This is a genomic window from Desulfuromusa kysingii, assembly GCF_900107645.1.
In the GTDB taxonomy this organism is placed as follows: domain Bacteria; phylum Desulfobacterota; class Desulfuromonadia; order Desulfuromonadales; family Geopsychrobacteraceae; genus Desulfuromusa; species Desulfuromusa kysingii.
The window spans coordinates 1-57,671 of the sequence record NZ_FNQN01000011.1; the positions used below are offsets into that span (position 1 = coordinate 1).

The 57,671-nt window shown below is 46.6% G+C and carries 35 protein-coding genes and 2 tRNA genes (1 of these 37 running past the window's edge); 9 read left to right on the forward strand and 28 right to left on the reverse strand.

What is annotated here, in order from left to right; genetic code table 11:
- Nucleotides 1-2,222 (reverse strand): leukotoxin LktA family filamentous adhesin (locus BLU87_RS15050; protein ID WP_139167586.1); only part of this gene is annotated, 2,222 nt, incomplete at its 3' end.
- A gap of 532 nt (nt 2,223-2,754) precedes the next feature.
- Here BLU87_RS15050 and BLU87_RS15055 point away from each other — a divergent pair.
- Both BLU87_RS15055 and BLU87_RS15060 read left to right on the forward strand, forming a co-directional pair.
- Nucleotides 2,755-4,602 (forward strand): autotransporter assembly complex protein TamA, encoded by a 1,848-nt coding sequence (locus BLU87_RS15055; protein WP_092350330.1) that lies wholly within the window; start codon nt 2,755-2,757, stop codon nt 4,600-4,602.
- The gene (locus tag BLU87_RS15060; RefSeq protein ID WP_092350332.1) at nt 4,599-8,495 is read left to right on the forward strand and encodes a translocation/assembly module TamB domain-containing protein; all 3,897 of its coding nucleotides are present in this window, start codon (nt 4,599-4,601) and stop codon (nt 8,493-8,495) included. Before BLU87_RS15055 ends, BLU87_RS15060 begins: the two co-directional genes overlap by 4 nt.
- A gap of 47 nt (nt 8,496-8,542) precedes the next feature.
- On the opposite strand, the gene BLU87_RS15065 is transcribed toward BLU87_RS15060, so the two are convergent.
- The 3 genes from BLU87_RS15065 to BLU87_RS15075 all read right to left on the reverse strand — a co-directional run bounded on the left by BLU87_RS15065 (nt 8,543) and on the right by BLU87_RS15075 (nt 11,711).
- On the reverse strand, nt 8,543-8,734 hold the full coding sequence (locus tag BLU87_RS15065) for a hypothetical protein (RefSeq protein WP_092350334.1): 192 nt from the start codon (nt 8,732-8,734) through the stop codon (nt 8,543-8,545).
- Between the two features lie 109 nt (nt 8,735-8,843).
- Complete coding sequence (pyk, locus tag BLU87_RS15070; protein WP_092350336.1) at nt 8,844-10,295, reverse strand: pyruvate kinase; 1,452 nt, start codon at nt 10,293-10,295, stop codon at nt 8,844-8,846.
- An 81-nt stretch (nt 10,296-10,376) separates the two neighbouring features.
- Nucleotides 10,377-11,711 (reverse strand): glycerate kinase type-2 family protein, encoded by a 1,335-nt coding sequence (locus BLU87_RS15075; RefSeq protein WP_217637531.1) that lies wholly within the window; start codon nt 11,709-11,711, stop codon nt 10,377-10,379.
- Nucleotides 11,712-12,093: 382 nt separating this feature from the next.
- Here BLU87_RS15075 and BLU87_RS15080 point away from each other — a divergent pair, with 382 nt between their 5' ends.
- Nucleotides 12,094-13,914 carry a DUF4388 domain-containing protein gene (locus BLU87_RS15080; protein ID WP_175498420.1) on the forward strand — a complete coding sequence of 607 codons (1,821 nt, stop codon included), beginning with the start codon at nt 12,094-12,096 and terminating at the stop codon, nt 13,912-13,914.
- Between the two features lie 9 nt (nt 13,915-13,923).
- Nucleotides 13,924-14,991 carry a type IV pilus twitching motility protein PilT gene (locus BLU87_RS15085; protein ID WP_092350340.1) on the forward strand — a complete coding sequence of 356 codons (1,068 nt, stop codon included), beginning with the start codon at nt 13,924-13,926 and terminating at the stop codon, nt 14,989-14,991.
- A gap of 2 nt (nt 14,992-14,993) precedes the next feature.
- Here BLU87_RS15085 and BLU87_RS15090 read toward each other — a convergent pair whose 3' ends face one another.
- The 7 genes from BLU87_RS15090 to BLU87_RS15115 form a co-directional block, all read right to left on the reverse strand.
- Nucleotides 14,994-16,073, reverse strand: a complete 1,080-nt coding sequence (locus BLU87_RS15090; RefSeq protein ID WP_092350342.1) for an ATP--guanido phosphotransferase — start codon at nt 16,071-16,073, stop codon at nt 14,994-14,996.
- A gap of 15 nt (nt 16,074-16,088) precedes the next feature.
- Complete coding sequence (locus BLU87_RS17365) at nt 16,089-16,247, reverse strand: hypothetical protein (RefSeq protein WP_175498421.1); 159 nt, start codon at nt 16,245-16,247, stop codon at nt 16,089-16,091.
- Between the two features lie 176 nt (nt 16,248-16,423).
- Nucleotides 16,424-16,498 (reverse strand) — tRNA-Gln (locus tag BLU87_RS15095).
- Between the two features lie 108 nt (nt 16,499-16,606).
- Nucleotides 16,607-17,797 (reverse strand): amino acid aminotransferase, encoded by a 1,191-nt coding sequence (locus tag BLU87_RS15100; RefSeq protein WP_092350344.1) that lies wholly within the window; start codon nt 17,795-17,797, stop codon nt 16,607-16,609.
- A gap of 203 nt (nt 17,798-18,000) precedes the next feature.
- Complete coding sequence (locus tag BLU87_RS15105; protein ID WP_092350346.1) at nt 18,001-21,087, reverse strand: efflux RND transporter permease subunit; 3,087 nt, start codon at nt 21,085-21,087, stop codon at nt 18,001-18,003.
- 3 nt (nt 21,088-21,090) lie between these two features.
- Nucleotides 21,091-22,155 (reverse strand): efflux RND transporter periplasmic adaptor subunit, encoded by a 1,065-nt coding sequence (locus tag BLU87_RS15110; protein WP_092350348.1) that lies wholly within the window; start codon nt 22,153-22,155, stop codon nt 21,091-21,093.
- On the reverse strand, nt 22,142-23,689 hold the full coding sequence (locus tag BLU87_RS15115) for a TolC family protein (protein WP_092350350.1): 1,548 nt from the start codon (nt 23,687-23,689) through the stop codon (nt 22,142-22,144). Before BLU87_RS15115 ends, BLU87_RS15110 begins: the two co-directional genes overlap by 14 nt.
- Before the next feature lie 250 nt (nt 23,690-23,939).
- Between BLU87_RS15115 and BLU87_RS15120 the strand changes: the two genes are divergently transcribed.
- Nucleotides 23,940-24,299, forward strand: a complete 360-nt coding sequence (locus BLU87_RS15120) for a PilZ domain-containing protein (protein WP_092350352.1) — start codon at nt 23,940-23,942, stop codon at nt 24,297-24,299.
- Nucleotides 24,300-24,360: 61 nt separating this feature from the next.
- Here the strand turns inward: BLU87_RS15120 and gltX are convergent, their stop codons facing one another.
- From gltX to ispH, 17 genes are all read right to left on the reverse strand, one after another.
- Entirely contained in the window at nt 24,361-25,761 is a 1,401-nt protein-coding gene (gene gltX, locus BLU87_RS15125; protein ID WP_092350354.1) for a glutamate--tRNA ligase, read from the reverse strand.
- Between the two features lie 53 nt (nt 25,762-25,814).
- Nucleotides 25,815-26,618: an AmmeMemoRadiSam system protein B gene (amrB, locus tag BLU87_RS15130; RefSeq protein ID WP_175498422.1), complete on the reverse strand. Its 804-nt coding sequence runs from the start codon at nt 26,616-26,618 to the stop codon at nt 25,815-25,817.
- A gap of 16 nt (nt 26,619-26,634) precedes the next feature.
- Entirely contained in the window at nt 26,635-27,450 is an 816-nt protein-coding gene (locus BLU87_RS15135) for a sulfite exporter TauE/SafE family protein (protein ID WP_092350358.1), read from the reverse strand.
- A gap of 89 nt (nt 27,451-27,539) precedes the next feature.
- Nucleotides 27,540-27,613, reverse strand: a tRNA-Cys gene (locus BLU87_RS15140).
- A gap of 113 nt (nt 27,614-27,726) precedes the next feature.
- Complete coding sequence (locus BLU87_RS15145) at nt 27,727-29,100, reverse strand: PQQ-dependent sugar dehydrogenase (protein WP_092350360.1); 1,374 nt, start codon at nt 29,098-29,100, stop codon at nt 27,727-27,729.
- An 89-nt stretch (nt 29,101-29,189) separates the two neighbouring features.
- Nucleotides 29,190-29,645 (reverse strand): DsrE family protein, encoded by a 456-nt coding sequence (locus BLU87_RS15150; protein ID WP_139167588.1) that lies wholly within the window; start codon nt 29,643-29,645, stop codon nt 29,190-29,192.
- 17 nt (nt 29,646-29,662) lie between these two features.
- Nucleotides 29,663-30,274 carry a 4'-phosphopantetheinyl transferase family protein gene (locus BLU87_RS15155; RefSeq protein WP_175498423.1) on the reverse strand — a complete coding sequence of 204 codons (612 nt, stop codon included), beginning with the start codon at nt 30,272-30,274 and terminating at the stop codon, nt 29,663-29,665.
- Between the two features lie 94 nt (nt 30,275-30,368).
- Nucleotides 30,369-31,361 (reverse strand): NAD-dependent epimerase/dehydratase family protein, encoded by a 993-nt coding sequence (locus BLU87_RS15160; RefSeq protein WP_092350364.1) that lies wholly within the window; start codon nt 31,359-31,361, stop codon nt 30,369-30,371.
- A complete protein-coding gene (locus tag BLU87_RS15165) occupies nt 31,358-33,028 on the reverse strand; it encodes a fatty acid CoA ligase family protein (protein ID WP_092350366.1) in 1,671 nt (556 codons plus the stop codon). Before BLU87_RS15165 ends, BLU87_RS15160 begins: the two co-directional genes overlap by 4 nt.
- Before the next feature lie 3 nt (nt 33,029-33,031).
- Nucleotides 33,032-33,940, reverse strand: coding sequence for an alpha/beta fold hydrolase (locus BLU87_RS15170; protein WP_175498424.1), 909 nt, complete (start codon nt 33,938-33,940; stop codon nt 33,032-33,034).
- A 122-nt stretch (nt 33,941-34,062) separates the two neighbouring features.
- On the reverse strand, nt 34,063-35,106 hold the full coding sequence (locus tag BLU87_RS15175; RefSeq protein ID WP_092350368.1) for a 3-oxoacyl-ACP synthase III: 1,044 nt from the start codon (nt 35,104-35,106) through the stop codon (nt 34,063-34,065).
- Nucleotides 35,107-35,223: 117 nt separating this feature from the next.
- Nucleotides 35,224-36,609, reverse strand: coding sequence for a dihydrolipoyl dehydrogenase (locus BLU87_RS15180; RefSeq protein ID WP_092350370.1), 1,386 nt, complete (start codon nt 36,607-36,609; stop codon nt 35,224-35,226).
- Between the two features lie 18 nt (nt 36,610-36,627).
- Nucleotides 36,628-37,110, reverse strand: coding sequence for a hypothetical protein (locus BLU87_RS15185; RefSeq protein ID WP_092350371.1), 483 nt, complete (start codon nt 37,108-37,110; stop codon nt 36,628-36,630).
- A 25-nt stretch (nt 37,111-37,135) separates the two neighbouring features.
- Entirely contained in the window at nt 37,136-44,044 is a 6,909-nt protein-coding gene (locus tag BLU87_RS15190; protein ID WP_092350373.1) for a type I polyketide synthase, read from the reverse strand.
- Between the two features lie 2 nt (nt 44,045-44,046).
- Nucleotides 44,047-50,868 carry a type I polyketide synthase gene (locus BLU87_RS15195; RefSeq protein ID WP_281242576.1) on the reverse strand — a complete coding sequence of 2,274 codons (6,822 nt, stop codon included), beginning with the start codon at nt 50,866-50,868 and terminating at the stop codon, nt 44,047-44,049.
- Complete coding sequence (locus BLU87_RS15200; RefSeq protein WP_092350494.1) at nt 50,865-52,436, reverse strand: PfaD family polyunsaturated fatty acid/polyketide biosynthesis protein; 1,572 nt, start codon at nt 52,434-52,436, stop codon at nt 50,865-50,867. The genes BLU87_RS15195 and BLU87_RS15200 overlap by 4 nt, the downstream gene beginning before the upstream one ends.
- Nucleotides 52,437-52,508: 72 nt before the next feature.
- Nucleotides 52,509-53,360 (reverse strand): 4-hydroxy-3-methylbut-2-enyl diphosphate reductase, encoded by an 852-nt coding sequence (gene ispH / locus BLU87_RS15205; protein WP_092350375.1) that lies wholly within the window; start codon nt 53,358-53,360, stop codon nt 52,509-52,511.
- 339 nt (nt 53,361-53,699) lie between these two features.
- Between ispH and BLU87_RS15215 the strand changes: the two genes are divergently transcribed.
- The 4 genes from BLU87_RS15215 to BLU87_RS15230 all read left to right on the forward strand — a co-directional run.
- Complete coding sequence (locus tag BLU87_RS15215; protein WP_092350379.1) at nt 53,700-53,894, forward strand: ferredoxin; 195 nt, start codon at nt 53,700-53,702, stop codon at nt 53,892-53,894.
- A 103-nt stretch (nt 53,895-53,997) separates the two neighbouring features.
- Nucleotides 53,998-55,350, forward strand: coding sequence for a sigma-54 interaction domain-containing protein (locus BLU87_RS15220; protein ID WP_092350381.1), 1,353 nt, complete (start codon nt 53,998-54,000; stop codon nt 55,348-55,350).
- A 231-nt stretch (nt 55,351-55,581) separates the two neighbouring features.
- A complete protein-coding gene (locus BLU87_RS15225; protein WP_092350383.1) occupies nt 55,582-56,112 on the forward strand; it encodes a hypothetical protein in 531 nt (176 codons plus the stop codon).
- Nucleotides 56,109-57,671, forward strand: partial view of a nitrate reductase subunit alpha gene (locus BLU87_RS15230; protein WP_092350385.1) — the beginning only. Its footprint extends 2,061 nt past the window's final position; only the first 1,563 of its 3,624 coding nucleotides appear in the window; its start codon is at nt 56,109-56,111; the stop codon falls past the right edge of the window. Before BLU87_RS15225 ends, BLU87_RS15230 begins: the two co-directional genes overlap by 4 nt.

Here is a 57,671-nt window from a genome sequence, read left to right on the forward strand (position 1 = left end):
AGACCGACACTGGCACCAACACCCACAGCAGCGGGTTCGTCTCCACCTGAGTTTTTAACACTGGCTTTTGACTCAACAGTGGCTTCGGTATTGTTGTTAGACTCCAGATTGACGTGACCAGATCCCGCATCGACCTGTGCTCCGGTCTTAATTGCTGCTTCTGTGGTATTAACAGAAACATTCAACCCCAGAGCGCCAGCAACACCAACATTCTTTGATCCAGAACCCGAAGTCGCTGTGGCAAGATATGAAGACGCCGTATCAGCATCTCCTTCAGACGTCGTATAATCGGCCATCGTCGCAGCAACATCGACGCTCGTCGCAGCAATATCGGTATTTTCACCGATATAAGCCCGATTATTTTCATTGCCGATATTCACCGCAACGGCAACTCCGACACCAACATCACCTTGCGTTGCCGAACCATCAGCGTTGGCTGAAGAGTTGGAAAGAGATTTTGCACTCACTGTTAGTGCACCCATCCCCGTTTGAACATTTGAATCATCATCAGTGGTGAGATCAACGTAGGCCTGAGTATTGGCATTGGCCATATCAGTTACAGCTAAAGCACCGGCCAGAGTAACCTTGCTCGAACCTTGATCGTCAGTCTCAGTTGTTTCAGGACCGTACTTATCTAAATTATCCTGAGTCCCCTCACTGTTCTCACTCGCCCCTTTAGAGGTCGATTTTGCCACAGTTTTGATATTGTTGAGCGACTCGGCGGTGACATTAATATCGGGCTGATTGATCAGTTCGGCGTTACCGTCGATATAGGCTTTTGCTTCGCTGCGCTTGACAACAGTGACGGCAGCAGAACCACCAGCGGCTAGATCACCGCCAGTAGAGCCATCCGCAGTCGTATTTACGGTGACCTTGTTATTGGATGAAAGATCCAATTCTTGAGCGAGATTCAAGATTGTATCGCCACCGATATGAGACACCGCCGAAGAATCAACAATCGTCGTCGCCACAGCAGCATCACCCGAAACCGGCAACGACGTTGAACTCGCATCCGCTTGAGTATCTGCGGCAACAGTTGATGTCGCAGCAACAGTTAACGCTCCAGTTTCAGTCGTCAAGTGACTATCATTAAGCTCAACGCTAGCAACGGAAGAGACGTCAACGATCGCCGCATCAACAGCAAGATCAACGGGTGTCCCGGCGGCACTGGCCGTCATGGACGAATCAGCTGAGATCGCGATGGAGCCGGCACGAATCGTGGTGTCAGTTATGGCAACAGCAGCGTTTGTGGAATCAATTACAGCTATTTGTTCATGATCGGCCTGATCAACTGCAGCCAGAGTCACATCACCCGCCTGCAATTGGGCATCATCATTATAGGAATAGAGCTCTGCACCGGATGAAAGGGTAACGGCTTGAGCGTGAATATCGATGTCACCAGCTTTGTTTGATTCCCCTACGCCATTGGCAGCGATGGTCCCGCCATCAACGGTCACGGCATTTTCGGCACGGATATAGATATCACCACCAACAACCTCGATCTTTGCCGCGCTTTGCAGATCGTTGACATTGACGACGTCGCTGAACGTTGGCGCAGAACCGCTAAAAGACGCACCCGAAGCGATCACACCACTATTATTGACGCTCCCACCCAAGAGAGTGATATCACCAATACTATTAAGTTCTCCAGCAACAGAAATAAGACCATTACCATTTAATGGCACGCTGCCATCGAGCAACATATCAACAGATTCTTGCTGGGGATCACCTGCACCAAGAAAGAAACTATCCATAAAACTCTGCGTCGGGGTACTGATCGATAAGGCACCAACGTTAATAATGCCTTGATTACCAATAATGACTCCATGCGGATTAGCAAAAAAAACATGGCCACCTATTTGTCCATCTTTAATCGAATTGAGGAGACCATTGATCGTGCTCTGTTCAGAATGGACCAGATTCATCAGATTGGTCGTTGTCCCTGGCAGGTACAGATTCACGACATCGCCAGAACTGACGTTGAAGGTTGAAAATGAATTGAATGCGGTATTATTACGGATTGTCGCAGTCGTCACATCCGTAACATGATCGACAGTCGCCAGACTGGTTGCTGTCTGGCCGTCAATAACAATTTCAGCAGCCCAGGCAAAATTAGCAAAAAAGAAGTGACACAGAGTCAAAAGAGTCACTAATTTTCTTCGTTTACTTGTGTTGAATTGAAAAAAGATCCCTCGATATTGAACCTTGCCTGTTTTACCCATTTCGATATCCCTCTCACCAGATATGAAGATGACTACAATTCTGTAGCGTGATCAAATTAGTTTATGCCGATACTGAACGTCATAATCCTCAGCGCATGAACCCAGAGATTCACAGCAATTATCCAATCAGTAAACAGATATAGGGCTTTTCATTTGGTGGTAACGGCCCCTCCATAGGTTCATATGCATATTTGAAGGGTCATGTTAAGATTGGTACAGCTACAGTGGCAGGTGCAGCAGATCAATGTAATGTTACTAGCATATAACTAATTACAAAAAAATCCAGAAAATCAATGCATAATACTTATAAATAATGATTAAATTCAAGTTCTTATTGAAAAATATTGATTAGGTTCAAGCTGTTATCAGTCAACGATAAGATTAAATCGGCTACCCTGCTAACAAAGATCAAAATCAACTTTAGGGTCGTGAAATCGGCAACCGACAAGCTGACAAACAACTGTCTTATTTAAAATTATGCTACTGTAAATTTGTCACTGGATTCTCTTTCTTAAGGTTGTCCCTCTAATCAATGGATTTACGTGGTGACAACATTCAACTTGAAGTGAAGATGTTACCATTTGAATATCAATCTATTGTTGTTGGCGAACAGAGATATCAATCTGGACAGATGATGAAGATTTTACTGATCATTATCGGCTTTATTTGCCTCACCACCCTTCCCTGCTCTGCTGATAATCTTCAGATTAATATTGAGATCGATCATTCTGAATTACACGAAATCCTGCAATCCGCTATTGTCATCCCTTCGGCCCTCAATAGTACCGACACCCTAAATCGTCATTGGTTAAGGTATTACCAGAAGCAACTTCCCAGACAGATCAGCAACGCGCTTCAACCTTATGGTTATTTCCATAGCGAGACAAAAATTAAAAGTGAACAGACTGCTGAAAATGAATTTTTGCTTAAAATTAAAGTCAAACCAGGTGAACCGGTTAAAATTACGTTACTGCAATTGTTATTATCTGATCAAAGCCAACAAACGGAGGAATTGCGACAACTGCTTAAAGAATTTCCCTTAAAAGAGGGGGACATTTTGCGTCAGGACCTGTACGAGCGGGGAAAATCTCTTCTACTTCAGGAGGTTGTCAAACGCGGATTTCTTGACGCACAATTTCAGACTCATCAGATACACGTATATCAGCAGGAAAATCGTGCAGAGATAACCCTTCTTTTGGCCCCTGGGCAACGTTACCGCTTCGGCCAGACAACGTTTATTGGTAACAGCAACTATCCAGACCGGTTCCTCAAACGTTATCTGAGCTATCGTCCTGGCAACAATTTTTCGCAACAACAACTAAATCAGACACAACTCAATTTGCTGAACACAGACCTGTTCAAGAAAGTCAATATCTCACCCGATAGCGAGCATGCCACCGATGAGCTGATGCCAGTCAGTATTGAGTTGCAACCCGCACCACGACACAGTCTGCGTCCAGGAATCGGCTATGGAACCGACACCGGTGCCAGATTCAGTTTGCGTTATCGTGAGTTGAACCTGTTCCAACTTGGTCACGAACTCAAGGGAGAGCTATTAGTTGCACAAAGAAAACAATCCTTGGTCACCACCTACATCATTCCCGATATAAAACGGCTTGACAGCCAGACTAAGCTCCGCATCGGTTATGACCGGGAAGAGAGTGACAGCTACCTGAGCCGGAAACTATTTACGGAAGCTGAATATCAGCGGTCTCTGGGGCGACCCCTGTTAGCTTCTGTTTTTCTCCGCTTGACTCAGGAATACTCAGAGGTAGCCGATGAAACCGACAATTCGCAAATGTTATTACCTGGCGCCCGGTTACAATGGCAAAAGGTGGACAATCTGATTATGCCCCGCTATGGATTCCAGGGGAATGTTGAAATCAAAGGGGCACATTCGGCCTTTTTATCCGACACCAGTTTGTTACAACTCAGCGCTCAGTCAACCAGCTTGATTCCGCTACCATATAACTCGTCCTTGATGATCCGATTACGCGCTGGTACGACTTGGCACAACGATTCATTCCAAGAGTTGCCCGCTTCATTACGTTTTTTTGCCGGTGGTGACCAAAGCGTCCGTGGTTATGCTTATCAATCTCTTGGCCCTAAAGATGATGAGGATCAGGTTATCGGTGGCAAGCACCTGCTAGTATCTAATTTAGAAATTGAAAAACGGTTGACCTCAAAGTGGGGCGGAGCACTTTTTTATGACGTCGGTAATGCTTTTGATTCACTCGACGAATATGAGCTTGAACAAGGAGCCGGAATCGGAATTCGCCGCTACACACCGATAGGTCCCATCCGTGTTGATCTGGCACGGCAAATCGGTACCAGTTCACCGCGTTGGCGAATTCATTTCAGCATGGGGTTTGGTTGGTGAAAATCGGGTTAATAACTACGTCACTTTTATTGCTGTTATTGTTGAGCCTCATCGGTGGTAGTCGCTGGCTATTATACTCGAGAGCTGGAAGCAACTGGGCCGTCAGGACGCTATTAAGCTCACAGCAAGGGCATATCGGCGAGATCAACGGAACCCTTATCGGCACGCTTCATTTACAGGATTTACAGCTTGGTCCAGCAGCAGATGGGATAAGCTGTGCTAATCTGCAAATTACGACTCAACTACAAAACCTCGTACCTTTGCGATTGCAGATTGACGTGCTCGATCTGCGTGGGCTCCAAGTCACACAAAAAACATCTGACCAGCAGAATCAACCACCAGAACTGCAATGGCCTCATCTTCCCTGGTGGTCAAAATTCATCCATATTGATCTCAATGAATTTCAACTTGTCGACTTCCAAATCCAGAAACAGAGCGAAGAATCCTTCAGAAGTGAACGGTTACAAGGACAAATCATCTGGGATGGGCAGCGCTTACTGATTTCTGACCTCCTGATGCAGTTGCCTGAATTAACGATTCAGGGTCAGTTGGAAGCAGATTTTGGTCAGCAGACACTGGTTTTAGCGTTAGAAGTGCAGCAGCGACAAAGTGAAACAAACTGGCAGACAATTGCTATAGCGACCGACCTCCAAGCGACGGACAAGCTGCTGTTAGCTGGACCAGTAACAGCCGATGTTCGCAACAATCAAGAACCGATACTTGCGATCACTGGATCAATAGGGTTGAGCAGTGCAACCATTGAATTTCAAACTTTGAAATTGCAACGCCCCGATAATACCGGCAGCCTGACAGCTTCGGGACAATTAAATTTCTCTCAACTCCCCCCGAACTTGAATAGTCATCTGCAATTCAACGAACTCGATCTGCAACCAGAAACAGGCCAGCAGATCAAGCTCTCCGGCGAATTAGATTTCAGTGGAGATTTGCATAATTATCATGGCGGATTCAATCTGACCAATCACGCAGATCCACCACTAAATATCAGCTTGACTGGGGACTACAGCGGTGACCAGAGACAAATACATCTCGATAAACTTACAGGTCGATTGCTAAATGGCACATTCGGTGGTCAGGCGCTGCTCAGCTGGATCAATGGTTGGCAGATTGAGTCACAACTCTGGAGCCGCAAATTGAACCCGCAACTTTTGAATGAGCAACTCAAGGGGGAACTGAATATTGATTTGCAAACACAGCTCATGTCTATTGACGGTAACCTCAATGGACGTTTAGCCCTGCAACTGCACGACTCTTCCCTCCACAATCAACCCCTGCATGGCAACGCAGAATTGCTGCTCAAAAATCGCCAGTTCGAGATGAGCCAGCTACAACTCCAGGGTGACGGAATCAGTCTACATGGAAACGGTAAGCTTAACGATAAGATTCAATTTACTGTGAATATTGAGCGACTGGAGCAATTGTTCGCTACATCTCAAGGAAAATTAACCGCTGGTGGTTGGTTCAGAATCGAGCCGAAAGGGTTAAAGGCTGAGTTTCATGCCGAAATGGAACAGCTGCGATATCAGGATTGGCAAATTGAAAAGGTAGATTTTAGCGGCAAAACTCTCGCCGACCAGAACAACTGGACAATACAATTTGACGGTCAGAATCTCTCGGGGTCTCATCTTCAGCTTGAGCTGGAACGGATCCATGGACAATTGCAAGGCTCGCTAGCAAAGCATGAGCTGCAGCTCAAAATCAACCAGCAAGGCAGTGACCTGCAAACGGATATGGCAGGCGGTTGGGCGGATATGGTCTGGCGAGGTCACTTGATCTCCCTGGTCGGTGTAGACCAACGACTCGGTCACTGGCAGGCACGTCATACTGTGCCGCTACTATTATCTTCTACACGTCTCGAACTTGATAATCTAGAGCTGACTAGTGACGATCATGGTGAGTTAGGAATTCATGGCTATTTTCTCCCTTCCAGCCAAACGGTAGAGGCCACTATCCAATGGGACAAGCTCGACCTTGCCATCCTGCAAACCTGGTTGAAAGACTGGGATATCGCTGCTAAAACGAGCGGTTCAGTCAGCTTAACTTCAGGAACGGAGCCACATCTGCGTGGGGTAGCATCGCTGACAGGCACCTTGAAAAAAGAGCATCTGGACCTCAACTTTCAGCAAGCCCGGTGGCAAGCTAACTGGGGTGATCAGGGGTTGAAAAGTGATTTGAAGCTGCAACTGGATGATGGCTCAAAGCTGCAAGTCCAATTCACATCAGCAGACGGAATGGATGGCCATTGGCCCCTTCATGGAACATTACAGTTTCAAGGACAGGATCTCCCTTTAATGCGATCTCGACCCTGGTTGCCTCCGGGTCTAAACCTAAGTGGAACGCTCGATTGGCAAGTGTTGGCGCATTGGCAGCCAGTACAACCATGGCAGATCACAGGTACAGCCAAAATCACCAACGGCCAAGTTTTCCGCCAGGAAGAGGACGACCTTATCAGCGCCCGACTCAACGCAGCCAAGCTAAGCTGGGACTGGGAGCAGCAACTCTCTGCAATACTTGAGCTGCAACTGGAGGACCACGGCACGATCAACACCGAACTCAGATTGCCAATTAAGGCTAATTGGCCCGTCAAGTGGGACACAATGCAACCTGTCAGCGGAGAGTTACATTCCAAATTAGAGGAACAGGGATTACTGTCAATCCTCCTCCCTGGACGGGTGCAACAGAGTCATGGCCAGATCAACCTGGACCTGTCGTTATCTGGAAACGGTGAACAACCTCTTCTGCATGGCGATGTTCAACTGTTAAATGCTGGGGCTTTTTTACCAACCCTCGGTATCCGACTCAACAATATAAATATGATCAGCACCATCGACACCAATGAAATCAAGATTAAATCTTTACTGCTGAACTCTGCCGAAGGAGATCTGAGTGCGCAAGGGACGTTGAACTTTGCACAATGGCGACCGCAGAACTATCAACTGCAAATCAAAGGTGAGCGGTTTCAATTGATCAATTTGCCAGAACTGCAAGTTCTGGTCACGCCGGAGCTGAATGTTAGCGGAGACATGAGTAACATCCAACTGCGTGGCACCCTGACCATTCCTGAGTTACTTATCAGTAAGCAGAAGAGAAACAGCCTGGCGGAAAACAGTCCTGACTTGTTAGTGGTCGATGACTCTTCTCCGGCTGAAACAGGTTTTAAATTAACTCATGATATTGATATACAATTGGTGCTCGGCGATCAGGTTCTGCTTAACAGTGTAGGGATTGATGCCAAACTTGATGGCCGCTTGCGCCTAAAATCGACGGTACGTCAGGAATTGGCAGCATTTGGGGCGATTCACGTCGTCAAAGGAAAGTATTCTAGCTATGGCGTCAGTCTTGACATCACCAAGGGGAACCTGTTTTTCAATGGAGGAGCACTCGATCAACCTGCTCTCGACATTCTAGCGTTACGTAAATCCGGTGAAGTCGAGGCCGGAGTGCAAGTCACCGGAACCCCCAAGCAACCCGTAGTACAGCTCTATTCGGAGCCAACGATGGCAGACACAGACATCCTCTCTTATATTGTTCTTGGCCGTCCAGTCGGGGGAAGCAACAGCCAGAGTAGCCTGTTGATGTCGGCCGCGGGAGCGCTCCTATCCCAGGGAGAATCGGCGGTGTTACAAGAAAAGCTTAAGGGACGCTTGGGGCTCGATGTCCTCGATATCAGTGCTGGCGATGGAGATGTCAGCTCCTCAATCATCACCACTGGAAAATATCTGAACCCCGACCTCTATATCAGTCTTGGGTATTCATTGTTCAGCAACAGCAACGTATTTAAACTCCGCTACAATCTCACCCCGGACTGGGAGGTTGAATCCAACATCGGTGACGAAAGTGGCATTGATCTATTTTACAAGATTAACAGTAAATAGTCTGACAGCTATAAAATCAGCGCTGGGAGCGCTCTGAACGGAATGTCTTAGGCTGTAAAGCTATCCTTGAATTTATTATAGACGTCTTGAACCTCACGACTCAGACCAGAAAATGTTTCAACTTGCCCCTCTGTCAGCTCATCCCAACTGATATAGTTAGCCCCAGATTCATTGATAATATTTACAAATACATCAGGAACTATTTCTACCGACTCTTTAGAGTTAACTTTGATCATCATAAGATTATGGTCTCCTTTTTGAATGTCTTAAACCTGAGAGATTAATTCCTCAGAGCATCAAGTTTTGCGCAGTTTCATACAAACTTGCAGAATTGTCAAAAAGAACTTTCTATTGCCCCTGAGGTGACTCTGGATGTCTTTCCAGTTGGTGAACTTTTAACATATTTGTTGTACCGGGTGCCGACAACGGTATCCCCATGGTGATGACAACCACGTCACCGGGTTGTAAAAGATGACCATCAAGAACTGCAGTCTCAACAGACAGAATTTGTGCTTCAGTATTTCCCTGATGCAGCACTAACAATGGATGGACTCCGCGATATAGGGCCAACTGACGTTTCACCTGTCTATTGGGAGTCACCGCAATAATCGGCAAGGAGGGTCTGTATTTAGCGATTAAAGCCGCTGTACTCCCCGTTTGTGTGAAAGCGAGGATTGCAGCTGCGCCAATAGTTTCAGACAAATGGCAAGCAACCTTCCCTATAGCATCCGAGTGGCTCAACGGACAAAGCGATTCTCCAGTCGCGGCGTTGACTCTTATTCCCAGAGCCGGTTCTGTTTCAACATCTCTGGCGATACGATCCATCACTCTAACCGCCTCAATGGGATAGAGTCCGGCGGCGGTCTCTCCTGAAAGCATGACGGCATCGGTGCCATCGAGAATAGCGTTGGCGACATCTGAGGTTTCGGCGCGAGTTGGACGGGGTTGGGAGATGATACTTTCCAACATTTGCGTGGCGGTAATAACCGGCTTACCCTGCTGATTACACTCGCGAATAATTCGTTTCTGAATCAAAGGGACATGCTCAGAAGGGACTTCAACTCCTAAATCCCCACGGGCAACCATGACCCCATCAGTCACGGCCAAAATGGCAGAGAAATTTGTGACGGCTTCAGGTTTTTCTATTTTTGCAATAACCTTCATCCCCGAATTTTGATCCTGCAATTTCTTTTTTAAGAGACTCACTTCAGATGCAGTACGGACAAAAGAGAGGGCAATCCAATCGAGTTCTTGTTCAATCGCAAATTGTAAATCATCAAAATCTTTTGTGGTCATAGCTGGAGCTGAAACTTTAACTCCAGGCAGATTAATCCCTTTCCGATCTTTTAGTAGCCCCCCGACCTTGACCAAACAGTGAACCTTCCCTGATAGAATCCTTAAAACTTCGAGTTCAAGTCGACCATCGTCAAGCAAAATCTGATCCCCGGGAACAACATCGTTAGGGAGATCCTCATACGAGGTAGGAATCAAACCATTTGCACCCTCAATATCGGCCGTAGTAATGATAACTTTTTGACCTGCATCCAATTTTTGACTACCATTTTGCATCATTCCCGTACGTATTTTTGGTCCTTGCAAGTCGCCTAAAATTGAGATAGTGATGTTAAGTTCAGCGGCAAATTGACGCAGTTGTCTGATCCAAACCTCTTTCTGCTCATAACCGCCATGAGAAAAATTCAATCTAAAAACATTAACGCCCGCTTTGAGCAGTTCTCGCAGTTGAGCTTTCTCGGAACAGGCAGGTCCCAGCGTGGCAACAATTTTTGTTCTGCGATACATTTTTCCTCCCGCAGGGTGATAGTCATCTTGACGTAATAACGGTAGATGACTGATAACGCAATAGTGGATGGGCTGTCGGTTTCAAGTCATCAGGACAATCCGTAGATCCATCACATTGGTATTGGTTGGTCCAGTCTTGTAAAGATCATTCAAACTGGCGAAAAAATGGTAAGAATCATTGTCTTCCAGATAAAGATGCGGATCTAAACCCGCCACTAACGCCCGTTGCCAAGTGGTCCCATCAACGATTGCGCCAGCAGCATCTGTGGGGCCGTCTGATCCGTCAGTCCCCGCACTGAAAATCGTACTGTTCTCCATTCCGGCCATTTTTATGGCTGCAGCTAAGGCAAATTCCTGGTTCCTGCCCCCCTTGCCGGTTCCCAGAATTTTGACAGTTGTTTCACCACCAGAAAGCAAACAAGCGGGTCTTTGCAAGGGTTGCCCATGAGTAGCCACTTCACGCGCAATGGCAACATGAGTCGCAGCAAGTTCCCGCGCCTCTCCTTCAAGCATAGAGGAGAGCAGCACCGTGTGATACCCCAAATCTTCAGCTTTCTCTTTAGCTTTGAGCAAGGCGTCAAAATTACTGGCGACTATCACATTTTGAGTGCGTTTAAAAAACTTCTGTCCGGCTTTAGGCGTCTCCGCAACAGTTCCGGCAATCCCCGCATCAATATGTCTTAATACATTCCGAGGGATGACATTGATGATAGCATAACGTTCAAATATTGACTTGCAATCTGCAAATGTTCGTGGATCGGGGACACAAGGACCAGAGGCAATACTGTCGAGATCGTCACCGACCACATCAGACAAAATCAAACTTATCAAGGTCGCCGGATAAACAGCTCTGGCCAACCCTCCCCCTTTGAGCAGAGACAAATGTTTTCTCACCGTATTGATCTCATGAATGGTGGCGCCACAGGAGAGGAGACTCTGGGTCGTTTTTTGCTTATCCTCAAGGGAGATGCCATCAACCGGCAATGGCAATAAGGCTGAACCTCCACCAGAAATCAAGCAGACAACAAGAGTCTGTTCATCGGCAGAAGTCGCAAGTTGATAGATTGCTCTGGCACCAGCTAATCCATTTTGATCCGGGATGGGGTGGCCCGCCTGGGAAATTTTAACCCTTTTCAGCTCTTCCAGATGGGCATATTTAACCGTGATAAGTCCTGCGGAAATGCGCTCCCCTAGAATTTCTTCGACAGCTTTAGCCATTGATGCAGCAGCTTTACCGGCACCGATGACAAACAGATTTCTAAATCGACTGAGATCATAACGATGATCAGCAACAGTAAAAATTTCATCTTCCAGGCGACAGAAGTTCTTGATAGCGATTCCTGGAGCAACAGCCTGCAAACCAGCATGGAATATTTTTATGGCATCTTGACGGTTTTTAGATAGCATATCGTTCATGAGATCTTCCAGTCGGTTGACGAAACATTTGTGCGAATAATGACATAATGCACCATTTACGATTCAGATTTCCACCTCATTTAATGCGCGGGGTTCGCACTTTTTTGAATCGGTCGATGAATAAACGATCGTTCCAGAGACACGACCGGTATAAATCATGACCCTATCGACTAACAACAGCAAAACTGACGCCAGCAATTAATTCACGATCTCTAACATTATGATTTCAAGTATTTTTTTTTAATCAAACAACAAATAATTGTTCGGAAAATGTTGATTTTACTTGAAACCAATGCCCGTTTTTAGTTTAATGTTTTTTAACTTTTGTGATTCAGGATCTATAGATGAGTTTATTGCAGACTGTCGAAAGGAACCTCAGCCGATGCCATTAACTGGCGAGCTTGAACACTTACCTATTGTTGATGTCATTCAACTTATCCATTCAACCCGTAAGTCGGGAACGCTCAATGTCTATAGCCGTAAAGGTGAAGGTCAGCTGGTCTTTAATAACGGCTATATTATCAGTGCGACCCATTCCAGTGAAAAGCTTAAAATTGGTAAGATCCTCCTTGAAAGCCACATTATCAGTCAGGCAGATCTGGACAAAGCCCTCGCCCTTCAAGAACAGACCGTTGAAGATCGCAAACCTCTTATCGTCACCCTTCTAGAGCACTGTGGCCTTTCCAAAGATGCCGCATACAAAGCCTTGGAAACGTTAATTGAGATGACCGTGGTCGAGATGATCTGCTGGACCCGAGGCATCTTTACCTTGGATATTGACGAAATTAATGTATCCGACGACTACCGGTTTTTACCCAAACAACTCCAGGCAGTCACTCTTGACACCCAGATGGTCTTGATGGATGCACTGCGTATTTTTGATGAAAAGGTTCACTCCGGAGAGATTCAAATTTCAGATGAACCCCTCGTCGAAAATCCACTTGAACAGTTCGTAGAAGAGGAAGAAGAACCGCAGGTAGAAGACAATAACGATGAAGAGATTGTTGTCTCTGAAGATCTATTAGGCTTGGCCGATCTGGACAAACTCGAAAGAAAGAAGCCTTATGTCTTTAAGGGGTTGGAAGCCTTTGATCCTGCTGACATTCACCGCCAGCTTATCACCAAAACGTTGGTAGAGATCCCTGATGAAGACAAAGAAAATCTAGTCGCTTTTCTCTCAAGCATATCAACATCTCACCTGTTAGAAGATGGAGCGACCGCGACAACCACAAAATCACAGGCCGTTATCATCTATACCTGTGACGAGTTCATACAACACACGATTATGACAGTCTGCAAAAAAGAGGGGATTCTTGTTTTTGCCACTGCCGATCGCAGCGAACTGGATAATTTGATTGATCGAGCGCTGTTTAAGTATCTTGAGCCGATTCTGGTGTTTGGTGGTCCCGTGCCACAAACAGAAGGTTTTAGCAAAGCCGAAATCATCAATGTTCGCTCGTTAAAAATGGCTCAATACCCGCACATCTCTATTATTCAACTTGCATCGCCTCTTGATTTCACCTTTTCGCTCCAATCTCTTAACGAAGGGGTTCGGGCTGTCTTTCCAACCCCTTATTTCTGCGAACGCAAAGAAACCTTCACCGCAGATATGATCCATTTTCTCAATACTTTCCAGAGTTATATCCGTGGCTGCTTTAACGAAGAGCGGAGACAGCAATTTGCCAAGTTACGCAATAGCCTATCCGGTCTGAGATTACTGCGTAAAGCTCCAGATATCTCTCTAATGGTCCTGCAATTTGTCAGTGAACTCTTCGAACGATCGTTGACACTTATTGTCGATAAAAAAGATTTAATTGCTGAACGAAGTGTAGGCATCGTTGCACCCAAAGATTTTGGCCCAGCAGCACCAATGAAATTCCGTATCCCGATACGTAAAGAATCGCTTTTTCTGGATATTATTAATTCGGGAGATAGTTTCTTTGGAAAACCCGAAGATGGAACGTTTGAAGACTTGATATACCCTGAAATTGGCGCGCCGAAGGACAGTACAATCTTGTTATTGCCGCTTAAAAGTAACGATCGCACCATTACCATAACCTATGCTGATTTTGGTAGCCGTGCAGCCAGTAAAGTATCACTCGATTTTCTAGAATTCTTTGTCGGGCAAGCGGGAATTGCCATGGAGAATGCACTCTTTCGCAAGCAGATTGACAGTTCAAATCAGCCTGAGATTATACGCTAGGATATTTTTATGGATAGTAAAATACTCAATCAGATTTTAGAAATTGCTTTTGCAAAAAGAGTCTCTGACGTCCACTTCGAAGTCGGCAGTCCACCGTTTTTCAGGGCTCACGGCCAACTTTTACGTTCTAAACTGGCCAACCTCACAGCTGAAGACACTCAGTTTATCGCTGCAACAATCATGAAAAATAACAAGCGCAATCTCCCCGATGATTTTACTGAATTTGACGCTTCTTATTCATTAGCAAATAGTGGACGGTTCCGGGTCAGCGTATTTAAACAACGAGGTCATATCGGTATTGTTATGCGCGTCATTCCACCTGAAATCGGTAGTTTCAGTGATTTGAAATTGCCAAAGGTGCTCGGTGAAATTGTCAAAGCACCCAACGGTCTAGTCCTGGTCACTGGGCCGACCGGAAACGGCAAGTCAACAACGCTCGCATCAATGATTAATTATATCAATGAAAAGTATGCGTATAATATTATAACGATTGAAGATCCTATTGAATTTTTATTTTCATCAAGCAAGAGTTGTGTCATTCAACGAGAAGTGGGGATTGATACCACAGATTTTGGCTCAGCCTTAAAGGCTTCGCTACGGATGGACCCTGACGTCATCATGGTAGGAGAACTCAGAGATGTGGAAACGATTGACGCCTGCATCAAAGCATCAGAAACCGGTCATCTGGTTTTTTCCACACTGCATACTCAGAATGCCGCTTCAACAATAAACCGCATTGTTGGGAACTTCCCACCAGATTCACAAAAAATTATCCGTCAACGATTGGCAGACATCCTCGTCGCCACAGTCTCTTTACGTCTGGTTGAGTCAAAAGATGGAGAGAAATTACTTCCAGTCGTTGAGGTCATGCGGACAACAACGACGATTCAGGCCTGCATTCGTGAAGGCAACCTTAATGATATTGAAAGCCATATTGAAAAAGGGACCGCCCAATATCAGATGCAGTCGATGGATCAGCATTTAATCCAGCTCTGCAACAAAGGTTTGATTTCTATGCGGGAAGCAAAGCGAGTTTCAAATTCCATGGACCTGGAACGGAAGTTAACTTTCACTTAATCTCAAACGGGTCCGGGTGTCTTATCAACCGGACCCGTTGAAATTTGTTTTTCTTTATTTATAAGAGCCACAACCCCCTGATACAATTCTTGGACGCAATCAATTTCGGTTATTCCTAGACGTCTTGTGTTACTGATATCAAAAACTCCGTCCTCACTTGAAGAATGTTCACCATGGACTCCACGTATCTGCAAATGGTGTTCCTCAGCGACCAGATTGAAGGCAGGCAGGTCCAAAGCAAGTTTTGGCAAACGGATATGGACACTGGCGCGCATTGCAGTTCCCAAGTTGCTTGGACAGCTAGTGAGATAGCCGAGACGACGGTCATAGAGGTACGGAACAGTTTCAGCTATGGCATGAACACCAGTAAGTAAGCGCTCAAAAACAGCTTGAATATCACCACCCTGCTGCATTGAAATTATCCGTAACTGATCTTCTTCATTAACCCAAACAAGAAATGTTTTTTCTTGATTATGAAAAATTCCCCGGCCTTCAGGCCAGTGACGATTCAAACCAGCAGCGGCAAGAAACCGGTCGCCATCCTTAAATAAAAAATGATCTTTGATCAGCTGTCTTTGGACACCATCATCCATCCCTTTTAGGGGGTAATAGGTTCCGGCGAGCTCCCCCTTAAGATCACGTACAGAGTTGGCAACAAGCGTCTCTACTGAACATCTCTGGCTGCTGTTCATAGCGGCCCCTAAAGGGATATCCGCAACGTTGCGCCCCACCCTTATTCGTGTAGAAACAATAAACTCACCATCAGGGTCCGGGTTTGAGATTGAGAGCCGACTTAGATCAAAATCACTTCGATGCCGATCATCTTTGGAAAAACCATGATAATCCTCAATAACCAGATCAAGCAGCGGGGAAAAGAGATCATAGGATTCTGCATCTCCTGCATAGACACCGATTTGACTGTCTTGGTTAATGACACCCGAATTTATCGCTTGAAGGAATTTATAACCATTTTTTGTCGTTTTATCTTTCAAACGATCATACATCTGCCTTGATAAATAACGTGCCAGCAAGGAGGTGCAATCCGCGTTAAATTCCGGGAAAGAGGAACCATCCCAAGACATAGTCATTCACCTTTCTCAACCATGATTGTCGGTCGTCTCAGGACTTTCAGACTGATTTGTCTGAGTCCCTTCAGGTGATTTTTTTTTTGCTTTATTGACCATCCATAAAATTGCGAAGGTAATGCTCAGGGTCACAAGAATAAATAAGATATCAGCAAAACGAATCGGTTCCATTGATCCTCCATAGTGTCAATGTCAGTATTTCACAGCGGATGAATTGCAGTAAATCCAGCATCTGACTTATTTTGATAATGAATTTAACATTGGCAAAGAGCAATAGAAATAAAAAAAGGACAATGCAATTGCATCATCCTTTTTTATTGTTACCCCTCAGGGCAACTAACATTCAATGGCTGGGGCGCCAGGAATCGAACCTGGGAATGCCGGAATCAAAATCCGGTGCCTTACCGCTTGGCGACGCCCCATTGAAATGAGATGGATTTTCTAACAAAGTTCGCTTCTTCCGTCAAGCAGAAATCGACCCTGACAGTGGATTCTTGTCAGAGTCGATGAATAATCAACGGGTAAGCAGTCTAAACGACAGCTTTGATAGCTTCGCAGAGTCGATCCATATTGCTGGGGGTCATTCCTGCGACATTAATTCGACCAGATCCAACGATATAGATTGAGTACTCGTCGCGCAAGCGCGCAACTTGTTCTTTAGTCAGACCGGAAAAGCTGAACATGCCGCGTTGCTCAATGATTGAGTTAAAATCCTGCTTCACCCCTTTTTCTTTGAGGGTTTTGACAAACAGGTGGCGCATTTCATTAATCCGGCTACGAATTCCAGCAACCTCCTTGTACCATTTGGCCTTAAGCTCTTTATCACTTAAAACAACGGCAACAATCTGCCCTCCATGTGAAGGTGGATTCGAATAATTATAACGGATCCGTAATTTTACCTGGCTCATAACGGTATTCGCTTGTTGCGCATCATCAGCAACAATAGTCAAGGCACCGGTTCTTTCACGGTAAAGACCAAAGTTCTTAGAAAAACTGGAGCAGATGAGCATTTGCTTAACTTTTTTCACCAGTTCAAGCAGACCGGTGCGATCTTCTTCGATACCATTGGCCAAACCTTGATAGGCAAAATCGACCAACGGGAGAACTTCTTGTTTAGCAAGCAGATCGCCGATGATGGCCCATTGTTCCGGGGTGGGATCAATACCCGTCGGGTTATGGCAACAACCGTGGAGAAGGATGACATCCCCCTTTGGAATGGTCTTGATCGATTCGCACATTGCGTCAAAATCAAGACCGTTAGTTTCAGGATTACGGTAAGCATATTGTTCACAGGTTAAACCTGCGGCACCAAAGATGGTGTTATGATTGGCCCAAGTCGGGTTACTCAACCAGATCTTAGCTCCTGGATGGACAAAATGAAGGTAATCGCCTGCGACACGTAGAGCACCGGTACCACCTGGGCATTGAGCCGTAGCAGCTCGCTTGCTGTCGATGATTTCGTGACCAGCGCCAAACAGAAGTTCCTGAACCACTGCACAGTAGACAGGCGCACCGGTCATCGACAAATAGCCCTTGGAATCTTCCTGCTCAAGAATGCGTTTTTCAGCTTCTTTTACGGTCTCAAGAACAGGCGTACGACCACTAGAATCTTGATACACACCAACAGAAAGATTGATTTTATCCGGGTTTGGATCTGCCTTGAACGTTTCGGTTAGACCGAGAATTGGGTCTGGTGGGGCAATTTGAACCTTTTCAAACATACCAGTAGCCTTTCATACATTATGGGTTAACGGGTGCTCAAATACGTAAAATCAACAGGATATAACAAAGAAATGAAAGTGATTTCACCTATTATTGCGCAAATGATACCACATATAATTCTGTTACTTTCTTCTACATTAAGCGTCATTGCTTGTCAAACGCAAAACCAGCAAGAATAAAAAATGTTAAAATTTACGGTTAATTAGACATGTTTTTGAGGGTAAAACTTGTTCCGCGCAGACTCTGCCAATGAGTATAAAACCGGAACGACAACCAGAGTTAACAAGGTTGCAAATGCGAGCCCGAAGATCACAGCCACGGCCATTGGCCCCCACCAGTCAGCCGATTCCCCACCAATGATCCAATGCAAGGATTTGAAATCAAAGCTGACCCCGATTGCCATTGGCAAGAGTCCCAAAATGGTGGTTGTAGCCGTCAGCATAACAGGTCGAAAGCGAACGGTCCCAGCCCGAATCAGGGCTTTATTCAGTTCCATCCCTTCTGCTAGCAACTGATTGATATAATCGATCAAAACAATTGCATTATTGACCACAACACCTGCCAGAGAAATGACACCGATCCCGGTCATGATGATTCCAAAAGGCGTTGAGGTGATCATCAATCCCAGAAAGACCCCCGTTAACGAAAGCAAAACTGAGGTCATGACAATCAGGGTTTGCAGTAACGAGTTAAACTGAGTAACCAAAACAAGCATAATCAATAAAATCGCACCAACAAAGGCTTTGGATAAAAATGCGGCAGCCTTCTGTTGCTCTTCCTGTTCCCCTGAATAGGTTATCTGGTAGCCGGGAGGAAACTGCATGGATGATAGTTTATCTTGGACCTCTAAAAGGACTTCGTTGCTATTGCGGCCGTAGGTCTCAGCCGAGATCGTTACCACCCTCTTTTGGTCAATATGACGGATAGAACCAAAGCCAACCCCGAGTTCTACGTCAGCAATAGTAGACAACGGTACCGGGTCCCCATTGGATGAAGGGATCAAAAGGTTTTTGATGTCAGCAACGGACTGTCTCCGTTCCTCGGTCATCCGTGCAACAATATCGTACTCATCCTCCCCCTCCCGATAGACCCCGAGCTTAGTGCCACTAATAGCGGCCTTGACCATCTCAGATATCTCAGCCGTAGAAAGGTTCAGCAAACTTGCTTTTTCACGATCAACATTAATCCTTATTTCAGGTTTTGCCTTGGCAAAATCATCTTTAAGATCAACAAGACCATCAACATCCTTTATTCTTTGTCGAGCTGCAGCAACTAATTGGTCAATAACCGCTATTTCATTACCACTGATCTCGATACTAACCGGCGGGCCTGTAGGAGGACCCTCCTCCTTTTTTTCAACCTTGAACTCCGCTCCAGATATCGGAATCAGGGCGGTTCTGATCCGATCAAGGACCTGACGAGAGTCTTCACTGCGGTCATCACGATCAATGAAATCAAGGGAAATTTTCGTCAAATTTGATTGCGGATTACCACCTGTGCCACTCACACCAACCTCAGCAACGACATGCACGATGTCCTGTTCTTTGGCGGTAACGGCTTCAACACGTTGGGACAAAGCATTACTCGCCGCAAGGTTGGCACCTTCGGGAGCCGTTATTTCGACAAATGCGTTATTGGGCTCAATTTCCGGAAAAAGTTCAATGCCATGACCAAGGACGGCGTAAGTTCCCCCGATGCCAATCAGCAGCATGAAGGAAGCAACAACAACCAGCAGTCGATGTTTAAGAGCATACTCCAGGGTCAAACCATAGAGCGTGATAATTTGACTCGGGGCTTTTTCGCTGTGCCGCTGTTTTTTAGGCAGCGACATGAAGTGGCCACAAACAGAAGGATTTATAACCAGGGCGACAAACAACGAGGCCGTCAGGGTAATGATCAGGGTCAGAGGTAAAAACCTCATAAACTCCCCCATAATACCCGGCCAGAAGGTCATCGGAAAAAAAGCACACAGAGTTGTCGCCGTCGAACTGATCACCGGCCAACCAACTTCAGAAGCAGCCATTTTTGCCGCTTTTATTGCCGCAAACCCTTCTTGCATGTGACGATAAATATTTTCGACGATAACAATGGCGTTGTCAACGAGCATCCCAAGCGCCAAGATCAGACTGAACAAGACCACCATATTGAGAGTCATGCCAAAAAGTTGGAGCACCGAAAATGACAACAACATGGAAAACGGAATGGCGATAGCCACAAAAAGTGAATTGCGCAAACCAAGGAACATAAAGAGCACGAGAACAACCAGAATAAGGCCGGTGATAATATTATTTTCAAGTTCTGAGACCATCTTCCTAATGTCTTTTGACTGGTTGAATGTCACTGACAACTGAATCCCTTGGGGGACAAGCTCGTCAGCAGCATTCAGCAGGGCAAAGACACGATCAGCCACTTCAATAATATTTGCCCCGGTCCTTTTTTTTATTGCCAAAGAGACACTTTGACTGCCATTCAAGCGGGCATAACTGGTGCGATCCTCAAAGGAGTCGACAATCCGGGCAACATCTTTAAAATAGATGACCTGATTGTCTCGTTCCAATAGGACTAAATTATCAATTTCATCGGGATCAGAAAATTCGCCGGGGATGCGGATCAGGTATTTCCCCTGACCGATATCAATACTTCCGCCGGGAATATTGACATTTTCCTGGCGAATAGCTTGGACAATTTCACCCAGCGAAATACGATAAGCGTAGAGACGATCAGGATCAAATTCAACCCGTATCTGGCGTTCACGTCCGCCAGTCAAAACGACATCAAGAACCCCGGATATCTCTTCGATACGATCTTCGAGTTTTTCACCAACGGCCTTCAAGACCGCTTCGTCCACTTCACCTGAGACCGCAACCATGAGAATGGGAAATTCCGACAGGTTTATTTCCAGCACGGAAGGATCATTTTCCAAGTCCTTCGGCAAATCCCCTTTGGCTTGGTCAACCTTATCCCTTACCCACTGCAAGGCATTATCAATATTGACGTCAGGGACAAATTCAATGGTGATCATAGAAGAGCCTTCAGCGCTCACTGAAGTAATTTTTTCAACATCCTTGAGCCCCTTGAGCTTACGTTCGATTGGATAAGTGATCAAACTTTCAATATCGTCGGGGGTCACCCCTTCATAAGTCGTAATAACCAAGACATAAGGAACGGTAATATCAGGGGTCGATTCACGTGGCAAGACCATATAGCTGTAGGTCCCAACAATCAGAATAATCAGCATGAGTGCAAAAACGGTACTGCGCCGATCAATGGCTGCATCTGATATCAACATCGCCTAGTTAACCCCCACTTCAACCTTATTGCCATCAATTAATAGTTGCTGTCCGGCAACAATGAGAGATTGATTGACCTCTAATCCGTCTTCAATAACAATTCTCTGACCGATAGATCGCCCGATGACCACGGCAGTCTTCTTTGCCCGGCCATTGTCATTAATATAAACGAACTTCTCTCCTTCGCGATCAATAACGGCAAACAGGGGAACCGAAATAACTTGTTGTAATTGTTGTCGAACAAACTTTGCGCGAACAATCATGCCGGGGCGCAATTTGGCAGAACGATTATCAATGATAATCTTAGTACGATAGGTTCGAGTGGTCGGATTGGCGGTGATAGCAATATGCTCGATAACACCAATAAAAGGGGAAGCAGATGAAGGTTCGATAGAAGCCGCAATAATTTGGACTTGATCACCAATATGGAGAAACTGAACATCTTTTTCAGGAATATCGGCTATCACCTTGAGTTGATCCACCTGAACCAACTGCAGCAACGGCATTCCCGGAGAAACATATTCACCACGATCGACATAAATCCGATCGATTGTGCCGTTCACAGGGGCCTGAGGGAAGCTTTTTTGCAGTTGAAGCTCCGTTGCCAGAAGTGTGGATTTTGCTGTGACCAAACGATTTTCAAGGTCTTCCAGTTCCTGTTGACTGACCAAACCATCGGCGATCAACTGTTGATATCGATGAATCTTACTTTGGACCAGGTTGACATCGTTTTGAGCTTTTAACTGTTGTGTTTTGACCGTTTCTGGATCAATCTCCAATAAAACTTGACCTGCAGCAACCTGATCGCCTTCTGCAAAGTTGATTTTGTATAGGCCCCCCGAAACTTCGGCAGATAAGGTGATATCCTCCCAGGCCTCAAGATTTGCTGGTAATGTGAAGGTATCAGTAAGATCGCCAAGGACGACCGGTTCTACCGCGACAGAAATAATTTTCTCAGCCCTGACAGATTCGGCAGGGAGTTTATCTTCACGACTACAACCTGAAACCAGCCCCAAAAGAACAAAGATAACAACAAATTTACACATAGATTTTTCAAATATCTTCAAGAGTCAACTCCTCAGCATTGTTTCTCAGAACAATATTGTGCCGTTCAAAGGTCTGCCCCAGAGCATAGTCCATCTGTGCTAGGGCCAGATGATACCGAGTGATAGCATTAATTCGATCAATCTTGGCTGCAACCATTCGTTGTTGAAAAATTATGATCCGGAAAGTGTCAGATAATCCCTCCTGCAAGCGCTGCTGTTCTTGTTCTAGCGCTTTTTTTGCCAGGGATTCAAATCGTTCGGTTATTGCTAACTGCTCTTTGGTGTGGAAAATATTGATTTTTTGTTGCAGCAGATCATTTTTGATCATGGACTCAAGATCCTTATGACGATAGCGATCTTGTTTAAGCTGTAATTCTGCTTGTCGGTATCGCGATTTTGCCGCTCGATTTCCCAGTGGCATAGTCAATTCAACACCGGCAAGCCATTGATAACCATCGGCATTACTCATACTGGAAAAGGAGTTAAGCCAATCACCAGAGTACTGACTTTGTAGCGACGATGCGCGCTCCTTACCTGCAAGTCCATTGATCCCAAACTGAAGCTTTAAATCAAGTTGGGGTTGTAACTGATTGCGTAAATAATCATGTTGCAGAGAACTGCTTTGAATTACATAATTATTAATTTTCAGTTCAAGTCGTTGCTGCAACGCCCTATCAAAAAGGGTTTCGTTATCAGCGACCGTAAAGGTTCCAAGACTGGATGGAGAAGCGATAAGACTCTCAGGATTAAATTTTGCTGTTAAGCGATGATCAAGCTGGCGGTTCAATTCTTCCAACAACAAATTTTGTTCTTGAATGGCTAGAGAGAGGCTTAATTGTCGCGCCGCAACCTCTGTCTCTGCTTCTTGAATTTCGGTAACGGCTATAATTCCAGCGTCAAAACGTTTTTTATTAGCGAGATATAAATCATTGGCAAGAGTGAGGGACTGCTGACGTAATTGAATAATTTCTACTTTTGCAGCGAGTTGTCTTGCTGTCACTTCCAATTGCAAGATCAGGTTCTGTGCCTGCAATAAATAGCTGAGTGCGGTCTGACGCTGTTGACTTTTCGATATTTCCAGACGAGTTGAGTTGACTGCGGTTCCAAAGTTCTTCAGTAATGGCTGGTTTAACTCAAGGACCAAAGCTGTCCTGTAGCGGGGATCAAGGTTTTCACTTGAATCGTTGCCAGATAACCACTGAGAATCAAAAGCAACGGTCGTACTCAGCCCTGTCATAAAACTCTTACTCAGTCCGACCTGCCCTGAGAGGGACTCTGCCCGACTCTCTGAGATAGAGGGACTATAACTCGAATCATAGGGGGTCGAAGAACGTTCATATCCGGCAGTTGCAAAGAAGGTACTGTCGAAAACAGACTGTTCTTGTTTAATCGACTCTTTATTTTTTGCAACCTCCAAGCCCTCTAATTGCAACCCCAGATTGGCCTCTAAACCAAGGACGATCAAATCACGAATATTCATCAGATTCTGTTGATCGGCAACGGATGGCGTCGAATAAAGACAACAAATGAAGACAAGGATACTGACACATCTCATCTTATATTCCTTCAAAGTTGACAGACATTTTTTTACTTAAACAACGGTCATAAACATGACAAATCTGAACCTTCATTATGTAAATTTTGTATTCATTGCGACCGCAAACAGTCTGAGTTTAATAACTTTCAATGACAAGTCAATACAACCAAGAGGGTTGAGACTCTTAATTTATAGTTTTACAAACTCAAATGTTGCACTATAAGGTAAGATGGAATAACTTACCTGTACTATAAAAAGTGGGGCAATTATGGAAGAAAACCAAGATCGACCCAAAGCTGATTCAAGAAAAAACTTACGTTCGCCTTTAATAATTCAAAAGGTTCATATTAATAGTGATCGTCCGGTTTTTTTTGGCTACAGCAAAAATATCAGTAAAAGCGGGATGTTTATTGCGACAACGAACCCGATTCAAGCGGGAGAGCAAATTGACCTTGAATTTCCACTTCCCGCCCCTCTCACTGGAACCGCCCGTTGCCGCTGTGAAGTCGTCTGGAAGAGACCACGAGGGACCCACCTTCCGTTTGAACCCGGCATGGGGATAAAGTTTATCGATATGCCAGCAGAGATTTCTGAACGTTTAGATGAGTGGATCAAAGAACAATTATAAATTTTACCCCATCTAAAAATATAAAGGCTCGGCAATTACTATCCTGCCGAGCCTCCCATTATCAACCTGCCAATGAGTTGAGGGCTTGATCAATTCTCTGTAGAGAAACACCCTTCCCTAATACCTGAAGGATCTCATAAATCCCAGGACTGGGGACACCACCTGTCAAGGCGACCCGCAAAGGTTGCGCGATTTTACCAAACTTGACCTCGGTGACCGCCATGATATCAGCAAAGACAGCTTCAAGTTTCTCTTCAGAAAAAACGTCACAACTATCTAATTTTTCGTAAATAATTTCAAACATATACTTCTGTTCGGGTTTCAGGAATTTGGTTTTGGCTTTTTCCTGATAAACGACGGGGTCAGCGTAATAGAACTCAGCACCATCGGCCATTTCGACCAGCGTCCCGGACCGCTCTTGTAAGCTTTTTACCACCGCAACTAGATCTGGACCTTTTACAACATCAATACCTTTTTGCTGTAGGAAGGGGGTCACCAGTTCAGCCAATCGTTGCGGATCCCCAGTTTTGATATAATGGCTGTTGAGCCAGAGAAGTTTTTCAGGATTGAAGACCCCTGCCGAACGTCCAACATTTTTCAGGCTGAATTTTTCAATCAACTCATCCATGCTGAATATTTCTTCATCACCAAAAGACCAACCCAAACGGACCAGGTAATTCACCAAGGCTTCGGGGAGGTAACCCATCTCTTTATAAGCCATCACCGATGTTGCCCCGTGCCGCTTGGACAAGCGTTTTTTGTCAGCCCCTAGAATCATCGGAACATGGGCAAATTGCGGTACGGGATAACCAAGTGCCTCATAAAGCAAAATTTGTCGCGGTGTATTATTGATATGATCATCACCGCGAATGACGAGATTAATGCCCATCTCAGCATCATCAATAACAACAACAAAGTTATATGTAGGCGTTCCGTCAGTGCGTTGAATAATCAAGTCGTCCAACTCTTCATGGCGAAACGTGATTGAACCCTTAATCTGATCAACAAAAACTGTCTCAGCGCGATCTTCGGGGAGCTTGAAACGGACAACATAAGGGGCATCAGGCTGATCCGTACGCCGACGGCAAGTTCCATCATACTTGGGTTTCAGACCATCCCGTTTTGCTTTTTCACGCTTTTCATCCAACTCTTCAGGGGTACAGTAGCAGCGATAAGCCTTCCCTTCATCAAGCAGTTGTTGAACTTTTTGTTGGTACAGATCAAACCGGTCTGACTGATAAAAAGGACCTTCATCACACGACAATCCTAGCCATTGCATCGCATTTAATATGGCATCGACCGATTCCTGGGTCGATCGGGCGACATCAGTATCTTCAATCCGTAAAATAAACGATCCAGCCTCTTTTTTAGCCAGCAAATAATTAAAGAGAGCCGTTCTGGCACCACCGATATGAAGATAACCCGTAGGGCTGGGGGCAAAACGGACACGTAGTTCAGACATGGAAACTCCTTCAATATAAAAAATATCCTTCTCCCTCATGGAGAAGTTCGTCATCACTCTAAAATAAAACCGGCATAACCAACAACTCGACTCTGATCACCGTTCACCTGTCCTGAATGGGCATATCGGATCAGCTTGCAGCTTCGGGCTCCCAGTTCATACGCAGCCTGCATGACGATGATCGCCGGGATCACCCCACACATGCTGATCTGATTCTCTCTGACAACGCGGAATAACCGTGGGAGGTCATATTCCGTCATCGCATTGATTGCCAGAGCGTCAAGCTCTTGGGTTTCTGCAGCACTGCTGAAATGGTTCATATCACTACTGGCGAGAAGAAGGACTTCGTCCTGCAACCCCTGCAACACATCCGCAAGAGCAACACCCAGATGAAGAGATTCTTCCAGAGTTAATAGTCCTAAAGAGATAGGAACAATGTGCAGATCTGGTTGCAATCGCAATAAAAAAGGCAACATCACCTCGAGGGAATGTTCATATTTATGGGCGCGATCATCGATTGAGAGATCCGCGATACGGGCGATCAACTGCTGACGTAAAGCATCGGCAACCGGGATATTGCCTAGGGGGGTCGCCCATGCGTCAGCGCCACTGACGGCAACATTATCACCGACGCCGTGATGGTTTGGACCAAGTAAAATCACCTGTTTGGGAACTTCAATCTCAGCAAAAACTGCTCCCGCTACGGCACCAGAATAAACATATCCAGCGTGTGGAACAACAATCCCCTTAACAGGTTTGGGCACACGCTTACTGTTAAGCAAAGCATCAAGTTGAGAGGATAAAACATCAGGTTCGGCCGGATAAAAACTTCCAGCGACAGTTGACTGGCGTAACATCTTTTCCCCGTTCATTTTAGAACTTGAATAAAATTTTAAGACCAACAAACATTAGCAACACAGCAAATATCTTCACCAACTTTTCCTGGCTGGTACGACTTGCTAATTTGACTCCGATTCTGGCAAAAATAATGGCGAGAGGAGCAACCAGCAAAGCAACTAATAAGTTCACATAACCAAGAGAATATGGCATCCCACCCGGGACATTTAAGCCATACCAGATATAACAGATCACTGCGGCAAAAGAGGAAACCACAATCAGTGCAGAGGAATTAGCGACAGCTTTATGAATGGGCAGGCGGAGAAATACCAGCATCAACGGGACAGCGATGACGCCCCCACCAATGCCAAAAAAAGCAGAGAAAAAGCCTCCGATAAAGCCCACCAATGCTAACGACTTATTCTGTACCTGATTCTGACTTTCTATAAGCACATGTGTCTTATACAAGAGCAATTTTAAACTGACAAAAATTTGCATCAAGCCAAAAAAGAGCTTTAACATCCCGCCCGGTATGACCGCCGCAGCTGATGATCCCAGAATCGAACCTAACGCTCCACCCAAAGCTAAAAATGCAACCATGTGCCAATCAACATTGCCGTTCTTACGGTGAGCCAGAGTGCTACCTATTGCGGTCGGTAAAATGATAGCAAGGCTGGTTCCAAAAGCAGTGTGAACGACGAGATCAGAAGAAAAGCCGGCCAAAGGAAAGAGCCAGAGGAAGAGGGGAACGAGTATAACTCCACCACCGATTCCCAGGAGCCCCGCTAAAAAGCCAGCAAAAGCCCCCATAAAGAGAGTCAATATAATTATTTGTGGAGATAAGAGATCCATAAACAGATGGTCTCACAAAAAATTGTTGCCGATAAGAAAAAAATAAAAAAAGAGTGCCAACCGTAGACGGATTGGCACTCTGAATTATTTGGAGGCCCCGAGCAGATTCGAACTGCTGATAAAGGTGTTGCAGACCTCTGCCTTACCACTTGGCGACGGGGCCAATAAACGCCGATTTAGCGTGGGCAATGAAGTACCAAATCAGCTTGAGAGTGTCAAGAAAAAACCATCATTGTCAATTTTATTCACAACCGGTTTGTCTGGATACATGAGGTTTTAGTGTTTCCAGCTGATCCGATAGATCGCATTGGCTCGATCATCACTCAAATAGAGATTACCATCTGGACCAACGACCGGATCAACAGGTCGGCCCCAAACCTTCCCCTGAGACAACCAGCCAGATAAAAATTTTTCGCCATGCTTTTGCAGCAAATGTTGATCATAAGGGATCCTGATCAATTCATAACCTTTGGGTTCAGTCGCGTCCCACGACCCGTGTAACGCCACATAGAGGCTATTTTTATATTCTTCGGGAGCATCTAATCGATCGCCAAAGGTAATCCCCAAAGGGGCGGAATGGGCGGGTAAATCGACCTGACTCGCAACAGTCTGTTGACATCTTTCAAAGGATCCAAGCTCAGGATCGATTAACTGCTGACCGAAGCAAAAAGGCCAACCATAGTCACCACTTTCAACGATCTGATTAATCTCATCCGGAGGAATTTCATCTCCCAGTCGATCACGCCCGTTATCGCTACCCCAGAGGGTTTCTCCATCGGCGGAAAAACTTAAACCGACTGTATTTCTTAACCCTCTGGCAAATATTGAGGTGCGCCCTGTCTCTGGATTCACTTTAAGAATGGTGGCACGCCAAGGATTGATTTCTTCACAAGCATTACAACGGGAACCAATCGACAAATACAAAAAACCATCTTGACCCATGGCCAAAGAACGGGTCAGATGACCGCCATCGTCCGGTAAATCATCGACAACAATACGAATGTTATCGGCCTGATCATCCTGATTGGTATCTCGAAGCTCTAACACTTGGGAGGTCTCAGCAACATAAAGCTTGTCATCGCTCCAAATCAGACCATGCGGGTAATCCATACCGACATGAAATAGAACCGGCTGTTCAGAATAACCATCGTTATCTGCATCGGTCAGTTGGTAAATGGCTCCAAGCTTTGGGATAGTGACATACAGATGCCCGCGTGAATCGAAAGCCATCATCCGGGGCGGACCGGGCAATCTGGCAAAAAGTTGAATATCGACATCAGCAAAGGTTTCCATCCAGCGGGGAACTGCAAAGGGATCAACACGATCTGCTTCACGGATCATGATGGACGTCAGTTCCCCAGTAAGGGCAGGAACATCGTTATCTCTTTGAATCGCAGATAGGTTCAGAGCTTTGTCAGGATTCAGCTGGTTCATGGCGAGTAAGGCGGCTAGAGCTGTCAGTCCCATAGTAACAACCGTCAACTTGACCCCAGCTGTTTTACGGATAACTGCCATGCCAATACCCAGCAGCAGTGTCGGTCCGATAATATACAATGAGCTATACTGGGGCACGGTATTCAACAGAAAAGCACTAAACCAGCCTGCCAATAACATGCTACAGCCACTGGCGAGGAGAAGCTGTCTTTTCATCCGTACCAACTTTCGAAAATATATTTCATTTGTTAAAGGATACTACAGTGTTGCCCGCTTATATCATTGTAGAGCTCCATGCCGGATGATTACCAAGAGAGGGTTTTCATCTCAGGATCAAACAGTAAACCACGAACCAAGTCAGGATTTCCCATGGTGACACCGTCAATAAAATCATCCTTGGTCAGCCCTGCGGCTTTTGAGCAAGCTTGACAGGCAATCACGATACCACCGTCTTTCATGAAAGCTGTCAACATATCTTGGACGGACATTCCCTGCTCTTTCATGAGCCCATGAACATGAGATGGCCGTTTTTTATCGATAAGGTAGATCCCTCTCACATTTAACCAGATCGCGACAGGACTGTGTCCGGCTTTAAGAACTTTTTGATGGGCAAATAAAATGGCCTTACTGGCAGCCCAGGTATCATCTGTCGTGAGGTTGACAAATAATCCGCCTTTATTGTCTGCAGCAAAAGAATGGGTAGAGACACAGAGCAAGGCAATAAATAAAAATACCATCAAACAACGAGGAACCTTTTGCATAGATGAACTTCTCCTTATCAAAACTGATCATAAAATAAATCTGTGTCAGATAAATGAATCCTTCTTATCTGCGCGATTTCCCCTTTAAATGCAACTGAACACATATATGCAGCAGCCAAGGGGAAGGTCATGAACTCGATAGATCCGTCATTATTCTGGGGATCGGTTCTGAATCCGGTTCCTAGTAATTTTAACATAGCTTCTTTCTGTGTCCAGAGACGAAAAAAACCACGGCGCTTGCGCAGTGGTGAATACTGGTTTAATAAGAATTGTTCATGCTCATTGTAATAGTTCTGAGCTAACTGAAGACATTGCAAATCAGGATCGATTCGTTCTACATCGACACCAACAGCCACTTCTCTGGCGACAACAAGAACACCCCACTCTCCAGAATGACTCAAATTAAACGAAATTGCTTGCTGCTGTCCTGCAAGCGCAGGTTTGCCATACTGGTTATATTGGAACTGAATTTGATCGGGGCTGACCTGAAGATATTTTCCCAGGATTAACCTGAGAGACCCTCTTGCAGTGATGAACTGATTTCTTTTGTCTAATGTCAAAAGCCGTTCAGCTCGCGTGAGTTCGTCTGGCGACAAGACACCATGAAAGCAATAACCGGATTCGGCCATCGCACCCAGACGAAATCGCCAGAGATGAAGTTGATTATTCCCGAGATAAAAGTTGCTCGGAGGAGACCGCCAAAGGGTAATTCCAGCGCGCATATCAATGCTTGCCTTGAAGCCACTCCTGTAAATGACCGAGACCTTCCGCAATTGATACGTCAGGACGATAACCCAAGTCATTCTTGGCAGCGGTAAGGTTGAACCAATGTGAAGTCGAAAGTTCTTTAGCAACAAATCGGGTCAGCCGCGGCTCTGTCGAGATTCTCAACCCTTGATAACAGCGCTCCAAAAACCATCCAGCAGCATAAGCGATTGAAGGAGATACAGTTTTGTTAATCGGTTCCACACCGCCGACAGCGAGAATCTTGTTAATCATATCCCAAAGCGGCAAAGGCTCGTCATTAGCAATAAAATATGCCTTTCCAGCACAGGAAGAGTCAGCGACAAGGTGTTTAGCGGCAAGGAGATGCGCCTTTGCCGCATTATCAATATAAACCGTATCCACAAGACAGGGACGATCACCGATGCGTCGAAGTGACCCCGCCCTGCCCCGTTCCAAGATACGTGGGACCAGATGGTTATCGTCCGGGCCCCATATCAGATGTGGCCGTAGCGCTACAGTTGCTAAAGAGGTGTCATTTGCAGCGAGTACAAGCTGCTCTGCTTCAGCTTTGGTTTGCGGATAAGCAGACAGGAAATGGTCAGGATAGGGAGCTGATTCGTCGATATTTTCCATATCAGAACCATCAAAAACAACGCTGGGAGAACTGGTATAAACCAAGCGGGTAATAGCACACTTACGACAGGCCTGAATAACGTTTCTAGTCCCCACGACATTGGGTTGATAAAACTGCTCATATCGTCCCCAAACTCCGGCTTTAGCAGCGACATGAAAGACCAGATCACAACCATCAGCCGCATGAACAACAGCGGACTGGTCAGCTAAGTCACCCACAAACTGTTCCACCCCTAAACGGGTAAGTTGCGGATAAATATTACGAGAAAAGGAGCAGACTTCATCTCCTTGCTGGAGGAGCTGCATCACTATGGCTTTACCGAGAAAACCGCCTCCACCGGTAACCAGAACCTTCATAACATCCTCTCATTGGCCCAGAGAGAGAGTTTCTCTCGGAATATCTTAGCATTGTGACGGATATCGACCGGGAATCCTGGATGAATCAAGAAATGCTCAATATTTTTGGTCATCACATGGTTCTTGGCAATCTCTTTCAACTCCGCTATAAGCCGCTTCTGTTCAGCACGATTAAGTTTCTGTTCCGTCTCGACACAGATGACTGGCTGTTGTTCCCCGTCTGGACCGACAGCGACAACCAGTGCGCTGCGGAAAACGTCATTGTGGTGGTTGAAAATGGCTTCACAAGGGATGGTAAAGAGGGTCCCCTGTGGCGTGACAACGCGGTGTGCCTTGCGCCCACAAAACCAGATTCTCCCCTGCTGATCCCGATAACCAAGATCTCCCATCCGATGAAAAAAATCATCTCCACCAGCGACAGGGATTTTTGCTAACCGGGTGGAATCGGGGCGATTAAAGTAACTTCGGGTGACTTGCGGCCCTTTGACGACGATCTCACCAATCTCGCCATCAGGGGTTTTTAAATTTTCCTGCCAAGATGAGATTTCATCATCGTTAATGTCGATAATTTCAAGTTGAATATTGTCCACAGGGTGACCAACACAAACCCCTCTCCCCTGCTCCGTAGCAAAACGTGTTTCGTGAAGGATCATCTCACTGCCGATAGAGCAGACCGGAAGTGATTCCGTTGCTCCATAGGGGGTAAAAATCTGCACACCGGGGTTAAGCATGAGCGTAAATCGCTCCAACTCTCTAGCGGGAACCGGAGCCCCGGCAGAAATCACTCTTTTCAACGATGGCAATTTGACACCCTGTTTTTCACCATACAGACCAACGCGACGAATCAGGGCCGGCGAACCGAACATGGTGGTCGCATTAAAACGCTTGATGGCATTAATAATGTTTTCAGGATCAACAGCACCTGGACGGGTAAAATCCATTTCTGGGATCACAGATGTCATTCCTAATGCTGGCGCAAACAAGGCAAACAACGGAAAGGTTGGTAAATCGACCTCTCCAGATGTAATCTGGTAAGCATGTTTTAAAGCATCAACCTGCGCAATGAAGTTCCCGTGGCTATACACTGCACCTTTAGGGACTCCTGTACTGCCACTGGTGAACAGAATCGCGGCCGTTTCAGATTTTTCGGTGTTGACTGTTTCAAAGTGATGACTTTTTGCAATGGGGGCAATCATTTTCTCTAAGTTCGTCCCCCCCCAAAACAACCGTGGCCCAATCGTAAGAATGATCTTCAGACTTGCTTTTCCCCAACCGAGTAACAATCGAGCAACTTGCGCTTTCGGGATACCGATAAAGGCCTCGGGTTCCGCCTCCTCCAGGCAAACCTTCAGATTCTTAACCCCCATGCCGGGATCGATGAGGATAGGAACAGCGCCAACCTTAAACAGGGCGAAAGTCAAAGCAAAAAAGTCAAGACTGGGCTTAACCATAAGAACAGTGCGAACACCGCGCTTAATCCCGATGGACTCCAACCCTGCAGCGGTCCGATTGCTTTGCTGTTCAAGCTCAGCATAGGTCAGGCTCTGATAAAGAGGCTGATTGTTTTTATTGCGTTTATAAGGAAAATGAACGGCCACTGTGGTGGGTTGCTTTGCAGCCATAGCCGGCAAATGGGCCGCAATGTTAAAACTTTGAGATCCAGACATAACTTATCTGCCTGATGCTTGTAACGGGTTATCCTGCAAAAACTTGCTGATTATGGGTAAAACATCGTCTTTTGCATCTTCAAGAATGTAGTGACCGCAATCGGCAAAGGAATGAACCTCTGCCCGAGGAAACAACCGCTCCCATTCGCTGAGAAAGTTACGATCAAAAACAAAATCCTTTTCCCCCCAGCAAATACACATAGGGACATCCCTAAACAAAGACAATCCGGCTTCAACCTGACGAATCAAATCGAACCCAACGTCACCTTCATGTAACGGAATATCCTGAATAAAGCGCAAAGTCGCGACACGATGCTGCCAGTTATCGTAGGGACTACAATAAATCTTTCGTAGCTCGGAAGACATCCGTTTGCGCTTGCAACCGACAAAGGCTGCCCCACGTGCAAAGATGTTAAATCCCTGGACAAGAAACGGTCCCAATTGAGTATCTCTGCAAAGTTTCAGGGCAAAGGGGAATTTTTTCGTTGTCGGTAGATGAAATGCCGCCGTATTAAGGACAACCAAACGGGCAATTTTCTCAGGATAACGTATCGCCCAAGCCATGCCAATCATCCCCCCCCAATCGTGAAGAACCAGAGTGATCTTCTTTTTCAACTTGAGGCTTTGGAGGAAGTTATCAAGGTCGTCTACCCGTTGCTTTAAGGTGAAAGAATATTGTGAATCAACAGGTTTGTCAGATAAACCACAACCTATATGGTCGGGGACAATAACCCGATAATCACTCCGCAACTGGCGTACAAGGTGACGATAATAAAAAGACCAGGACGGATTCCCATGCAACATCACCACGGGATCGCCTCGCCCCTCATCCAAGTAGTGATATTTCAATCCGTTAAGATCAAAATAATGATTTTCAAACGGGTATTCAGATTTAAACAAAGGCGAGTTCATAATATTCAATCGTCATCCAGTTATTCATGCCGTCTGACTAAATTGTTTAATCATCCGGCAAAGCGTCATATCTCATAAAAAGGCAGCAACACGACAAGGCGATTTTTATTGCAGCGTCATGATCACCATTGGATTGCCATCATCAGACAATTAAGGCCGCTACCAATCCCGAGGAAGCCAACCAGATCGCCCGGTCGTAACTCATCACGTTCTTTGGCAATCGCAGCCGTAATCGGTAAAGAGACCGTTCCCATATTGCCTAAGAACTCAAAGGTTGGAAAGTCCTTCGCAGGGTCAACACCTATTGTTTGCAAAATGAGTTTCTGGTGCGCTTCACCCACCTGATGGCAAATCACTTTATCAATCCGGTCTGCGGTGATTCCAAGTTCCTTGGAAAATGCTTCCCAGGTACGCTTCCCAAGTTCAACGCCATGCTTCATCACAGCGACAGCATCGGTTTGCATATATGGGATATGGTTCTCAGGTGAAACAGCGTTGATTCCCCATCGACACAGCTTATGATATTGCGGTTCAGCGATATTGACGCCACCGAGTAACTTCGGTCGTCGCGAAGGCGAAAAAGAGCCATCAGTCAGCAACACGGCAGCAGCCCCAGAGCCACCTGTCAAGGTCGCCAGTGAGGTCGTGAACAGTTCCATTGAGGGGTTATCCAGCATCTTCTGGATCATGATCTCGTTGATTTCTCTTGAACTTTCACACGCAACAACCAGCCCCGCACGAATCTGCCCCAGTTCAATCCGATTGGCAAGATCGAGAACCCCATTGAGAACCCCAAGGCAGGCATTTGAGGTATCGTATATAGCAGCATTCCCCTGGACGCCAAGAGCGGCGGCAATTTGACATGCGGTAGCTGGCTCAAAATGCTCACGACAAACCCCGGCATAAACAACGGCACCAATATCCTGAGCTGAAATATTGCGCTCTTGTAAAGCTTTTTTTGCGGCAGATATAGCACCCTGGGAAATAGGTGTATTGGGTTTCCACCAGCGTCTCTCACGAATTCCAGTCAAAGCTTCCAGCTGTCCCGGAGAGATATGCAAAGCCTCATACATTGGACGCAAACGGCTTTCAAGTTCCGTTGAGGTTATGACAATCGGAGCCAGTTCATAACCGACAGATTCTATATATACTCTTGAATACTTCATCTCATCTTTTCTTCTATTGCAAAAACGATAATAATGTCAGGGCGTTCTTGTAACACATAAACACCCAACAGGTGAAGTACCTGCCTCAACAAGAAACAGAAGGTCGTGAATACCAAGCTACTTTAATTGAAACAGTGCATGGTTCAAGGCCGCCTTCATCACCTCTTCCAGAGAAGGATGATAAACCGGCATCTGTAGAATCTCAGCGACGGTCAGGTCATGCTCAATCGCCAATACCAGAGTCTGAGCCATGTGCTCAGCGCCTCGGCCAAAGATTTCTGCACCCAACAAGGAACCATTGGTTTTATCGACATAAACCTGAATCATGCCACGGTGGTCATTATAAATTTCGTGACGTGGTCCTTTAGACATCCGGGCGCGTCCGATGACGATCTGTTCAGGATCAAGATCAGCATAAACGGTTCCAACAGAGGCCATTTGAGGGTCGGTGAAATAGATACCAAGGGCTGATGTTCTCTTCCCCTCTTTTCGCTGTGGATAATTGATCGCGCTGTCTGCGGCGATGCGACCTTCAATGTAAGCCTCGTGCCACAAAGGGAGATCTTCAGTCGCATCTCCAGCAATAAAAACTGGAGCATCACCACACTGCATGGTCAACGGATCATAATGAGGCAACCCCCGATCATCAAGAGTGAGTCCAGAATTCTTCAGGTTCATAGTCCGCAAATTTGAGGCTCTGCCGCTGGCAAGAAGGACCCGTTCATAGGTTCTAACGATGGTTTCGCCCGCTGCGGTCACATAAGTGAGTTCATAGCCTGCCGTCACTTTTTCTGCTTTGGTAAAGTTTCCCTGCGGGATAATGTCAAGTTCCTGTTGCAGCGTTTGCAGAACATCATGTTGCATATCGGGATGGGTAAAAGAGCCAATACGACCACTACGACCATAAAGCGTAGTCTTCACCCCAAGGCGGTGAAATGCCTGTCCAAGTTCCAGAGCGATAACCCCAAGGCCAACCACTGCCAACGATTTGGGGAGATCATCGAGCTCAAAAACAGTGTCGCTGGTATCAAGTTCATCTTGTAAGGGTTCAAATACTGGAGAAATATAAGGGGTTGAACCGCAGGCGAGGATGATTTTATCAGCCTTGACTTGCAACTTGCCATCGACATCAATTGTATGCCCATCAACAAAGGTCGATTTTCCTTCAAGCTTAAATTGATCACCGATGCTATTGACATATTTCAACACGCCACCGACAAATTTATCGGCACGATCTTGCTTTATCCGTTCAAATACCCGCTTGCCGTTAACTTGATAATGGCCATCAATACCAAAATAGCCTCCTTCATCAATGGCGTGGGCTAAGTCTCCTGCGGCAATCAACATTTTACTCGGCATACAACCAACTCTGGCACATGTTGTGCCGTAAGGTCCGTGTTGAATCAGCAGCAAGCTATCGGTCTTTTTCCTGATGCGGCTGAAAGCGCCAAGACCTGCCGTTCCAACTCCAAGTATGACATATTCTACTTCACGTATTTCCATCTGTATCTCCCCATATTTTCAATTTAACGGAATAGAAATATTGACTTTGCCACCATCGACCTTATCGACTAAAACCTCATTATCGGCGTCCAGCAAAACTCCGCCGCTTATTTTTACTTTACGCTTTTCTGCCGCTTCATCTTCACCCTGAGGCGGTAACTGAGTAAGAAATTCATCTTCTGCATCAGCATCTATTTGTTTTAAAAAACCATCAGACAGAGTCAAATCAACCGCGGGCTGAGAGCTCTCCTCTATAGTAACGGGCTCCGCCACAACAGGAACAGAGTTAACAACCTCTAGCGGCTGTTGCACTTCTTCAACGCTAGCCTCAACTTTAACCGGTTGCTCAGCGGTAGTAGTGACTGCTTTGGGCGAGTCAACTTTAGCAGCAGCTGGTTGCTGTACGGTTGGTGTCGGTGGTGAGGTTTCTTCCCCCTGACAACCCAAAACAGACAGAGCTACCAAAACCACCATCAATAATTTAAAGATATTGTTCGTCATCTTCAGCACCTTCTTTAATTCTGAACTAAGCTCGTAAACAGATTGTGAAATCTTTAAGCTGATAAATAATTTTACTATCTACAGAGAGGAAACCATCAGCATGCAGTATGCGTCTATCATTATCAATTGCGGTAATCACCGCCTCAACCTTGACCTGGCGGTTCGTTGGGATAATTTGACCACGATAATTCCAGCTATGCTGCTCGCCGCAAACAACTGATTCAAACTGTGATTTTTCGTCAACACCCCATTGCTTAGCAGCGACAACCTTTAGCAACTGTAAAAACGATTCAAGCCCTAGAGACCCTGGGCAAACAGGATCTTGATAGAAATGGGCCTTAAAAAACCACTCCTCGGGGTTAACTTTTTTGACCCCACGGATATAGCCTAAACCATGAGGACCACCCTGGGGTGAAAAGCACTCTATAGCATCAATCATCCGCATTTTCTCATCAGGATAAGGGAGTTTATGAGGAAAACTGAACTGTTCTGTGCCATCTTCCTCTGCACTGGTCACCTGATAGAGAGTTGCGCCCTGCACACCCACTTGCTGAGCTAAAGATTGCTTAGAAAAGAAGCCAAATACGGTATCACCGCTATAGACAGGACCCTTGCTATCACTGACGGTAAAATCATAAGCCTGGATAATCATTCCACCACTGCTGGATATCCGGGTAATCTTAACATCGATCGTCAAGGTTCCTGATTGTGCAGTCACTGGACGGTGTTGCACCGCATTACCATCGAGATTACGGAACGAAAGATCCGTCTCGCTAGTCAAAGCAGAGCCCAGATAAGCCGCCAGCCAACCACAGGGTTGCAGTCCAATTTCCAAGAGGACACAGAACGGCATATAACTCTGTCGGTTAGCAGCAAAATACCAGGCATCCGCAGGGACATCATATTCGGCTGTTACGGTAACGCCTTCAACCAACTTCCAAGGTTCACCATTGATAGCGACAATCCGATCCAGAAACTGAAAAGGTGGTCCCGGCAACCGGGCAATTTTTCGTTCAGTATCAAAGACACGATAAGGCTCACCAAATGCTTCCGATGGCTTGCCAATGGCAAACGCAGTAATCCGCTCTGTATCATAGAGAATTTTCTTTGATAGAGAACGCGTGCGGTCAGAATCATTCGATAGCCAGAGCGATTCGACCTTGTGTCGATCCAACCCTGCCAGACGGGCGGACATATCAGGGATCTCAACAATGGGATGACCATCAGCAAACATCAACGCATCGACAATGGCAAAGGGTTCAGGGCGATAACCAAGCTCTTTGATGCTGACCTGATAGGTAACAGTTTTTGTCGTTGCGATCACTTGCCCTCGACACTTTAACCCACTATCGACACCAGGAACCGGTTCACACCAGGTTTCTCCTTCAGGCCCGACCCATCCCATGCGTAACAAGAATATTCGCAACGTATGCATACAGCATTCATACATTAAAGTGCCAGGCATGACCTGATCATCAACAAAATGACAGGTCAAAAACCAATCATCGGGGTGGATATCCATCTCTGCAGTGATTTGGCCGAGGCCGTAACGCCCCCCCTGCGGGTCCAACTTAATGACCCGATCGACCAGCTTCAATTGACCTCCGGGTAAGGTATAGGGACGGAACGGTAAAGTCGCAAATTGACGGCCAAAACAGCCTTGCAAATCGCCAGCATACAGGGCGTTAACTTGCGCTTCGTTATAGGATTCCAAGGCTAAGGAGAGCGGTTGTTGCCAATTCTCCGGTAATCGTCCTGGTTGTGGAGCTAAATCCAGTTTGGTATGGACAATGCCCTTCCCTGCCGCCAAATCCTCTGCAGTGAAAAAACCGGCACAACCATTGCGCATCGACAGTAACGGTTCACCGTTAACGGTGCCTTCAAAATTGAAACGAAACAGATAGGTTTGATCCTGACGGAAGAACTCTTCAATCTTAATATCGTAACGAATCGTATCGCCGACAACCGGTAAGCCACGGTGGAAAGTGACAACCGCATCGAGGAGACGATAGACAGCCAACCCCTTACTGATAAAGTCTATTCCCAGATAAGCTGAAAGGAAGAGGTCGGCCTGTCCTGCTTCGACTGCGACACAGGTAGGGATACGACCGCCATCCAGATACCAGCGGTCTGCCGTGACGTCATGCTCAGTGACAACTCGACCATGGGTCATCGACCGGGGTACCCCTTCAACTTCGAGGATGCGATCCACCAGCATCAGCGGTCCATCAGGAAGACGCACTCGCGTTGGATAAGTATCGACCTCAGCAAAATCAGGTCCAAGCATCTTGGCAACAGAGCCAATAGCAAACTCCATACACATGGAACGGTCAAAAGCGACTTGCGGCAAAAGAGGTGGCGTTTTCACAGCAGCTGGAGCAGTGGGGGCAGATAACGGGAGAGCTGCGCTAAATGAAGATGAAGACGAGATGGGCTCACCCTGATCAACCAACTGTTGCAATAATGAAGATTGCAAAGAGATATTATCCGCTAAGGCCTCTTCCATCGACTTTGAAAAACCAAGATAGGCTTCGTGAGCAGCTATATTGGCCGTCAGATTCAATTGAAATTGCGCCACAGCAGAAGTTGAGACGTCTGCAGCAAGAATCGGTTCAGAAGCAGTCTCAGGGGCAGGATCAGGATCCGTTGTTTCTTCAACTGTTACATTAATGTTTGGTTGATAGTCGACTTCATTTAAAGGAGTATTCATTTTTTTAATTGCAACGAGATCAAAATCATCACCACCAATAGTGGTGTCGATACGGTATGCTGATATTTCATCCTGTTGGGGAACTCTCGCGAGTGCGGGGTAAAGTTTATTCAGGTCAACCTTGACCCTTTCAGCAAGACAACTACCTAACAACCTGAGCACTTGCGTCGTCGCTTCCAGACCAGGAGCACAAATAGATCTTGTCAAATGGGGTTGTCCTTCAAGAATACTATCGATCATCCGACAACAGGAAGATCCCGGCCCAACTTCAAGGAAGATCCGCGCACCATCAGCATAAAGTTGTTCGATCACGCGAGGGTAGTCAATGGTGTCAAGGGCTTGTGCGAGAATAACATCGGCAGCATTAGCTGAGGTCAGAGGATACTTTTTACCCAATGCGCAACTATAAAAATCAATATTTTGTGGAACAGTGACATCAAAAAGGTGCAGATTTCGATAAGCATCCGCGACCGCCTGTGTCACTTCACAATGGACAGTCGTCACGCCGTGAAGCGGGATAAAGTGACAACCAAGCTCAGCAACGAGTTGTTCCACCTGATCGCGATTCCCACCGATCACAGATTCCCGGTGCGTATTAACAATGAGGAGATAGACCTGCTTTTTCCCTTGCAAACATTCACGGACCTTATGCGCAGGCAGATTCACCATCCCCAAGACCCAATCAACAGACTGGTCAGATCGAAGCCCCCAGGTCCGCTTCGCGGCACGGCATTCCCCGGCGAGTTCTTCAGTAAACAGGGGCGATTCATGCAGCCGCTGTAACATGCCATCACGGTCCTTCCAGGCGCCAGAAGAAAACAGACCAGCGGATTCCCCTAAGCTATAACCACTGATCATCTGCGGTTGAATACCGAATTGGCGGAGTAAATCGTTAAGGGCAGTGCACTGAGCAACGTGAGAAATCACCAAAGCGTTGTGATTATCCTGAGTTGCTTCTGCAAGTTCCTGTTTCCAGAAATATTCAGGGAGATATTGATCTGCAAGGTACTGGTTGTGCTTATCTTGTTGCCGGTAAATTTCAGGCCAGAGAGCCGATAATTCACGTCCCATACCGGCATAATGATTTCCTGAGCCAGGAAAAACAAAAGCGACTTTACCGGTGACACCAATAGGCTTTGGTGAATAAAAGATTCGGTCTCTAGCAACGGCATCAAGAGTCAAACCCTTTTCAACACCAATTGGTTGGGAGGGGTTTGCTGTGATCGCTTTATGCGCATAAGTGAGCTGAGAATCAAGGGCCGTCGTACTGGCAGCAACAAAGCTCAAACAAAGAGGCTGAGCCTGGTCCAGAGGATTTTGTACAAACCATAAACGGGCGAGATGATCAATCGGGAGATCTTGGTTTTTCTGAGTAAATTGACGTAATAAATCAACTTCATGTAGAAGCTCTTTAACCGATGCCGCTTCAACAACAAATAAACCTTCCGGCAGCATTCCCAGCGATCGACCAGACGACTTGAAAATCTCATGGTCAGAGTCGCCACCCGCCTCCTGGAGGAGAACTTGCGAGCACGAACCATCACCACCAATACCACTCACTAAAGCCCGTCGCGGACCATCTGCATTATTGTGCAACCAATATTGTGGCGCGGGTGAAAGTAATGATTGTGCAGAATTTAAAAAGGTTAAATTCTGCTCTGGGGGTAAAATCCTCTGCTGTAAACAAAGTGCTGTCTTGATTAAAGAAGCCAATCCAGCAGCTGCGCCAGCGTGACCAATAGCCGCCTTGACACTCCCTACTTTACAGCGGTAGCTGTGTGGATTTTGGCGGCTCAGGGCTTTAATCACGTTTAATTCAAGATGGTCATTTGCCGGCTGACCACTCCCGTCGGCTTCAAAATAAGAGATTGTATCAGCTGAAACATTGCTGTTCTGACAGGCAATCTCAATCGACTTGGAGTAGCTGCTTTCATCAGGAGCACAGTTATAGATTTCACCACCAATAGCTGAGCCGGTACCATTGATGACAGCATAGATCTGATCGCCATCCTGCCGTGCATCATCGAGACGCTTTAAAATAACAGCAGCAGCACCCTCACCGATTAATGATCCCTGAAAAGATCCCTCACGGTACTTGCTCAGAACCGCACGGAGATCTCCCGCCAAGTCAACCGCCCCGACAATGGCACGATTAATTGAACCTTCCTGAAGCGAATGGATTCCAACTTCGAGTGCTTTGAGACCTGAATTTTCTTCAGCGGAAAGAGTGAAGCTAGGACCGCCGATACGGAACTCTTTGGCGATACGACTGGCAACGACACTTCCCAGCGCTCCCATGGTCCGATTAGCCGTTAAGGCCGGTCCAGCCTTTTCACGGAGTTCCTTGAGCCATACAGCAAATTCCTGCTCATCAAGCTGAAGCCCTAGATCTGCAGCCCACTTTCGAGCATACTTTTGCAATCCCCACCGGAAACTGAAATTTGTTGCATTCAAGTCGAGCCCACTGCCGATATAGACGCCGGAAAACAGCAGATCTTTATCGGTTAAATGTGCATCTTTGAGCGCCGCTGCGGCAATTTTCAACATCAGCAGTTGCCGTGGCAGCATCTCCTCCTGTTCCTTTGGAGGAATACGGAAATCTCCGGGAGCAGCGAATACTTCGGGGACAAAATAACCACGGAAATTGATTTTATCGAATCCTGCTCGATGATACCAATCACATTGCTGTGCCCCCCACCAATGTTTCGGAGTTTCAGGCTGATGACGATCACCGCCACCCAAGACCCGGTGCTGAAACTTTTCTAGATTGTCCCAAGGGCCGAATTGTGCGGCCATCCCCACAATAGCGACAGGTTGACGCTTTTGCTTAAATGACGGATGTAGTCGCACTGTCGTTTTGGGGATATCCTGAGTCGTCCACTCTTCAAGTAATAAATGCGCATTGATCCCACCAAAACCGAAAGCACTCACGGCGGCGCGACGTGGCAAACCACCTTTTCTGGCCTCCCAGCGCTTCGCTTTACTCAGGATTTGGAATGGACTCTTAGCAAAGGAAATACCCGTAGCCGGTTGATTAAAGTTGGCCGTCGGTGGCAAAGTCTGCTTGTCCATGGCAAGGAGAGTTTTGACCATAGCAGCCGAGCCCGCAGCGGTCAGTAAGTGGCCGATATTTGCTTTGACCGAGCCGATCACACACTGTCCCGAACGCCAGCCGCGCTCCTGCCACAACTGTTGTAAGCTGGAGAATTCAACTGCATCACCAACCGGAGTCCCCGTAGCATGGCACTCGATCAGATCAACATCATCAGGCTCCCATCCTGCCTGCTGATAAGCTGCCTTCATCGCTCTTAACTGCCCCTCAGCAGCCGGAGCCAGAAGATTCCCACCAAGATCATTGGATAGTCCTATGCCACGAATAACTGCATGTATGTGATCACCATCACGAATCGCATCCTGTACCCGTTTGAGCATCACCAAACCGCAACCTTCGCCAACCACGAGACCATTTCCAGCCCGATCAAAGGGGGAGCAAGTACCATTAGGAGACAAAGCACGCAACTGTGAGAAACCCATTTGCGTATACAATGAATCGGGGCGAGAAAGACCACCCGCTAGCATGGCATCGGCCCGGCCAGATTGCAGCTCATCGACCGCGAGTTTGATCGCATAGAGGGAAGAGGCACAAGCCGCATCCACGGTGAAACAGGTCCCTTCAAAGCCTAGTGTCTTTGCAAGCAGTCCTGCCGGAAGACCAGCGACATAATGATTGATAGGGGCGACAGGAGATTCATCCAGAGTGAGCTTTTGATCGGTCAGTTTTTCCAGAAAAGTGTGCCCGAGAAAATCCCTTGCCAAGGCTGACGACTTTTCAGTCGGCAGAGCAAGATTACCAATAATAATACCAGCACGACTGCGATCGATCTTGCTGCCATTCACGGAAGCGAAAGTGTCGTGCCCAACTCGCAAGAGGAGCCGAAACATCGGGTCTAATGCTGACAAAAAGGTGGGATCTAGCTCCAGCCCCGGGATTTTTGTTGTATCGACCTCATCATCAATAAAGCAGGCTTTTTGCGAATAAACCTTGTCTGCAGCGCCCACCTGTGGATCGTAGATTTCATCAGGTGAGAGCAGCCAACGACCCTCTGGTGGTTTCCGGGAGGTATTAACATTGCCGACGATATTATCCCAAAAACGTTCCAGGGTCGGTGAGCTTGGAAACATCCCACCGACCCCGACGATAGCAACAGATTTTGCGTGCAACATTTTCAAGCAACTCCAGTCAACTTATTGCGCTGGAACGTTAGATTCAAAGATGCGTCAATGACACATTCATATTTTTCTAACCTGGCAACCAACAGACCACTGAGAGGATCAACGAAGTCAATATTAGCTATGGCTCGTTGTTGATTCTGTTTAATGATATGGACTCTCACTTCAACATCGTTCTCAGGGAACTTCTGTTGATACTGTCGATAACGGCCAGCATAAACAGGTAGTGAGCCAGCTTGATATTGTTCAAAACCCCACAGGATCAGCATTTGAAAACTACCATCCAAAGTCAGCGGATCTGCCAACCAGGAGTTGCGCAGCGGTTCTGCAATCCAACGACTGGGCAACGGGGCCGTATCCACTAAGGCACTGATCCCATCATCGGAGCAGCCAATAACCTTGCGGATCCCCTGAAAATCATCGCCATGAAAAAGGCGTTCAGGCTGATAGACCTGACCGATTGGGTGGGGATATGAAGATAAGGACAATGGCTCAGCTGCTTTCTGCCGTGCAGGCAAGCGAGAAGCCAGGACAATTTTTGCCCGGGCATGAGGAATGATGTGACCGTGGGAATCAGAACTTGCTAGTTCAACCGGAACGACGTGAACTCCGTCACCCTTAATGGCCTTACCGGTCATGACTTGCAAATGAAGGCTTTGTTGTGACTCGAGAATGACACCTTTAAGAATACGTAGGTCATTGAAGCCCTGGAATGTGAGACCGGGGTTATTATGGATAGCACCATGAGCCAGCCATTCAATAATCACAGCCATCGGCAAGACGGCTTTTCCATCCATAACATGTGACTTCAGAAATGGATATTGTTGCACATCAAGTTCCAGGTCAAAAGCCTTTGAAACACAAAGGTTTTGTGGTGGTTCAGTGGCTTCTTCAATCTGCGACTCGGCATCGCCGCCAGAGATGACAAGTTCGACAGGCCCACTCGTAGGGGTGGCTAATTCGTGGATCAGATATTCAGAACCAGCGCCAAGATCAATGACATCAATCCCTTCCTGAGAGAAGACTTTTTTCAAAGCCGCAGTGACCATTCCTCCATCCCAAGGCCCCCAGTTCAAAGATAAAACTTTACAATCTGGCCGTTGTTGAGCTTGCTGATCGGCCATCTTATTGAGGACTTCATTGGCGACAGCGTAGTCGATTTGCCCCACCCTGCCAAAGCGTCCTGTTGAAGATGAGAACATGACCATTAATTTCAGATCATCATCACCTATCGCATTGAGTAGGTTACGTAAACCTTCAACCTTCGTTGAATAGACGCGCTCAAATTGCTCAAGGGTTTTTTCTGTTATCAGTTTATCTGCAAGGACACCGGCCCCGTGGATAAATCCCTTAACTGGCCCATATTGTTCTCTAAACTCATCAATAAGTGCATTGACCGCCTGTTGTTGACGTAAATCAACTGAGCGATAAATAGCGGTTCCTCCAGCATTAGTGACCCTTTCGAGGGTCTTCCTGATTTCTCGTGCAGCCATAATCTGATTAAATTGGCTTGCAACTTCAAGAGGCTTAAGCGCCATATTTGCTTGTGCCAGGATCGCCTTTTTGATCTCGGCTTCCTTTTTCAACCCCGACAACCACGCCGGTTCAGTCTCAGGGACGCCACTCCGCCCTAGCAACAATAACGTTGCCTTGGTTGAGGCGCTGAGCGCAACGGCCACTTCTGCTGTCACACCACGACCACCACCGCTGATAACAACCAGATCATCAGCGCCGACCGGAACCGGGTCCAAACTGTCGGCAAGTGGTTCTGAAACTAACTCCAAGGCATGTAAACCTTGGGTACTAATCCCTACCTCTATTGGGCTGAGGTGGAAAATTTCATCGACAATTGCTGTGGCCGTTGACAGGATTTCCATCCCCATCGCGAGATCAAGAGCTTTACAATGGATGGCAGGCCATTCCAGCGCTACAGTCTTGCTCAATCCGGCTAAACCACCAGAGAGAGCATCGTTGATCGTTTCGGCGGTTCCCAAACCAAAATAGCCATTAACCCGCGAAACGGTGACCAGAAAAGAGCCACCATCATTGCTACTGGTTTGCAGAGCAACCGCGACTTTTTGTAACAACCTGAAAGAGTCACGATAGAACTGATCGCTGGCCCCAGACAACGGCGCAAGAATAACAAGCCCAGCCAATGTTGCTGGTAGAGAAATTTTATCGACCTCAGAAACTTTAATCTTTCGTGGGATCAGTTGCCGTCCGGTTAAACGTGAACAAACGGCATCAGCCAGAGAAGAACCGTCATCCGTTATCCAGACTTCAGCACCAGCAGGAAATGAAAACTCCTTGACAGTCCGTTTCTGTGGAATGGTCACAGGGCTGAGAACCTGCCTGATAATCCCCTTGCCACCCTCAACTTCATGACTGTCGATATGAGTTTCTTCTTGTTCAGAACCGGATATCGTCGCAAGAAAGTCAATAATCTGCCCCACAGTTTGCATGGTCCCAAGGTGTTCAGGTTTAATTGCCGGGGCACCGGGTAAGCGCTCCTGTAATGTCGAGAGAATTTCAACCCGCTTGATAGAGTCGATCCCAAGGTCAGTATCCAGAGCCATGTCAAGCTCCAGCATTTCTACGGGATATCCGGTCTTCTCAGCGATCACGTCGAGAAGCACGGTCGATACTTGCTCCCGGTCAAGTTGACCTAATTGCGGTGGTTGTGACTGAGGGGCCGACGCTGTAGTCTCACTTTGATCCGCCTGCTGGCACAAATGATCGATAATCTGTCCCAACGTTTGGAGTACGCCGAGATCTTCCGGGCGGACCGCTGGCAACTGTGGTAATTCCTCCTGTAGAGCAGAGAGAATTTCAACCCGCTTGATAGAATCGATCCCGAGGTCTGTATCGAGCGCCATCTCCAATTCCAGCATATCCACGGGATAACCGGTCTTTTCAGCCACAACATTCAACAAGGCCGACGCAACCGCTGCACTGTCAATACCAGCGACCGGTACAGCAGCAGTGATCGGGGCAACTGTCTGCGCCGCTCCCAAAGACAAGTGTTCGATGATTTGCCCCAGCGTTTGTAAAACTCCGAGGTCCTCAGGACGAACTGCCGGTAATTGCGGTAGTTGTTCCTGTAGTGCAGAGAGAATTTCAACCCGCTTAATAGAGTCAATTCCGAGATCAGTGTCTAGCGCCATCTCCAATTCCAGCATTTCCACTGGGTAGCCAGTTTTCTCAGCCACAACCGCCAACAAGACGGAAGCAATAGCTTCTTGACCGACAGCAGAGACAGAAGCCGGGGGTGTCGTCGATTCTGGCATCCCTGAGACCAGATAATCAACAATCTGCCCTAAAGTCTGTAATGCGCCGAGATCTTCTGGACGAATGGTTGGCGCGGCTGGAAGCTGTTCCTGGAGGGCAGAAAGAATTTCGACCCGCTTGATAGAATCGATACCCAGATCACTATCCAGAGCCATCTCCAGCTCGAGCATTTCAACCGGATAACCGGTTTTCTCAGCAATGATATTGAGGAGCAAAGGTTCCACTGTTGCCGTCGGCGCAGCTTGTTGAGGCGTTTCGACAATCGGTTCGGATGGAGCAGCCGCAATAGCAACCTTAGGTTGTGAAGCTGCAGGAGGGGCAACTTCGGCCTTGGGAGTCATCGGTGATGGTGATACGAATGCAACAGAGTTGGAACCCTGTGAACCTTGGAGCAATTCACGTTGCTGCCCAATAAGCTGCATAAATGATCGGGTTGCGGACTGTTGCCCTTCCAGAAATTGTTGATGAAGTTTCGATGTTTGTTCTTGTAACGACTGTAAAGCCTGCATGCTTTGCTGTGAAATACGTAATGCTTCTTGCAAGTTGTTATTAACAACTGGCGCAACCGAAGGTTGCTGTTGTGCAGGTAAGACAGCAGCGGACCGGTCATCAGCAGGTGGAGTTAGAGAATGGTCAACAACCTGATTGTGTTTAATTTTTAAAGGGGGACGCTTTTCTGGTCGCTTGTAAAAGTTAGCGCCACAGATAGAAACGGATATCCCTCTCTTCTTTGTGCACGAATTGGTTTGGGTCGCAGCATAATTTTCGTCCCAGAGGGATAAACGAACCGGCATACCTAACGCAGCCAATTTTGCTAAAACCCGTGCCAGATCATAACTGCCAGAACGCTTACCATTCGATGAATCGAGGGCTATCGCAGTATAAGGGCGATGACCAAGGATCGCTTTCACCATTCCGGTAAGACGACCGCCGGGACCAACCTCGATAAAGGTTCTAACCCCTGACGCATACATGGCTTCGATTTCAGAAACAAAGTTGACGGGACTCGCTAATTGATCAGCCAACAACGCTTTGATCGCAGCAGCGGTACCTGGATAAGCTGCCCCAGTCGTATTCGAAAACACGTTTTTTGTGGAATCGTTAAAAACAACCTTTTCAAGCCTCTCTGAAAAAGGTTGTGCCGCAGCAGCAATCAACGGGCTGTGAAACGCAGCAGAGACGTCTAACTTTTTATGGCTGATGCCTCTGCGGGTGAGCAATTCAACAGCCTTTTCAATTTCTAAAGTAGCTCCAGAAAGGACGGCCTGGACCGGGGTATTCCGATTTGCCAGGACGAGGTCCAGAGATTCTTCTCGTAGAAAACTTTCAACTTCTTCCAGAGGGGCAGAAACCGCAACCATAGAACCTCGATCACCAACACCCGAAGCCATAAGTTCACCACGTAAACGTGACAGTTGATGTAAGCTCTGCGGGGTAAAAACATCTGCCGCGCAAAGAGCCGTAAGCTCCCCATAACTATGGCCAGCAACGGCGTCAGCAGCCACTCCGAACCTAGCCATAACCCGCTCCGCTGCCAAACTGACAGCTCCAAGTGCTGGTTGAGCAACCTCAGTTGCTTGCAAAGCGGAAACGGCTTTTTGTTGATCCTCAGGAGTAAATTGTGGATGGGGGTAAATTTTATCCGCCAAGAATCCAGGGGGTAAATTGGCACTACTGGAAAATGTCAGATCGGCAGATTCAAAAGCATTTAGGAATTCGGGAAATTGCAGCGCCAGATCTTTCAACATTCCAGGATATTGCGCCCCTTGACCGGGGAACAAAAATGCGCTGGCACCTGTAAACTCACCTTCTGCATAAAAAATTCCGTCAGGAGTCTCCCAAGAGGGTTGACCTTGATTTTTCTCCAACATCATAACGGCATTTTTCAACTGACCGGCACGATCCGTCTGTTCCCTGTCTATTACCAGTAGCAAACGTTTGGAGGCGGACGGTTGATATTTTTTCCGCTGAATGCTCGCATTTAAGCGCAATTGGGACCAATCTTCAATCGTAGAAAAGTCTTTTAATGCGCCCATCAAACCGGCATCATCAGCAGCCGAAAACGGTACAATTTGAACCTCGCCGTCCCAATCTACGATTTGCTTGTCAGACTGGTACTCTTCGAGTAAACAGTGAAAGTTACTCCCACCAAAACCCAGAGCACTGACGCCAGCACGGCGCGGATGGTCAGCCTTGGAAATCCAGGGACGAGCTTCGGTATTGACATAAAAAGGGGTATCCGCAGCCGCCAGGCTTTTTTGCGGATGATCCACCTTAATCGTCGGGGGCAAAATTTTATGATACAGAGCTAAAGATGCTTTGATTAATCCGGCGACCCCGGCCGCAGCTTTGGTATGACCGATCTGCGATTTGATTGAACCTAAAGCACACCAGGGTTTCTCCGCTGTGCCGAAGACGCTGTGTAATGCCGAAACCTCAACCGCGTCACCAACCCGAGTTCCGGTCCCATGGCCTTCAATGAGTTCGATTGTATCTGGAGTCACTCCGCCTTGCTGATACGCCCTTAGCAATGATTTAGCCTGTCCATCCGCATTCGGCTCATAGATAGCAGAACCGCGACCATCACTGGAAGCACCAAGGCCCTTAATTACAGCATAAATATTATCACCGTCACGTTCAGCATCCTCTAACCGCTTTAACACCACAATCCCCAAGCCTTCACCCAGGGTCGTACCATCAGTCTCAGCATCAAAAGGACGAGCGTGTCCGGATGGTGATAATGCGGGTGTTTTACTGAAACAGGTGTACATAAAAATATCGTTAAAAGTGTCTATACCACCAGTAACAACCATGTCAGATCGGCCAGAAGCGAGCTCTAACATGGCAAGGTTTACGGCACTCAGAGAACTCCCACAGGCAGCATCAACGGTGCAGTTCGTTCCACCAAAGTCAAAATGTTTACTGATTCGACCAGCGACAACATTGCCGAGCAGTCCAGGAAAAGAATTTTCCTGCCAAGGGACGTAGGAATCGGAGATTCTTTTGATAACATCCTCAGCCAGCTCTTTTTCCACTCCGGCATCAGCTAAAGCTTCTTTCCAGCGCGGATAACCAAGCCTTGCGCCCAACGGCACAACAAGCTCTAAGGTTCCGGTAATTCCAAGAATAACGCTGACTTGATCACGGTCAAAAGACTTTTCACCAGCGTATCCGGCATCCTTAAGCGCTTGATCAACGGTTAAGAGTCCTAGCAACTGCGAGGTGTCAATCGCCTCAATGGCATTCGGTAAAATGCCATAGTCCATTGGATTAAACTCAACCGGAGACAAGAATCCACCGAGCTTTGCATAGACCTTATCAGCAACTTTCGGATCCTGATCATAATAATCTTCAGCTCGCCAATGGCTGGCAGGGACTTCCGTAATAGCATCGACCCGGTTTTTAATGTTGGTCCAGAACTTCGCTGTATTATCCGCTTGCGGATACATAGAACCAATACCAATAATTGCAACGGGTGCACTGTTTGCTGGCGCATGCGTTGTTTTTACTTTTCCACTGTCAGTATTCAACTGAGAAACTCCTCGATCTCTTCAATTTTCATAGGTATCAACATACTTGAATCAAATTGGAATTGGCGATATTGCGGCTTTAATTGATTCACTCGTGTAAGCACAGCAGCACCAAAAAGAATATTATAGCCAACGCTCACAACTTCACGTTGGGAGACATCTTCTAAAAAAGAACCACGGGTCCACTCATTGAAGGCCCCCATGGATGGACCACACCAGATTTGATAGTCAATCTTTCGTGAGGAATCACCACTATTTGCCCACACGGGTGATTGCCCTAGATACCAGCGAAAGACCAGTGCCATCTTATATTTAGGGTCACTCTCCGCCTTTTCAACTTGGCGTGGGTCACGGACAAGAAAATAACTCCGAGTCTGTTGCCAGATCTCTTCTAGTGGGCTCCGGAAAAAGGTGTTTTCCAATTTTTCCCGCTCCGCAGCGGGAAGTTCATCGATGCTATTGTGTGCACGATAGAGGTCATAAAGTTTTTGTGCCCGGATAGAGAACATAGTGCCACGTTTAATGACCTGAACCTTGACCCCCATCTCGAACATGTCACCAGAGGGTGCCATAGTAATATCAGCCTGACGCGTTTCAGCTAACAGTTGCCTGACCTCATCACAGGTCCCTGATTCGATACAAGCCTGGTTGACAGATCCGGTGACCAAGTAAGCTGCGCCCATAGAAAAAGCTGCGGCCGCAGAGGCTGGGGTTGAGATACCGCCTCCCAAACCAACACGCAGTTTCTGACGATATCGATATTGTTCCTGAAAACGTACTTTTTGATTCAATATGGTTGGAAACAGCGACAATGCCGGACGATTATCCGTATGACCACCAGAATCGGCTTCAACAGTGATATCTTGCGCAACTGGGATCTCCCCTGCCATCTCTGCTTGATCAACGGTTAAATGACCGGCCTCAACCAACTGTCGCAAATATTTTTGTGGCGGCGGCGCAAAAAAGCGGGCGGCAACCTCTTCCCGTGATATTTTGGCAATCACCCGATTCGGAGTAATCACCTCACCTTGTTGATTGCGATAAATTCCATGGGTCCGGTAGCGAACAATTGGAAGGGTTAAAGAGAGAAAAGCAGAAGCCTCAATGAGATGGACATCGCGACGGAGATAAAGTTCAACCAAAGCTTTCTCTAGCTCAGGTTCCGCAGGACTGTGAATGAGATTAAAACCATGGGGAAAGCCACTCTGAGACAACGTCTCAATAGCTTTTTCAACGGTCTCAAGCCCGAGCCCTGCTGCACCAAAAAAACCTAGCATCCCGGCTCGGCCAAACGCTTGCACCATTGGGACTGAACTAATCCCCTTGGCCATGGATCCACCAACATACGGCAAATTAATTTTGTGATCAGAACAGAAACTGGGGTCGCCGAGACTCTCAAGAGGACAAGGAAGAACCATGCCTGAGAAATGCCTACCAGGTTGAAAATGATCAGCATCCGAACTGATCACTCCAGATTGCAACGAAATGTCATCGCCAGCGACACCGTTAACAACATACAGGGGTTTCTGAATATGACGTAATTGGGTTAAAACATCAGTAATGTTCATTGGCCCGACATTATCGGGTTGAAAAGTTCCCAACAAAGGAACTCCCTTCGTAGTGCCTCTCAACAAACGCTCCTATAATGACTCTAAAGTCCGCTGTATTTCATCGACAATTTTTTTCGGGGTCGAAGCCCCGGCGGTCAAACCAATTTTTTTGAACTTGCGTAATTCATCCAGAGGCAAGTCGGCAGCAGTCTCAATATGCAAAGCTTTAGTCCCGTGAGCTTCAATCACCTGAGCAAGCCGTCGGGTATTACTACTATTGTAACCACCCGCAACAATGACAAAATCAGTATCGTCAGCAATAGTCGTTGCTTCATCCTGGCGCGTCTTCGTTGCGTTACAGATTGTATGCAAGACGACTAGATTAAGCCCTTTACGTTTTAACAGGTCGCGGCTGATCTCATCAAAAATATGTTTATCCTGTGTCGTCTGAGCTGCAAGGCAATATTTTAAGCTTGGATCAAAGTCACAGGCCTTGCACTTCTCAAAGCTATTAAAAACAACCGTCTTCCCAGCAGCATAACTTAACAAACACTTGACTTCTGGGTGGAACTCTTCACCAAACAATAAGAGGACCCTGTCATCAGCCGTATTTTTTTCGATGAGGAGACAGGCATCTTTAACTTTTGGACAGGTGGCATCAATAACGTGAATACCTCTCTGTGACAGGGTTTTCTGAACCTGCTTGGTAATGCCATGGGCACGGATAACGACAATCGATCCCGAAGGTATTTCTTCTGGAGAATCCGCGCTAATGATACCCTTATCAGCGTACTCTTGTACAACCTGCGGATTGTGGATGATAGAGCCGAGAATGTAAATATCCCCGGAAATGGACTTCCTATCTATAATATTATCCAGTTTATGTAATGCCAGACTGACCCCCATGCAAAATCCAGCACTTTTGGCACGGACAAACTCCATTCTATCTCCCCTTTGAGGTTTATATGTCTATATTCAAACTTTATATTTTGTCACTAAACCCAGCTCTAAAGCAAGTATTTTGAGAGAAATATCAATCAACATAAATCAGCATTGACTTGATTTTAAATAAACGATGGTCAGCCCTTTCAGATTGACGTTTATGTTGCGTGGTGTCAAACAAGGGCAGCTCATAAACACACGAATCAAACAGTTTAAAAAAATCCCGACAAAATTGATGTAGATCAAAGTTTTTCACTATATCGACGCTATAATAAAATGAACTTGGGTTCAACAAGGCCTTTTAGTTCTAAATAAACCTCTTTTGAAAGGATAGAAACAATGGCAAAAACCGCTTTTGTAGATACTGATGAATGTATAGGTTGTGAACTCTGCGCGACCAATTGTCCTGGTGCCTTTCGCATGAACGATGATGGGAAAGCCGAGTGCTATGACTCCAGTGGTGCAAGCGAAGAGGAAATCCAAAGTGAAGCCATTGACGTCTGTCCAGTCGGATGCATTCATTGGCAGGATTAGCTTCTACTAAAGATGCTGTTTTAAAAACATAAAAGGGGAAGCGCTACCACAGAACTCCCGACACACTGGACCATGTTACAAAGATGTAACAGGAGGTTGACTGATGACGCCCATACCCGACGTTTTTCGTGCCATTATCTCCCACATGTGCGAAGGAGTTCTGTTCCTCAACAGCCAGCACGTGATTCAAATCTGCAATCCGGCCGCAGAAAAAATTCGTAAAGTTAAAGCTGAACAAATCATCGGCCGCTCAATCTATGACATCCATCCGCGTCGTGCACACCCGCAAATCAGTGAACTCTTGGGTAATATGCAAGCCGGAACGCTCCCTTCCAGTCATCGAATCATTCAAGCCCAAGGCAGCTACTTCGAAAACTCCTACACCTCAGTTCAGGATTCACAAGGACGGTTTCTCGGGACACTTTTAATCAGTCGCGATATCACTGAGCAGCGAAGACTATCGGAGGAGATCAATCAACTTAAAAACGTCCTTGCAGCAAAACAAAAAGGTGCACCACTGATCTTCAATAGTCAGACAATGCAAAAAATATTGGAGACCATTGAGTCGATTGCCCCTTTGGAGTCAACGGTCCTCATTACCGGTGAAAGTGGGACAGGTAAAGAATGTATTGTTGATCTGATCCATAAGCTCAGCCCCCGCAACAAGGCTCCGCTCATCAAAGTTAATTGTGGAGCTCTTCCCGTGAACCTGATTGAGTCTGAACTTTTCGGTCACGTAAAGGGGGCATTCACTGGCGCACATACCGATAATAAGGGGAAATTTTTCGCTGCGTCTGGGGGAACCCTTTTCCTTGACGAAATCGGCGAGCTGCCACTATCCGCTCAAGTTAAATTACTGCGGGTTATTCAAGATAAAATTATTCAACCTGTTGGTGGACATAAAGAGACACATGTTGACGTCAGAATCATTGCCGCAACAAACACTGACCTAGGTAAAGCGGTCAATAACGGTAGTTTCCGTGAAGATTTTTTTTACCGCTTAAATGTGATAGCGGTCGAGATCCCTCCTCTGCGAGAACGTCAGGAAGACATCATCCCGCTGGCAGAAACTTTCATCAAACACTTTGCACGGAAAATGAAAAAACCGATTCCGGCACTATCTGACCCCGCTCGCGATTATCTCCTTTCCAGTCCCATGCCCGGAAATGTTCGCCAGCTTAAGCACGCAATAGAACGTGCTGTCGCCTTAGGTTGTGGCAACACGATTATGCCATCTGACCTTCCCGACGACCTGATCAAAAAAACTGGGGTTAAACTCCCGATTTATCACATAGAAAGAAGTAACCTTAAAGAGGCAATGGCGGGTGTTGAACGGGAGTTCATACTGCAAAAACTTGCCAGCAATGAAGGCCGAAAAATACCCACGGCTAAAGCGCTTGGAATTTCCAGAAAAACCCTCTGGGAAAAAATGCAACGATACCAACTCAATGCCTAGGTAACGAAATCGAAACACAGGCCTGAATATGTCACGTTTAGGTAACCTTTTTGCTGACTTGTCTTTGATCCGTGACCATTGGAATACATTTTATCCTTTTATTTCTGGCAGTTAACGAACTTTTTACAGATTGGCATAATCGATGAAACAAGGGACAGGGAAAACATGACGATGAACTAATTTTTTCTTTTGACTGCAAACAACCTGTTTGTACCCCGTAAAGGAGTGTTTATGTCGGTAAATAGATTTATCGGTCGGTGCATGATCACCCTGATCATGTTGACTTTCTTTACTAGTCTTGGGTTTTCAGCGGAGGGGGATCCTGCCCGCGGCAAAGCTCTATTTATTGGCAATATCTCTTTTGAGGAGGGGGGAGCCCCTTGCCTGGCATGTCATGGCATTGCCGGGGTCGGATTTGCGGGTCATTCAAATTATGGTCCTGATCTAACTGCCGTTCACGAGAACTTTGGAGCAGAAGGTGTCGCTGGAATCCTTCAAAGCCTGCCATTTCCGAGCATGGAAGCAATCTACATTAATCGACCTCTGACAGAAGCTGAGCAACTCGATCTGGCCGCTTATTTTTCACAAACATCACAACTTTCAGTCGTACCAAGCAACGCTATATTGGCATTACAAGTCAGCTGTCTGGTGATCGCTATTCTCGGGATAACCTTCCTGATTGGCTTAAGACGCATGCGCGCAACACGTCAACCGCTGATCGACAATCAACGTAACCTCGTCAACAAAGGTGGCCTGCAATGAGCTGGATTAAAGACATCATCAACCCCAAAGCCAGAGCATGGGAAGAATTTTACCGTAACCGTAATCAAAGTGACAAGGTGGTCAGAAGTACTCATGGGGTCAACTGTACAGGAAGTTGTTCATGGAATGTCCATGTTAAGGATGGCATCGTCGGTTGGGAATTACAGGCAACAGATTACCCTGCTCTCGAAGACGGGATTCCACCTTATGAGCCCCGTGGCTGCCCTCGTGGCATCTCCTTTTCCTGGTATCTCTATAGCCCCCTGAGAGTCAAATATCCTTATGTGCGTGGAGTATTGGTAGATCTCTGGCGTAAAGCCAAAGAAGAACACGAAGACTCCGTTGCCGCTTGGGCATCGATCGTCGAAGATCCGGTGAAACGTAAAAGCTATCAAATAGCCCGTGGTAAGGGCGGATTCCGACGGGCCAGTTGGGCTGAGGCGGAAGAGATTGTTGCCGCATCAACTATTTATACGATCAAGAAGCACGGAGCGGATCGCTTGGTCGGATTCTCACCGATTCCAGCGATGTCGATGCTCAGCTTTGCCGCCGGCACCCGATTTCTACAGCTACTGGGGGGAGTCAACCTGAGTTTTTACGACTGGTATTGTGATCTGCCAAACGCCTCTCCTGAAGTCTGGGGCGAACAGACGGATGTCTCGGAAAGTGCCGATTGGTATAATAGTAAATATATTGCCGTGATGGGTTCGAATGTCAATATGACCCGAACACCAGATGCCCACTTTCTGGTCGAAGCCCGACACAATGGCTCCAAAGTCACGGTCCTTTCACCTGATTTCAACATGACATCAAAACACGCTGACTGGTGGATACCTGTTCACACGGGACAGGACGGAGCGTTCTGGATGGCGGTCAACCATGTCATTCTCAGCGAATTTCACCATAAAGCTGAAACAGCTTATTTCATTGATTATCTTAAACGTTATACAGATACCCCCTTTTTGATCCACCTCACCGAGAAAGACGGCATCTACCGTGCTGGACGTATGGCGACTGCAGCCAACATAGAACAGTACGCTGCAGTGGAGAATGCAGGATTCAAATATCTTGTGTGGGATGAAGACCTTGACCAACCCAAAATGCCTCTGGGGACCCTCGGTTTCCGTTGGCAAAAGAAAAAAGGGGAATGGAACTTACAAATGAAGGATGGGCTCGACGGCAGTGACATTGCCCCGAAACTCTCCTTACTGAATGACTCTGCTGACGTTCTATTGGTCAGCTTTGATGATTTCTCCAGCGAAACCAGCTCCGTTCGCGGAGTTCCAATTCAATACCTCGAAACAATTGACGGTCCGGTTCCTGTCACCACAGTTTTCGATTTGCTGATGGCCCAGTTCGGTGTCGATCGTGGGTTAGGCGGAGATTATCCTGAAAATTACGACGATGATCGCCAAACATACACCCCAGCCTGGCAGGAAAAATTCACCGGAATTGACCGTGAGAATGTCATCCAATTTGCTAGAGAATGGGCTGCAACAGCTGAAAAAACCGAAGGAAAATGTTCAATTATTATCGGTACCGGAATCAACCACTGGTAC

Coding starts and splice junctions, on each gene's coding strand:
- BLU87_RS15055 (WP_092350330.1), top strand. CDS start 2,755: ATGGATTTACGTGGTGACAACATTCAACTTGAAGTGAAGATGTTACCA.
- BLU87_RS15065 (WP_092350334.1), bottom strand. CDS start 8,734: ATGATGATCAAAGTTAACTCTAAAGAGTCGGTAGAAATAGTTCCTGAT.
- pyk (WP_092350336.1), bottom strand. CDS start 10,295: ATGTATCGCAGAACAAAAATTGTTGCCACGCTGGGACCTGCCTGTTCC.
- BLU87_RS15075 (WP_217637531.1), bottom strand. CDS start 11,711: ATGAACGATATGCTATCTAAAAACCGTCAAGATGCCATAAAAATATTC.
- BLU87_RS15080 (WP_175498420.1), top strand. CDS start 12,094: ATGCCATTAACTGGCGAGCTTGAACACTTACCTATTGTTGATGTCATT.
- BLU87_RS15085 (WP_092350340.1), top strand. CDS start 13,924: ATGGATAGTAAAATACTCAATCAGATTTTAGAAATTGCTTTTGCAAAA.
- BLU87_RS15090 (WP_092350342.1), bottom strand. CDS start 16,073: ATGTCTTGGGATGGTTCCTCTTTCCCGGAATTTAACGCGGATTGCACC.
- BLU87_RS17365 (WP_175498421.1), bottom strand. CDS start 16,247: ATGGAACCGATTCGTTTTGCTGATATCTTATTTATTCTTGTGACCCTG.
- BLU87_RS15100 (WP_092350344.1), bottom strand. CDS start 17,797: ATGTTTGAAAAGGTTCAAATTGCCCCACCAGACCCAATTCTCGGTCTA.
- BLU87_RS15105 (WP_092350346.1), bottom strand. CDS start 21,087: ATGTTGATATCAGATGCAGCCATTGATCGGCGCAGTACCGTTTTTGCA.
- BLU87_RS15115 (WP_092350350.1), bottom strand. CDS start 23,689: ATGAGATGTGTCAGTATCCTTGTCTTCATTTGTTGTCTTTATTCGACG.
- BLU87_RS15120 (WP_092350352.1), top strand. CDS start 23,940: ATGGAAGAAAACCAAGATCGACCCAAAGCTGATTCAAGAAAAAACTTA.
- gltX (WP_092350354.1), bottom strand. CDS start 25,761: ATGTCTGAACTACGTGTCCGTTTTGCCCCCAGCCCTACGGGTTATCTT.
- amrB (WP_175498422.1), bottom strand. CDS start 26,618: ATGTTACGCCAGTCAACTGTCGCTGGAAGTTTTTATCCGGCCGAACCT.
- BLU87_RS15135 (WP_092350358.1), bottom strand. CDS start 27,450: ATGGATCTCTTATCTCCACAAATAATTATATTGACTCTCTTTATGGGG.
- BLU87_RS15145 (WP_092350360.1), bottom strand. CDS start 29,100: ATGAAAAGACAGCTTCTCCTCGCCAGTGGCTGTAGCATGTTATTGGCA.
- BLU87_RS15150 (WP_139167588.1), bottom strand. CDS start 29,645: ATGCAAAAGGTTCCTCGTTGTTTGATGGTATTTTTATTTATTGCCTTG.
- BLU87_RS15155 (WP_175498423.1), bottom strand. CDS start 30,274: ATGGCCGAATCCGGTTATTGCTTTCATGGTGTCTTGTCGCCAGACGAA.
- BLU87_RS15160 (WP_092350364.1), bottom strand. CDS start 31,361: ATGAAGGTTCTGGTTACCGGTGGAGGCGGTTTTCTCGGTAAAGCCATA.
- BLU87_RS15165 (WP_092350366.1), bottom strand. CDS start 33,028: ATGTCTGGATCTCAAAGTTTTAACATTGCGGCCCATTTGCCGGCTATG.
- BLU87_RS15170 (WP_175498424.1), bottom strand. CDS start 33,940: ATGAACTCGCCTTTGTTTAAATCTGAATACCCGTTTGAAAATCATTAT.
- BLU87_RS15175 (WP_092350368.1), bottom strand. CDS start 35,106: ATGAAGTATTCAAGAGTATATATAGAATCTGTCGGTTATGAACTGGCT.
- BLU87_RS15180 (WP_092350370.1), bottom strand. CDS start 36,609: ATGGAAATACGTGAAGTAGAATATGTCATACTTGGAGTTGGAACGGCA.
- BLU87_RS15185 (WP_092350371.1), bottom strand. CDS start 37,110: ATGACGAACAATATCTTTAAATTATTGATGGTGGTTTTGGTAGCTCTG.
- BLU87_RS15190 (WP_092350373.1), bottom strand. CDS start 44,044: ATGTTGCACGCAAAATCTGTTGCTATCGTCGGGGTCGGTGGGATGTTT.
- BLU87_RS15200 (WP_092350494.1), bottom strand. CDS start 52,436: ATGAACATTACTGATGTTTTAACCCAATTACGTCATATTCAGAAACCC.
- ispH (WP_092350375.1), bottom strand. CDS start 53,360: ATGGAGTTTGTCCGTGCCAAAAGTGCTGGATTTTGCATGGGGGTCAGT.
- BLU87_RS15215 (WP_092350379.1), top strand. CDS start 53,700: ATGGCAAAAACCGCTTTTGTAGATACTGATGAATGTATAGGTTGTGAA.
- BLU87_RS15220 (WP_092350381.1), top strand. CDS start 53,998: ATGACGCCCATACCCGACGTTTTTCGTGCCATTATCTCCCACATGTGC.
- BLU87_RS15225 (WP_092350383.1), top strand. CDS start 55,582: ATGTCGGTAAATAGATTTATCGGTCGGTGCATGATCACCCTGATCATG.